Source organism: Micromonospora sp. NPDC000316 (assembly GCF_042898885.1).
Taxonomy (GTDB): domain Bacteria; phylum Actinomycetota; class Actinomycetes; order Mycobacteriales; family Micromonosporaceae; genus Micromonospora.
Genome location: NZ_JBIAZG010000014.1, coordinates 1 through 56,570, shown reverse-complemented (window position 1 = coordinate 56,570; position 56,570 = coordinate 1). Strand labels below are relative to the sequence as shown.

The following is a 56,570-nucleotide window of genomic DNA, read 5'->3' as shown; positions in this document are numbered from 1 at the left end:
ACCCAGGCGATGTTCGGCTTGTCGATGCCCATGCCGAACGCCGAGGTCGCGACCATGATCGGCACCTGGTCGGCGAGGAACGCCTCGTGCAGCTCGTTACGCGCGCCGGCCGCCATTCCACCGTGGTAGAACTGCGCCGGGAAACCCGCGTCGGTCAACCGGGAGGCCAGATCCTCGGCCGAGCGCCGTGTCGGCACGTAAATGATGCCCGGCCGCTCGTCGTCTTGGAGCAGCGCGATCAGCCGCCGCCACCGGTAGTCCTCGGTGGGGCAGTGCGCCACCTCCAGGAACAGGTTCGTCCGGTCCAACCCGGACACCACGACCTCCGGCTCGCGCAGCCGTAGTCGGGCGATGATGTCGTCGCGTACCGGCGGGGAGGCCGTGGCTGTCAACGCGACGACAGGCGGCCGGCCGATGCCCTCGATGAGGTGCCCGAGCGCCAGGTAGTCGGGGCGGAAGTCGTGCCCCCACGCCGAGATGCAGTGCGCCTCGTCGATCGCCACCAGCGCGGGCTTGAGCGACTTCACCTCGGCCATCCGGTCCGGGTTGCTCAGCTGCTCCGGGGTGATGAACAGGAACTCCGCCCGGCCCGACCGGATCTCCTCGATCGCCTCGGCCTGCTGGCTTGGCGATTCGTTCGAGCTGATCCGTACCGCCCGCAGCTCGGGGCGCTGGCGTTCGTTGAGGGCCGCGATCTGATCCTGTTGCAGGGCCAGCAGCGGGGAGATCACGACTGTCGGCCCGGGGATCAGGCTGGCCGGGATCTGGTAGATCGCCGACTTGCCGGCGCCGGTGGGCAACACCACCAGGGCGTCGCGTCGCTTCATGACCGCGCGCATGGCGGCCAGTTGGTTGGGCCGCAGCGCCTTCCAGCCGAAGAGGCTCCGGGCCGCGCGGCGCAACGTCATCGAGTGCGTGGACAGTTTCATCGAGGGCCGGAGGTACCCGAGCCCATGACCGCCGAAACCCGTTCGACGATCATGGGCTCGCTGGTGCGGGACTCAGCGCAGGCGGGGCAGGACCTCGCGCTGGTACAGGTCGAACAGGCCCTGGTAGTGCGGGCCGGTGTTGGCGACGTACACCTCGTCGAAGCCGGCCTTGGCGTACTTGTCGATCATCTCCAGGTGCGCCTCGGCCTTGTTGCCGCAGACGAACGCGTCCTTGACCATCTCCGGCGTGACAAGCTCCGAGGCCTGCTCGAAGTGGCGTGGTGAGGGCAGCACCTGGGACAGCTCACCGGGGACCCCAGCGTTGGGCCACCGCTCGTACGCGATCCGCTGGCCCTCCTCCTCGCTGGCCGCGTACGCCGCCTTGAACCCGCCCTGGCACGGCTTGTCGCCGCCGCCGTTCTCGCGGAAGCGTCGGACCATGTCGCCGTCGGGCATGGTGCTCACGTAGCCGTCGCCGATGCGGGCGGCCAGGTCGATGGCCTTCGGGCCGAACCCGGAGACGTAGATCGGCGGGGGAGTGTCGGGCAGCGTGTAGATGCGGGCGTGCTCGACTGTGTAGTGCGTGCCGCGGTGGTTGACGAAGCCGCCCTCCCACAGCTTGCGCAGCACCTCGACGGACTCCTCCAACATCTCCAGCCGGACGTCGGCCTGCGGCCAGGCGTCGCCGAAGATGTGCTCATTGAGCGCCTCGCCGGTGCCGACGCCGAGCACGAACCGCCCGCCGTGCAGCACCGCGCTCGTCGCCGCCGCCTGGGCGATCACGGCCGGGTGGATCCGCACGGTCGGGCACGTCACCGCCGTGGTGACCGGCAGCGAACAGACCTGGCTGAGCGCGCCGATCATCGACCAGACGAACGGGCTCTGGCCCTGGGCGTCCACCCACGGGTGGTAGTGGTCGGAGATCCACAGCGCCTCGAAGCCGGCCCGTTCGGCGCCGCGTGCCTGCTCCACCAGCTCGGCTGGCGTGTACTCCTCACTGGACAAAAAGTAACCGATCTTCATGGCTTTCCCTCCGGCACGCGGATCTGCTGATGGGGAGAGCCGTACCCCGGTCGCCGTCGGCCACACCCGCCTCCGGTCGGCGGCCCGAGTTCAGCGCCTGCCGAACATCGCCCGGATCGCGGCGAGCAGCAGCAGGGCGCCGACGACCAGGCCGAGCAGGCGTACGCCGGGGATGTCGGCAGGGCTCGTCGCGTCGGCGAGCAGGGCGGGTTCCATTCCCGCACTCTCCCGGGGACCGCGCCGCGAGGCAACTGTAAGGTTTATTGACTATTTCATCGCTCGGTGTGACCATGGCAGCACCGCCTGCCGGGGCGGTGCGCCGAGGGCGCGCGAGAGATGGGGTACGGGAGCCGCATGAGCGAGCGCAACCAGCGGGCCGACGCAACCGCGCCGGCACCGGCGACCGACGCGAAGCGCCAGGAGGTCGCGGCGTGACCGCGCCGACCGGGCACCTTCCGGAGCTGGCCGCCGCCGTCCTGCAACCCGGCTTCGTCGGCACGACCCCGCCACCGTGGGTGTGCCGCTGGCTCGGCGAAGGGCTCGGCGCGGTGGTGCTCTTCGCCCGCAACGTCGTCGACCCCGCTCAGGTGGCGGCGCTGACCGCGACGCTGCGCGCCGAGCGGCCGGACGTCATCGTGGCGATCGACGAGGAGGCCGGCGACGTCACACGGATCGAGTCGGTCCACGGCAGCTCCCGGCCGGGCAACTTCGCCCTCGGGGCGGTCGACGACCCGACGCTGACCGAGGCTGTCGCGCGGGACCTCGGCGTCGAGCTGGCCGAGGCGGGGGTCACCCTCAACTACGCCCCGGACGCCGACGTCAACTCCAACCCGGAGAACCCGGTGATCGGCGTCCGCTCGTTCGGTGCCGACCCGGCGCTTGTCGCGCGGCACACCGTCGCCTGGGTCCGCGGCCTCCAGGCCGGTGGCGTGGCCGCCTGCGCCAAGCACTTCCCCGGGCACGGCGACACCCGCGTCGACTCGCACCACGACCTGCCCCGGATCATCGCCGACCGGGACAGGCTGGACGCCTGCGAGCTGGCCCCGTTCCGCGCCGCCGTGGCCGCCGGGGTGCAGGCGGTGATGACCGGCCACCTGCTGGTGCCCGCCCTCGACCCGCACCTGCCGGCCACCCTGAGCCAGCGCATCCTGGGCGGGCTGCTCCGCGACGAGATGGGCTTCTCCGGCGTGGTGGTGACCGACGCGGTGGAGATGCGTGCCGTCGCCGACCGGTACGGCTTCGCCGGCGCGGCGGTTCGCGCGCTCGCCGCCGGCGCCGACGCGATATGCATCGGCGGCGAACGGGCCGACGAGCAGTCCGCCCGCGAGCTGCGCGACGCCATCGTCGCCGCTGTCGTCTCCGGCGAACTGCCCGAGGAGCGCCTCGCCGAAGCCGCCAAGCGGGTCGGGCAACTCGCGGCCTGGACCGTCGCCGCACGCGGCTCTCGCGCCGGCACCCCGCACGGCGGCTCCGACGTCGGGCTGGTCGCCGCCCGCCGAGCCGTACGCGTCACCACAACCCCGGGCGGCCGGGCCACGCTGCCGCTGACCCACTCGGCGTACGTGGTCGAGTTCGAGCCGCCGCGCAACATCGCCATCGGTGCGGAGACGCCCTGGGGCATCGGCGCGCCGCTCGGCGGGCTGCTGCCCGGCACGACGACGGTCCGCTACGCCGAGCCCGACGTGCCGGCGGATCCGGGTGCCGCGGCCGGCGACCGCCCGCTTGTGCTCGTGGTCCGCGACCTGCACCGGCACCACTGGATGCGCGCTGCCGTGCAACGAGCGCTTGCCGCCCGACCGGACGCGATAGTGGTCGAGCTTGGCGTGCCCGAGCTGGTCACCGGAGCGGTGCACCTGGCCACCCACAGCGGGACGCGGGCCAGCGGACAGGCCGCCGCCGAGGTGCTGACCGGCCGCGCCCGCTGACCCGCTCGGCTCCGGGCCGGTCAGCCCTCACGGCCGGTCAGTCGCGCGTCACAGTTGCTCGGCGACCAGATCCGCGTACTCGGGATGCTTGTCGATGAACGCGGCCACGAACGGGCACTGCGGCACGACCCGGCCGCCACGGGCGCGGACCTGGTCCAGGGTGCCCTGGATCAGCGCGGCGCCGACGCCCTTGCCCTGGAAGCTCCGGTCCACCTCGGTGTGCGTGAAGACCAGCACCTCCCCGCGGGGCACGTACGCGGTGAAACCGGCCAGCGCGTCGTCGACAAGGATCTCGAAGCGGTTCTTGGCGGGGTTGTCCTCGACGAGGGTGCTCACCTGGCCATTCTCTCCCCGCGGTCGGCCACCGCGTCCAGTTCGGCGAGCAACCGGTCCACCTCGTCCGCGGTGTTGTAGTGGTAGATGCTGGCCCGCACCGCGCCACCGCTGTCGCGCAGCCCCATCGTCTGGAAGTACTCGTAGGCGTAGTAGTCGCCGGACGAGAGGCAGAACCCGGCGGCGCCCAGCGCCTCCTGGGTGGCCTGCGGCGACATCCCGGTGACCCGGAAGGAGACCGTCGGGCAGCGCCGGGCCGGTGAGCCGTAGACGGTGATCGCCTGCCGCTCGGCGAGCCCGGCCAGCAGCCGGTCCAGCAGCGCCGTCTCGTGCGCCTGCGCGGCGGCCAGCCCGGCCCGCAGCCGCGCCCGCCGGTCCCCGACCGCATCCGGGTCCAGCCCGGCCAGGTGGTCCACCGCGGCGGTCACGCCGGCCAGCAGCGGGAAGCTCGGGGTGCCGTACTCGAAGCGGTCCGGTGCCGCGTCGGATGACGGGATCAGCTTCGCCGGACGCAGCGCCGCCCACCGTGCCGGGTCGGCCGCCACCATCGCCGCCAGGTGCGGGCCGGACCACTTGTACGCGCTCGTGACAAGCACGTCGGCGCCGAGCGACGCCAGGTCGGTCGGCTCGTGCGGCACCGAGTGCACGCCGTCGACGTAGACAAGCGCACCGACCGCGTGCGCCGTCTTGGCGATCGCCGGCACGTCCGGCACGGTGCCGATGGCGTTGCTGCCGGCGGTCACCGCCACCAGCCGGGTCCGCTCGCTGACCAGGTCGGCGTACTGCCCAGCGGGCAACTCGCCGCTGTGCCTGTCGAACTCGGCCCAGCGCACAGTCGCGCCGGCCGCCTCGGCGGCCTGCACCCACGGGCGCACGTTCGAGTCGTGGTCGAGCCGGGAGACCACCACCTCGTCGCCGGGGCGCCAGCTCGCCCCGAGCGTGCGGGCCAGGGTGTACGTCAACGCCGTCGCGCTCGGGCCGAGCACCACACCGGCCGGGTCCGCCCCGAGCAGGTCGGCCACCGCCGAGCGGGCGGCGGCCACCATCTCCAGGGAGCGGCGGCCGGGTACGAATGCGGCGCTACGGTTGCCGACCGCCGCGCGCATGGCGTCGGTGACCGCGTCGATCACACCGGCCGCGGTCTGGGTGCCGCCGGCACCGTCGAAGTGGACGAAGCCCTCGGTCAGGGCGGGGTAGGCGGCCCGGGTGCGGGCGATGTCGAACGGCATGTCCCGGACCCTAGCCGGTGCCCTCGTGCCGAGGTGATCGGCGTTGGGCGAAGGGTCGCCTACGTCTCGTACTCTTGGCGAGGTGACAAACCGACCCGCCACCATCTCGCTGCCCCCCGTCCGCCGCGCCGCCGGTCTGTTCGCCGGTCTGGCGCTCGGCCTCGCCGTGCTCGCCGGCTGCAGTTCCCAGGGCGCCTCCACCGACTGCGGGCTGGACGCGTGCACTGTCACCTTTGAGCGAGGGGTCGACGCGCGCACCACGATCCTGGGCGTCGAGGCCAAACTGGTCGGCGCGGAGGGGGATCAGGTGACAGTCGAAGTCGCCGGCGAGCAGCTCACCCTCACCACCGGCCAGCAGGCCACCGAGGCCGGGGGTTTCGCAGTCACCCTCGACAGCGTCACCGACCAGCAGGTCAAGATCCGCGTTTCGCGCAACCCGGGCAGCTGACCGGGCGGGCGGCGGTGGCCGACGTTTGAGGATCTCCGGAACCGGAGATTGTGGCGCCATGTCACTTACTCGTAACGCCGAAGCCACCGCCTCCCGCACGGCGGACAGCAGGTGGCTGGAACTTCTCGCCCGGGCCGGTTTCATCGGCTACGGCATCGTGCACCTGCTCTTCGCCTGGCTGGCGCTGCAGATCGCGTTCGGCTTGCCCTCCGAGGACGGCGACCAGTCCGGTGCGCTGCGCACGCTCTCCCAGCAGCCGCTTGGCAAGTTCCTGGTCATCGCCGTCGCGGTCGGGCTGCTCGCGATGGCGATCTGGCAGGCACTGGAGGCCGCGGTCGGGCACACCGCCGAGCGGGGCAAGGAACGGATCATGGAGCGGGTCGCCTCGGCCGGCCGGACCATCGTCTACCTCTACTTCGCCTGGACCGCTTTCAAGGTCTTCTCCGACGCCGACTCGAACAGCGCCGACAAGCAGGAGGCGCTCACCGGCCAGCTGATGACCTCCACCGGTGGCCGCTGGCTTGTCGGCCTGGCCGGGCTGGGGCTCGCCGCGCTCGGTGTCGGCCTCGTGATCTACGGCGCCCTCAAGAAGTTCGAGAAGCGCCTGAAGACCGGCGAGATGAGCCCGAAGACCCGCCAGTTGGCCCGTCGCCTCGGCATGGCCGGCTACGTCGCCAAGGGCGTCGCGTTCGGGATCTCCGGTCTGCTGATCATCGTGGCAGCGGTCAAATACGACCCGGAGAAGGCCCGCGGTCTGGACGCCGCGCTGCACACGCTGCGCGAGCAGTCCTACGGCACGCTCCTGCTGACCCTTGTCGCACTCGGCATCGCCGCGTTCGGCTTCTTCTGCTTCCTCCAGGCCCGGTACCGCAAGGTCTGAGCTGGTCGATCTCAAGGACGTCGGGCACTATTGGGCTTTTGCCCAAAGTGCCCGACGCCTTGTCGAAGGGAAGCACCGAAGTCGTGCAGAGCTATGTCGCAACGGCCGTCGCCGCGCTCGCCGCGGCGGCGGTCGCCCTCTTTCTGGCCGTGGTCACCCACCGGCTCATCCGTCAGTTCGGCCGCCGGTCGCTGCTGCTGAGCGAGCTGACCGACCACGCGCACCGCCCGTTCCAGGTCGCGGCGACGGTCTTCGCGGTCCAGCTCGGCGTTCGATACAGCACCGGGTACGCGGTCGGCACCCCCTGGCGCAAGATCCTGCTGCACCTGCTGGTGCTGTGCGTGATCGCCAGCGTGGCCTGGCTTGTGGCGTCGCTGCTTGTGGTCGTGGAGGACACCGCGCTGGCCCGGTTCCGGGTCGACGTGCCGGACAACCGGCACGCCCGACGGGTGCGTACCCAGGTGGTGATGCTGCGGCGGCTGACCATCGCGGTGATCGTCATCCTGACCGTCGGCGTCATGCTGATGACCTTCCCCAGCGTGCGCGGCATCGGCGCCGGTGTGCTGACCTCCGCCGGTGTGGTCGGTGTGGTCGCCGCACTGGCCGCCCAGAGCCTTCTCGGCAACGTCTTCGCCGGGCTGCAACTCGCCTTCAGCGATGCGGTGCGCCTCGACGACGTGGTGGTCGTGGAGGGGGAGTGGGGTCGGATCGAGGAACTGACCCTCAGCTACGTGGTGGTCCAGATCTGGGACGACCGGCGGTTGATCCTGCCCACCTCCTACTTCACCAGCAAGCCCTTCCAGAACTGGACCCGGACCGAGGCGGCGGTGCTCGGTACCGCCGAGCTCGACGTCGACTGGGCGGTGCCCGTGCAGGTCATGCGGGAGGAGTTGCGCCGCATGGTCGAGGGCACCGAGCTGTGGGACGGTCGGGTCTGCGTCCTGCAGGTCACCGACGCCACCGGCGGGATGGTGAAACTGCGGGCGTTGGTGAGCGCCGCCGACGCGGGCAGCCTGTGGGACCTGCGCTGCCTGGTCCGCGAGCACCTGGTGGCCTGGATCCGCGACAACCGACCCACCGCGATGCCCCGGATGCGCACCGAACTGGGCGACGCCAACAGCGACCTGCCCTGGCAGTGGGTGCAGCCGCGCCGCCCGGCCCGCCGTGCCACCGACACCGAGGCGCCCGACGACGCGCGCGTCTTCGGCGGCAGCGACGACGGCGACGCCCGCAGCGAAGCCTTCGTAGGCCCAGAAGAAACCCGACTCTAAGCCCCGTCCCCCCGGGCCTGCCCCGGTAGTAGATGGGAGGTTTGGTTGGGCTTGGGGTGGGGATCTGCTGCCGGGTGTCTTTTGCGCGGTCGGGTGGCTGCAGATTGGCGGCGCGGCGAGCCGGACAACCGGAACGGTGACCGGGTCAGAGCGCTCTAGGATTGACGAGCGACGACTCCGGGCATACAGCGCGGTGATGAGGAAAGGAGGACAGCATGGCTGACGTGACGAATGCCCGCACATCCCGGAACGGGAGCGAGCCCTCCACCGCCGAGTTGGTGCAGCGGGCCGCAGAGCAGGTTTCCCGACTGGTGCGGGACGAACTGACGCTGGCCCGGGCGGAGTTGACCCAAAAGGGCAAGCACGCCGGCATCGGGATCGGCTTGTTCGGCGGCGGCGGCGCACTGGCGTTCTACGGCCTGGGCGCGATGGTCGTCACGGTGATTCTGCTGCTCGACCTGGTGCTGCCCGCCTGGGCCGCCGCGCTGATCGTGGCGGTGGCGCTCTTCCTGGTGGCCGGCATCCTCGCCCTGGTGGGCAAGAAGCAGATCAGCCGTGCCGTCCCACCGATGCCGGCGGCAACGGTCCGCAGCCTCCGGGCTGACGTGGACACCGTCGCCGCCGCTGTGAAGGACGGACGAGCCGCGGCGCGGGACAAGGCAGCCGTGGTGACGGACAGGGGTCGGGCATGACGGGTAACGGGACGGGTGACACGGAGGCGCTCCGCGAGGAGATCCGCCGCACCCGGGTCGAGTTGGGCGAGACGATGGAGGCGTTGGCCGCCAGGGCCGACGTCAAGGCCCGTCTGAAGGAGTCCGCCGAGCAGGCGCGGGAGCGCATGCGTGAGCAGGCGGCGCAGACCGTGGCCCGGGTCCGGGGGCAGGCCGCACGCGGCGTGGGGAAGGCCCGCGAGCAGGCGTACGACAAGGGTGGTCTGGTGCGCGCACAGGCGCAGCAGAAGGGCGAGATGATGCGACGCAACCCGGTGCCGTGGGCGGCGATCGCCGCCGGCGCGGTGGCGACGGTGGTTGTGCTGATGATCGTGCGGGGGAGGCGTAGGTGAGCAGGAGCATCGGCAGGACCGCGTACCGGCCGGTCGGCGTGCTGTTGGGGTTCGCCGCGGGTGCGGTGGCCGGCTCGATCTTCCGGCAGGTCTGGAAGATCACCGCAGGCGACGGTGAGGCGCCCAACGCGACCGACGAAGACCGTGGCTGGGGCGAGATCCTGGCCGCCGCGGCGTTGCAGGGGGCCATCTTCGCTGTCGTCCGGGCCGCAGTGGACCGGGGCGGGGCGGTGGGCGTCCGCCGGATGACCGGCCACTGGCCGGACTGACCGACAACGACTCCAGGGCCCTCTTTCCGCAACCGTGGGAAGGGGGCCTTTCGCATGCCTTTGCGGACCGCCCAGCGATGTGAGGCATCCGTCAGGTCACATGTCGGAGAAATTCGTCGGACAGGTCGTGCAGACTTTTTGCGTACGTGATTTGCTGTTCCACGCTGTTGCGAGATGGCGTGGGTTGAGAGAAGTCTCCTTCGCGGGGGCCGCCTCAGACGCCGCTGCTCGAAAACGGCCAATCGGCCGCACGGCGTGCACGGCCGCCAGTTTTAGAAGGAGATACACATGGCGCAGGGAACCGTGAAGTGGTTCAACGCTGACAAGGGCTTCGGCTTCATCACCGTCGACGGCGGGGGTGCTGACGTGTTCGTCCACTTCTCGGCCATCCAGTCCAGCGGCTACCGCACGCTGGAGGAGAACCAGCGGGTGGAGTTCGAGATCGCTCAGGGTCAGAAGGGCCCGCAGGCGGAGCAGGTCCGGCCGCTCTGACCAAGGTGGCCGGCCCCCACCGGCAACCGTGACGATCCGTTCAGGGTTGTTGTGCAGCCCCGCATCCCGCCCGGGATGCGGGGCTTCTCACTCCAGCGGCGACCTGTCGACCACGGCCGGGCAGGCGTCACGCGTCACTGTGGACGGCGGTGCGGTCAGCGACGCCGGGAGCGCAGGCCCAGCCAGAGCGTCACCAGCCCGACCACTGCCACGATCGGCCCGAGCACCGCCCAGAACGACTCGTCGGTCATCACGCTGCCGCTGACGTACCCGAGGCCCTGCACCGTCCACACCGCACCGACCACAAGTGCGAGCAGGCCGAGGGTGAGTGTCAGCCAACCCCTCATCGCGCCTCCTTCGGGCCGGATCGGGCAGTGAGCATCGCGGGTGCGCAGGTCACCACCGGTCGTGCACCTGCGGGCGGATCAGCTCGTCGTAGACCTCGCGTACCCCGGCCAGTTGCGCGGCCGTGAGGGGCGGCAGGTCGGCGGCGGCGGCGTTGCGGCGGGCCTGCTCGGCGCCGCGGGCGCCGGGGATGACGACTGTGACGCCGGCCTGGTCGAGCACCCAGCGCAGCGCGAACTGCGCCATCGTGCGGTCGTTGTCGACAAGCGGCGCGAGCCGGCGCACGGCGGCCAGGCCCTGCGTGTAGTCGACGCCGGAGAACGTCTCGCCGACGTCGAACGCCTCGCCGTGCCTGTTGAAGGTGCGGTGGTCGTCGGCGGGGAACTCGGTGTTCTCGTCGTAGCGGCCGGAGAGCAGGCCGCTGGCCAGTGGCACCCGGGCGATGATGCCGACCCCTGCCTGCGCGGCGGCCGGCAGCACCTGCTCCAGTGGCTTGTGCCGGACCGCGTTGAGGATGATTTGGACGCTCGCCACGCCGGGCCGGGCGATGGCGGTGAGCGCCTGGTCGCAGGTCTCCACGCTGACGCCGTACCCGGCGATCGCCTTCTCGGCGACGAGGGTGTCCAGGGCGTCGAAGACCGCGTCGTCGGCGAAGACGGCGGTGGGCGGGCAGTGCAGCTGGACCAGGTCCAGGGTGTCCATGCCGAGGTTGGCCCGGGACCTGTCGGTCCACTGCCGGAAGTTGGCGAGGGTGTACGCCTCGGGCCGCTGCTCGACCCGCCGGCCCATCTTGGTGGCCACGGTCAGGCCGGCGTCGGGGCGGGAGCGCAGGAAGCGGCCGATCAGCTGCTCGCTGCGGCCGTCGCCGTACACGTCGGCGGTGTCCAGGAAGGTGACCCCGGCGTCGACGGCGGCTGTCAGCACCGCCATGGCGTCGGCCTCGCTGACGGTGCCCCAGTCGGCGCCGAGCTGCCAGGCGCCCAGGCCTACCACTCCGACGGTCCGGTCGAGCCGGTTGAAGCTGCGCTGTTCCATGCCCTGAGCCTAGTGATGGGGTTGCCGGCCTGCCACGGGAGCCATATCGTCAAACAAGACGGACGTACGGTTTGGAGGCGACGATGTGGGACCCGACGACGTATCTGCGCTATGACGACGAACGCTCCCGGCCGTTTCACGACCTGGTGGCCCGGGTCGGGGCGGGCCGACCCCGCGCGGTGGTCGACCTCGGCTGCGGCCCCGGCCAGCTCACCGCCACCCTCGCCGAGCGCTGGCCCGCCGCCCGGGTCCTCGGCGTCGACTCGTCGCCCGAGATGATCGACCAGGCCAGGGCCCTGCCGACGCGCGTCGAGTTCGCCGTCGCCGACCTGCGCGACTGGCGGCCCGCCGGTGACGAGGACGTGGTCGTCACCAACGCGGCGTTGCAGTGGGTGCCCGGCCACCAGGAGCTGCTGCGGCGTTGGGCCACCGACCTGCCCGCCGGCGCCTGGTTCGCCATGCAGGTGCCCGGCAACTTCGACGCGCCATCGCACCGGGCGCTGCGCGAGGTCGCCAACCGGCAGGCGTGGCAGGCCGAGCTGGCCCCGCTGCTGCGCGCCGACCCCGTCGACGACCCGGTCGACTACGCGCGGCTGCTGACCGCCGCCGGCTGCGCCGTGGACGCCTGGGAAACTACCTACGTGCATCTGCTGCCGGCCACGCCCGCCGCCGACCACCCGGTGCTTGCCTGGATGGAAGGCACCGCGCTGCGCCCGGTCCGGGCCGCGCTCGACGCCGCCGGCTGGTCGGCCTTCCGGGCCGAGTTGGGGGTACGCCTCGCCGCCGCGTACCCGGTGCGGCAGGGTCAGGTGTACTTCCCGTTCCGTCGTGTCTTCGTCGTCGCCCGCACCGGCGACCGCGCCGAGGAGAATTCGTGACCGACCTGTCCACCTTCATCGCCGGCCTGCCCAAGGTGGAGCTGCACGTGCACCACGTCGGCTCCGCCTCACCCCGGATCGTCGCCGAGCTGGCCGCCCGGCACGAGGGCCGCTCCCCGGTGCCGGCCGACCCGGACGCGCTCGCCGACTACTTCGAGTTCCGCGACTTCGCGCACTTCATCGAGGTCTACCTGAGCGTCGTCGACCTCATCCGCGACCCGGAGGACGTCTGGATCCTCACCCACGAGGTGGCGCGGGAGTTGGCCCGCCAGCAGGTCCGCTACGCCGAGCTGACCATCACCCCCTACTCGCACGTGAGCAGGGGCATCCCCGCGCCGGCGTTCTGCGAGGCGATCGAGGACGCCCGCAAGCGCGCCGCGGCCGACTTCGGCCTCGACCTGCGCTGGTGCTTCGACATTCCCGGTGAGGCCGGTCTGCCGGCGGCCGAGGAGACGCTGCGGATCGCGCTCGACGAGCGCCCGGACGGGTTGATCAGCTTCGGGCTGGGCGGCCCGGAGATCGGCGTACCCCGGCCGCAGTTCCGGCCCTACTTCGACCAGGCCCGCGCGGCAGGCCTCCGCTCGGTGCCGCACGCCGGCGAGACCACCGGACCGCAGACGGTCTGGGACGCGCTGCGCGAGCTGGGCGCCGAGCGGATCGGGCACGGCATCTCCGCCGCAAAGGACCCGGAACTGCTCGCGTACCTGGCCGAGCGGCAGATCGGGATGGAGATCTGCCCAACGTCGAACGTGCGGACCCGGGCCGTGGCGACCCTCGACGAGCACCCGCTGCCCCGACTTGTCGAGGCCGGACTGCTGGTCACCATCAACTCCGACGACCCGCCGATGTTCGGCACCACCCTCAACGACGAGTACGCGGTGGCGGCCCGACTGCTCGGGGCCGGCCCCCGGGAGCTGGCCGGGCTGGCCCGCAACGCGGTCACGGCGTCGTTCCTCGACCCCGCCGGCAAGCAGCGGATCATCGCCGAGATCGACGCCCACCTCGTCGCCGCTGGCTGAGCCCGGGCGGCGGGATCGGGGTGGGGGAGCGGGGCGCGCGGCGGGAGTGTGGGTGTGGGGGGACCTGGGCTCCCGCCGCGCGCGTGACTCCACCGGCCGGTGGATGCGCGATGCGCTGGCCGGCGGAACTGGTGGGTTCGTTTACTGATCCTGGCAGCCCGCTGCTGCTCCAGCGCGCTCGTTAACCGCGATCTAAGGAAGACTTGCGCCGGCCCACAGCCCGCGCCCCGGAGGCCGCCCTTGTGGACGGCTCAACCGTTCAGTTGTCGGTGGGGCGCTGGCGGGGCCAGCGCCTACCGCTTGTCTTCTGGTCCCGGGCGTCGCGTGCCATCCGACCCACCAGCCCGAACCGGCTGACCTGCCGGGGCGCCGCCTCCGGGTCGGCGAGCAGCATCACCACGCTGGCGCCGCCCAGCCGCGCCCGGTCGATGCTCACCGACCCGTTCGCCTGCAACGACACGCGCTTGGCGATGTCCAGGCCGAGCCCTGTCGAGCCCTGGTCACTGGTGCCCCGGCGCAGCGCCCGATCCGGGTTGGTGATGCCGGGGCCGGCGTCGTCGACCCGGATCGCCACGTACCCGTCGCGGCGGGACACGGCCACCTCGAACGCCGTCCCCTGCGGGGTGTAGCGGAAGACGTTGCCGATCACCGCGTCCAGCGCGGCGGCCAGTTCGGCGCGTGGCACCGGAGCGGGGATGCGCAGTTGCGCGCCGGTCACCCGGTGCGGCCGGTTCTGGTCGCCGGCCAGGGCGGCCCAGAAGACCATCCGGTCCCGGACCACCTCGCTGACATCACACATGGCCGGCCCGGCCTCGTGCGCCACCGTCTTGCGGGTGGTCTTGATCAGCACGTCGATCTCACCCTCCAGGGTGACGATCGCCTGCCGGATCCGCCGGATGCCCCGCAGCCGGTCCAGCTCCGCCTGACTGAACGAACCCACGCTTGTGTCGTCGGACTCCAACGCCTCCGCGTCCAGCCGGAGCACTGTCAACGGGGTACGCAGCCGGTGCGACAGGTCCGCCACCAGTTCTCGCTCGTCGGTGCGGGCCGCGTCCAGCCGGTCGGCCATCCGGTTGAACGCGTACCCGGCCTCGGCCAGCTCGCGGGGACCGGTCGGCTCGACGCGTACCCCCAGGTCGCCGTCACCGATCGACAACGCCGCCTTGACCAGACCCCGTGTCGAGTCCACCGCGCGGGCGGCGACCCGGTCGACCACAAGCACCGCCGCGCCGACCATCGCCGCACCGACCGCGAACAGCAGCAACCACGTGCCGCCGGCACCCTCACCGAGCCTCGAATCCGGTACGAACACCTCGACGACAGCCGTCTGGTCGCCCAGCACCACCGGGTCGAGCCGGACCACTCCGCCATCGACGTCGACGACGAGCGAGCGGCGGTCGGCGCGGGCCTGGGCCAGGTCAGCGCCACTGGCGCGGCCGGCGGACTCGTCCAACCCGAGCCCGTGCACCACCGGGCGGGTGGGCGTGCCCTCACCGCTGGCGACCACTGCCCGCTCGATGACCGCAGGGTCGGTGCTCACCGCCAGCGCTCCGGTCACCAGGGCGCTGCGCCGGGCCGCGTCCGCGATCGCCTCGTCCCGGGTCTGCTCGCGCAGACTCAGCCCGAGTGGGATCAGGAAGGCGAGCGCGACGAGACTGCACATGCCGGCCGTGAGCAGGGCCAGCGCCGTCCTCAGTCCGGTGCCACCAGCCGGAACCCGACCCCCCGCACGGTGCGCAGGTAGCGCGGCTTCGCCGCGGACTCGCCCATCTTTCGGCGGAGCCAGTACAGGTGAACGTCGATGGTCTGATCCTCGCCGACCGATGGCTGCCGCCATACCTCCTCCAAGAGTTCCCGGCGGGACACTACCCGCCCGGGTCGTGCGGCGAGATACGCCAGCAGGTCGAATTCCTTGCGGGTCAGCGCCAGCGGCTCCCCGTCGAGGACGGCGCTGCGCTCACCGACGTCCACACGCAACCCGCCGACGGTGTGCACCGCTGGCTGCACCGTCCGGCTGGCTCGTCCGGCCCGACGTAGCACCGTGGTGATGCGGGCGTCCAGGTGCGCGCCCGTGAACGGTTTGACCATGTAGTCGTCGGCCCCGGCGCGCAGCAGCTTGACCACCGACTGCTCGTCGTCCCGGGCGGTGGCGATGATGATCGGAACGTCGGTGATGCCGCGCAGCATCCGCAGCGCGTCCGAGCCGTCCAGGTCGGGCAGACCGAGATCCAACACCACCAGGTCGGGTGTCTCCGCGGCGACCCGGCGCAGCGCGTCCAACGCGGTGCCCACGGCGTGCACCGCGTGCCCCCGGTCGGTGAGGGACCGCAGCATCGCGCCGCGTACGACGTGATCGTCTTCGACCAGGAGCACGGAGGCCACGACAAGACCGTACTTGGCCTGGCAAGTTGATCGCGTTGCGACGTACCTGGGAAGGGGGCAAGCTGGTACGACGATGTCCTTCACCCTCTTTGCCGACGCCCGCCTGGCGCTCGCCCGGGACAGCCTCGCCGGTCTTTCCACCGGCGACGCGCTCGGCGCGCAGTTCTTCCTGTCGGGGCCGGCGCCGGAGCATCTCACCGAGGGGACCCTGCCGCCGTCGCCCTGGGAGTGGACCGACGACACCGAGATGGCCTGCTCGGTCGTCGCCGAGTTGGCCGCGTCCGGCGGCATCGACAGGGACCGGCTGGCGTTGGCGTTCGCCGAGCGCTGCGGGGCGCAGCGGGGCTACGGTCCCGGGGCGATGCTGATCCTCCGGTTGATCCGCACCGGCACGCCGTGGCCGGTGGCCGCCGCGTTCGCCTTCGACGGGCAGGGCTCCTGCGGCAACGGCGCGGCGATGCGCGTCGGCCCGCTCGGCGCGTACTTCGCCGACTCCACCGCCCGCGCCGCCGCCCAGGCTCGCGCCTCGGCCGAGGTGACCCACGCGCATCCCGAGGGGATCGCCGGCGCCGTCGCCGTGGCTGTCGCCGCCGCGCTCGCCGCCCGGGCCCGTCTCGACGGCCACCGGCCGGCCCCGGAACGGCTGCTCGCCGGGATCGCCGCAGCGATCGATCCCGGCACCGCTGTGCACCGCTGCGTGCAACGGGCGATAGGGCTGCTCGGTCGGCCGTTGCCCCAGGTGGTGGCGGCGCTCGGCAACGGCTCCCGGGTGACCGCCCAGGACACCGTCGGGTTCACCCTCTGGGTGGCCGCCACGCACCTCGACGACTATCCGGCGGCGATCCAGGTCTGCGTGCAGGCCGGCGGGGACGTGGACACGACTGCCGCCATCGCCGGGGCGGTCGTGGCCGCGTACACAGGTGTCGGCACGCCCGGCGGAGTGCCCGAGTCGTGGTTGGCCGCGCGTGAGCCGCTGCCCGCCTGGGCGCCCTGATCGCCCCCTGATCGCCCCCTGATCGCCCCCTGACCGCCCTTGTCACCGGCTGGCTCAGGGCCGGGTGGGGTGTCACGTCTCCTTTGCTCTGCTTCAACCGACGCACCAGTTTGAGGGCGTGAGTGGTGCGTGGGTTGAAGCAGAGCAAAGGACGCATGGGGGTCCTTGGGTCCGCTGAGCGCGTGGTTGCCTCAGGTGGTGCGGGCCGGGGTGGCGGCCGAGGTCAGTGCTGCGGCGTTGGCCGGAGGCGTGGACGCCGCCCTGCCGTCCTGCGGCGGAGTTGCCACCACCGTTTCGTCGTCCGTCGCGCCGGCCACCTCCGCCAGCTCCGCCAGCTCCGCACGCTCGGCCGGGTCGCGCCGGCGCCACCGGCTGACCAGCCACCCGATCGCCGCGCCGCCACCCAGCCCGGCCAGCAGGCCGGCGGCCAACATCGCGTCGGCGTTGCCGGACTCCTCGCCCGCGCCGCCCGCCCCGGCCACCGCCGCGCCGTGCCCGCCGTGCCCGGCGGGTCCGCCCGGCCCGCCCGTGCCCGCCGCCGCGGGCAGCAGCGTCAGCACCGGAGCCCGATGCGCGCCGTCGACGTCCGCCCAGCGGACCACAGTGCCGTCGGCGTACGTCTGGACGACCTCGAACGCGAGCCGCTCGGCCTGCGGCAGTGGACCCATTGACAGCGCCAGGCGGGCCGGGCCGGGCGTGCTCTCGCCGACGCGGACCCAGGTCACCGCTGTGGTCACGGTCGTCACACCGCTGGCGTGCATGCCCGCGACCGGCTTGTCCAGGGTACGAGAGCTGATCTTGGGCGCCCATCCGTCCACCGACATCGGGTAGACCTCCGCCACCGGCGCGTCAGCCGGCAAGCGAACCTCGATTTGGCGGGTCGTGGTGCCGGCCCGCTCCTCGGGGACGCTGAACTCCAGCCGTACCGCGTCGCCCTGCCGGGCCTCGGTCGGGGTGGTCGTCACGTCCGCCGCGTGTGCCGTGCCGGGCCATCCGAGCAGCAGGCCGGCGGCGGTCAGCGCGGTCACCGCCGCGATCCTTCGCCGGTCACCGCCGTGCGTGCTCGCCATTTCGTGCCCCCATCCGTGTCGGCGCGGCCGGCACCGGTTCCGGCCACACCTGGTAGTTCGGCTTTGAGGCGCGAAAGGTTCAACGGCGGACGTGAGGAAGGTGCCCTTCCCTGCCGGGGATGGGTGGACCGATAGCATCGGCAGGAGCCGAGGACGGCCCCGATTCGTACCAAATGAAGGAGTCACCGTGTCCGCACCCCGTACCCCCGCCGTGGCCGACCCTGTCGTCGTCGCCGCCGGGACGACGGCGGCCGACGCGGTGGCCGCGGCCGGACTGCCCGCGAACGGCCCCAAGGCGATCGTCGTGGTCCGCGACCCACAGGGCCAGTTGCGTGACCTGGACTGGACGCCGGCCGAGGAGACCGTCGTCGAGCCGGTAAGCCTGGACTCGCCCGACGGGCTCAACGTGCTGCGCCACTCCACCGCGCACGTGCTCGCCCAGGCAGTGCAGGACGTCTTCCCCGAGGCCAAGCTGGGCATCGGCCCGCCCATCGAGAACGGCTTCTACTACGACTTCGACGTCGACAAGCCGTTCCAGCCCGACGATCTCAGCAAGCTCGAGAAGCGCATGCAGGAGATCATCAAGTCCGGGCAGCGGTTCCGTCGCCGTCGCTTCGGCAGCCTCGATGAGGCCCGCGCCGAGCTGGCCGACGAGCCGTTCAAGCTGGAGCTGATCGAGGTCAAGGGCGAGGGCCTGGACACGGCCGAGGTGATGGAGGTCGGCGGCGGCGAGCTGACCATCTACGACAACGTCGACGCCAAGGAGGGCAAGGTCTGCTGGTCGGACCTGTGCCGGGGCCCGCACCTGCCCACCACCCGGCTGATCGGCGCGTTCAAGCTGATGCGCTCGGCCGCCGCGTACTGGCGCGGGTCGGAGAAGAACCCCCAACTACAGCGGGTGTACGGCACCGCGTGGCCGACCCGCGACGAGCTCAAGGCGTACCTGAAGCTGTTGGAGGAGGCCGCCCGGCGCGACCACCGCAAGCTCGGCGCGGACCTGGACCTGTTCAGCTTCCCCGACGAGATCGGCTCCGGCCTCGCCGTCTTCCACCCCAAGGGCGGGATCATCCGCCGGGAGATGGAGAACTACTCGCGGCGGCGGCACGAGGAGGCGGGGTACGAGTTCGTCAACACCCCGCACATCTCCAAGGCGCAGCTGTTCCAGACCTCCGGACACCTGCCGTACTACGCGGACACGATGTTCCCGCCCATGCAGTTGGAGGGCGCGGACTACTACCTCAAGGCCATGAACTGCCCGATGCACAACCTGATCTTCAGGTCGCGTGGGCGGTCGTACCGTGAGCTGCCGCTGCGGATGTTCGAGTTCGGCACGGTCTACCGGTACGAGAAGTCCGGCGTCGTGCACGGCCTGACCCGGGTCCGTGGCCTGACCCAGGACGACTCGCACATCTACTGCACCCGCGAGCAGATGGCCGGCGAGCTGTCCACGCTGCTCAGCTTCGTGCTGGACCTGCTGCGCGACTACGGGTTGGACGACTTCTACCTGGAGCTGTCGACCCGGGACGACTCGCCCAAGTTCATCGGCGCCGACGAGGACTGGGCGGAGGCGACCGAGGCGCTGCGGACCGCCGCCGAGACCTCCGGTCTGGAGTTGGTGCCGGACCCGGGCGGCGCGGCGTTCTACGGGCCGAAGATCTCCGTGCAGGCCCGCGACGCGATCGGCCGGACGTGGCAGATGTCCACCATCCAGGTCGACTTCAACCAGCCGGAGCGGTTCGGGCTGGAATACCAGGCCGCCGACGGCACCCGGCAGCGGCCCGTGATGATCCACCGTGCGCTGTTCGGCTCGATCGAGCGGTTCTTCGGTGTGCTCACCGAGCACTACGCGGGGGCGTTCCCGGCCTGGCTGGCCCCGGTGCAGGTGGTCGGCATCCCGATCCGGGAGGACCACACCGACTATCTGCACGGCTTCGTCGCCGCGCTGCGCGCCGAGGGCATCCGGGCGCAGGTGGACGCGGGTGACGACCGGATGCAGAAGAAGATTCGCACCGCGCAGCAGCAGAAGATCCCGTTCATGGTCATCGCCGGCGACGACGACGTAGCCGCCGGCACGGTGTCGTTCCGCTACCGCGACGGCTCCCAGCGCAACGGGGTGCCGATCGCCGAGGCGGTGACCCACGTGCTCGACGTGGTGTCCTCCCGGACGAACATCGGCCCGTCCGCCGCCGCGGAGTAACCCGCGCTGGCACCTGATCGTGCTCGATCCATGACGTAGTGGCCTCCCGGCAACAGGGAGGCCACTACGTCAATGTTCGAGCGCGAGTGTGGGGGCCGATCCGTCAGATGCCGCAGTTCGGCGCTGACCAGCCGCCGACGGCAGCCACGTGGGTGTGGTCGTTGTGGTCCGGATAGCCGGGGCCGAGGATCTGCCCGAACCCGTGGTAGCGGGCCTGCTGGGCCAGCCGGCAGAACGAGGGCGACCCCACCAGGTCCACTCCGTCGCCGTACATGTGCCGGCTGTTCGACGCCCCGCCGACCGCGTTGTTGCAGGCGGCGCTGCGGAAGCCGCTGCTGATCACGATGTTCACGTCCCCGAGGGCGTGCCGCAGGGCCTGGAGCTTCCACATCGAGACGAGCGCGTTGAACCGCGCGGTGCTCGCCGCGACCGCGCCGCCGGACCAGGTGCTGTTGCAGTTGTTCAGCTCGGCATAGCTGAAGTTGGCAGGCGTGCAGTCGTCGTCCTGCAGGGCGTACAGCCGGTTGAAGGTCTGCGCGCCGGCCACCCCGTCGGCGGACAGCCCGTACGCCTGCTGGAAGCGGATCACCGCGGAGCGGGTGGCCGGGCCGAACGCGCCGTCGATGGTGAGCACTGCCGCGTAGCCGGGGTAGCCGGCGACCCGGATCTGGAGTTGCCGGACGTCCTCGCCGGACATCCCCTGGGACAGGGCGCGACCCCAGGTGTAGCAGCCGTCCGCCTGTGCCGCGCTGGCGGTGAGGGTGACGCCGGCCACTGTGGTGGCGGCGGTCAGCGCGAGTGCCGCAAGGATTCTGCCGAGCCGTCGGATCATGTAACTCTCCATCAATGAATGGAAGTGTATGGATGCATGCGATTTTCAGGTTCCGGCATCTATCCGTCAAGAACTTGCAGCAAGGAGTTTCCCGGGCGGTGGGTGTCGCGGCCCCTCCGCGTGGCTCCGTAGGATCGGCTCGTGACAGGGGCGGAGCGGCACACGGACAGCGGTGGCATGGCGGACGGCCTGGATCGGCTCTGGACGCCGCACCGGATGACCTACATCTCCGGCGAGGACCGCCCCGCCGAGGGTTACGAGAAGCCGACCGGCTGTCCGTTCTGCCTGGCCCCGGGGCTGCCACCGGAGGAGAGCCTGGTGGTGGCCCGTGGCGAGCACGTCTTCGTGGTGCTCAACCTCTACCCGTACAACCCGGGGCACCTGCTGGTCTGCCCCTACCGGCACGTCGCCGACTACACCGACCTGGACGAGCCGGAGACCACCGAGCTGGCGTCGTACACCCAGACGGCGATGCGGGTGATCCGCAAGGTGAGCAACGCGCACGGCTTCAACCTGGGGATGAACCAGGGCGGCGTGGCCGGCGCCGGCATCGCCGCGCACCTGCACCAGCACGTCGTTCCGCGCTGGGGCGGCGACGCCAACTTCATGCCGGTGATCGGCCGGACAAAGGTGCTGCCGCAGTTGCTCGGCGACACCCGCGACCTGCTCGCCCGCGCCTGGCCGTCCTGACCGGCGCGCGACGTCCGCGCCGGTCCGGCTAGCCGGCGCGCAGCAGCGACGTCAGATCCGGCCAGCTCTCCACACGGTGTACGTGGGGCAGCAGCGCCGCGTGTGCGGCGACCTCCGCCGGGCGGGGCCGGAACAGGAAGCGGTACGGCACCGAGTCGAGGTAGCCGAGCACCTCCAGCCTGTCGTCCACGAAGTGGGTAAGCCCGAGTTCCCGGGCGATCGGCGCCTTGGCCCGCCGGGTCCGGCAGAAGTGCACCCGGTCGGCCGGAATCCCGGTGCGCGCCGAGAAGTCGTGGTGGGCCAGCCAGCCGCGGGTCCGCCGCTCGGTGGCCTCGCCGCACTTGGACACCAGGTGCACCTCGTCGAACGCCGGCCCGAGCGCCGCGAGTGCGTCGAACGCCCCGTCGACCATCGGCGTCCGCAGGTAGTTCGCGCCGAAGAAGGACGTGTCGGCGTCCTCGTCGGACGGCTCGATGAGCACGCCACCGATATCCACACCCAGCCTCCGCATGCGGCAGATCATGCCGTACCGAACCGGCGCGCGCGCACCTGCGATTTGCACCTCGATCTGCTACGCCCGGACACCGCCGAGGTGGCACGATCGGCCGATGGCAGTCACGACACGTTCGTTGGGGCGCAGCGGCATCGAGGTCAGCGCCCTCGGCATGGGGTGCTGGGCGATCGGCGGCCCCTGGGCGGAGGGGACACAGCCGCTGGGCTGGGGGGCCGTCGACGACGACGAGTCGGTACGGGCGGTACGCCGGGCCCTCGACCTGGGTGTGACCCTCTTCGACACCGCCGACACGTACGGGGCCGGGCACAGCGAACGGGTGCTCGGCCAGGCGCTCGCCGGCCGCCGCGACGACGTCGTGATCGCCACCAAGTGGGGCTACACCTTCGACGAGACGACCCGTCAGGCGACCGGGCGCGACCCGTCACCGGCGTACCTGCGGCGAGCCGTGACCGCCTCGCTACGCCGGCTGCGCACCGACCGGATCGACCTCTACCAACTGCACCTGGCCGACCTGCCGGTACCCCGGGCGGAGGCGCTGATCGGCACCTGCGAGGAACTGATCACCGAGGGCCTCATCCGGGCGTACGGGTGGAGCACCGACCGCCCCGACCGGGCCGCCGCGTTCGGGCACGCCGCACCCGGCGCCACAGCCGTGCAGCACAACCTGTCGGTGCTGCGCGACGCCCCCGAACTGCTCGCCGTCTGCGACAAGTACGACCTGGCCAGCATCAACCAGGGGCCGCTGGGGATGGGGCTGCTCACCGGCAAGTACACGGCCGCCTCCACGCTGCCCCGCGACGACGTACGCGGACTCGCCCCCGGCTGGCTGGAGTGGTTCCGAGGGGGACGCCCGGCACCGGAGTGGCTGCGCCGAGTCGGCGCGGTGCGTGCCGCGCTCACCGCCGACGGACGTACCCTCGCGCAGGGCGCGCTGGGCTGGATCTGGGCGCGCAGCGGGCGCAGCATTCCGATCCCCGGCTGCCGTACGGTCGCCCAGGTCGAGGAGAACGCCGCCGCGTTGCAGTGGGGTCCGCTGGCACCGGAGGTGTTCGTCGAGGTGGAACGTCAGCTAGCCGCCCTGCGCACCGCAGCCCTCCGCGACGCCGACCGCCCCCACTGGCCCCGCCCCACCCACCCCACAACCCACCCGTGAAGAGCGCCCGCTTTGGTCTGCCGCGATCTTGCACTTTCTGCCGCGACTAATGCCCACAATAGCGACATATCCGCGACAGTAAGTGCAAGATCGGCGGCGGCGGCGGGGCCAGGGAGCCAGGGCGGGGGCGTGGGTTTTACGGGGTTTGTTCTTTGCGGGCTTGGTCGGCTAGGTGGGTGGGCATGGGGTCGTGGCGGGCGAAGTGGCGGCGGAAGGTGCCGGTGCCGGCGGTCAGCGAGCGCAGTTCGACGGCGTACCGGAGCAGTTCCAGGGCGGGCACTTCGGCGCGCACGAGAGAGCGGCCCTCGACCTCCGGGTCGGGTTCGGTGCCGAGCACCCTGCCGCGCCGGCTGGACAGGTCACTAAGGACGGCGCCCACCGCGCTGTCCGGCACTCGGATGGTCACCTCGTCGATGGGTTCCAGCAGGGTCGGCTGACCGCGTTCGGCGGCGTCGCGCAGGGCCAGCGCGCCGGCGGTCTGGAAGGCCGCGTCGGAGGAGTCGACGCTGTGCGCCTTACCGTCGACGAGGGTCACCCGCAGGTCCACCACGGGATGCCCGGCGACCAGGCCGCGGTCCAGTTGGGCGCGTACGCCCTTCTCCACCGACGGGATGTAGTTGTGCGGCACCGCGCCGCCGACGACCCGGTCGACGAACTCGAAGCCGCTGCCGCGTGGCAGGGGCTCGACCTCGATGTCGCAGACCGCGTACTGGCCGTGGCCGCCGGACTGCTTGACGTGCCGGCCGTGACCGTTGGCTGGCGCGGTGAGGGTCTCGCGCAGCGACACCTTGACCGGCTCGGTGTCCAGGTCGACACCACCGGCGCGCAGTCGGTCGAGCACCACGTCGGCGTGCGCCTCGCCCATGCACCAGAGGACCAGTTGGTGGGTCTCCGGGTTGCGTTCCAGCCGCAGGGTGGGGTCGCCGGCGACGAGCCGGGCCAGGTTGCGGGCCAGCGCGTCCTCGTCGGCGCGGCTGTGGGCGACGATCGCCACCGGCAGCAGCGGCTCGGGCATCTCCCAGGGGGCGATCAGCAGCGGGTTGTCCTTGGCCGAGATGGTGTCGCCGGTCTCCGCGCTGCCCGACTTGGTGATCGCGCAGAGGTCGCCGGCCACGCAGAGCGGCACCTCGTGCAGGGTGGCGCCCAGCGGGGTGTAGATGTGCCCGACGCGCTCGTCGGCGTCGTGGTCAGGGTGCCCGCGTTCGGCCATGCCGTGCCCGGAGACGTGCATCGTCAGGTCGGGGCGCAGCGTGCCGGAGAAGACCCGGACGAGGGAGACCCGGCCGACGTGCCGATCCACGGTGGTCTTGACGACCTCGGCGACGAGCGGCCCGTCCGGGTCGCAGGTAAGCGGTGGGCGGGGTGATCCGTCCACGCCGGTGACCGCTGGCAGTTCGTGCTCCAGGGGCGACGGGAACGCGGCGGTAAGCACCTCCAGCAGCGCGTCCAGGCCGACGCCGGTCTCGGCGCAGACCGGCACCACCGGATAGAAGTGACCTCGGGCGACAGCCTTCTCCAGGTCCTCGATGAGCACCTCGTCGCTGATCTCCTCGCCGTCGAGGTAGCGGTCCATGAGGGTCTCGTCCTCGCTCTCGGCGATGATCCCCTCGATCAGCTCGTCGCGGGACTCGTCGATGGCCCGCTGGTGCTCCGGGTCGGGATCGCGGACGTCGGCGGGGAGCCCGGCGCTGTAGTCGAAGACCCGCCGGGTGATCAGGCCGAGCAGGCCTTCGGTGGACACACCGTCGTCGCCGAGCATCGGCAGGTAGAGCGGCATCACGTTGTCGCCGAAGAGGCGCTGGCACAGCGCCACCGTCTCGTCGACGTCGGCGCGGGGCTGGTCCAGTCGGGCCACCGCGACGGCGCGGGGCATGTCGACAGCCGCGCACTCCTCCCACAGTGCCACGGTGGCCGCGTCCATCCCGCCGGCGGCCGACACGACGAAGAGCGCGGCGTCGGCGGCCCGCAGGCCGGCGCGCAGCTCACCGACGAAGTCGGCGTACCCGGGGGTGTCCAGCAGGTTGACCTTGATGCCGTTGTGCAGCAGCGGCGCGCAGGAGAGGCTCACCGAGCGCTGCTGGCGTACGGCTGCGGGGTCGTGGTCGCTGACAGTGGTGCCGTCGACCACACTGCCGGCCCGGCCGATCGTGCCTGTCGCGGCGAGCAGCGCCTCGACGAGCGTCGTCTTGCCCGCTCCGGAGTGCCCGACGAGCACCACGTTGCGTACCCGGTCGGGCTCGGTCACCGCCGACGCGCCGCCGGCGGGACCCTTTTCGTGACTTTTCTGCGCCATGGTGGCGCACCTCCCTCAGCCGGTGGTGGGTGGCGACCGCCGCGCGAGGTGGAAGCGGCCCGGGGCGAGTGCGCGGCGATATCCTCCGGTGGTCTGCCGCACAGCGGAAACGGGACGGGTGGATGGGTGAGCTGGCTCACCTCCCGGCTCGATCTCACACCCGTTGCCGGACAGGCACAAGCCTGCCCCCGGCGGGTCGGAGGGACCGGCCGTTCCGCCGGAGCTGGGCGGACCGTTATCGTGGGGACCGCCATGGCGAAGATCTTCCAAGTGTCGGCCCGCGCGGGGATGACCCGCGTCGTCGAGCCGATCGCACGCGCCCTGCTGCGCGCGGGCGTCACCCCCAATGCCGTCACCGTCGCGGGCACCGTTGGTGTGCTCATCGGCGCGCTCGGCTTCGGTGCCCGCGGCCATCTGGTCGCGGGCGCGTTGATCGTCACCCTTTTCGCGCTCACCGACCTGCTCGACGGGACGATGGCCCGGATGAGCGGTGGCTCCACCAAGTTCGGGGCGTTCCTCGACTCAAGCATGGACCGGGTTGCCGACAGTGCCGTCTTCGGCGCGGTCGCGTACTGGCTGGCCACCCAGGGTAACCACTCAGGCGTGGCCGCCGCGCTTGTCTGCCTGGCCGCCGGTGGGCTGGTCTCCTACGTGAAGGCCCGCGCCGAAGGGCTCGGCATGACCTGCAACGTGGGCATCGCCGAGCGCACCGAGCGGCTGCTGATCGTCGGGGTCGGCGGGATCCTCACGGGCGTCGGTGTGAAGCCGGCGCTGGAGATCGCGCTCTGGCTGCTCGCCGCCGTCTCGATCTTCACGGTGGGGCAGCGGATGGCACACGTCTACCGGCAGGCCCAGCAGCTCCAGCCGGACGGCCAGGCGTGAGCGGGGCCAGGCCGGAGACGCGACGACAGGGCGCGTCGCGCGCGGGTCGCGCGCCGGCGACGCCGTGCCGGACGACCGGCGGCCGGGCCGCGTGAACCTCACCGAGCTGGGCTACGTCGCCGGCTGGCGGGTGGTCCGCGCGCTACCCCGGCCGCTTGTGGCGGCGGCGTTCCAGGCGGGCGCGGACCGCGCGCACCGCAGGGCCGGCGGGGGTACGGCTCGGCTGCGCGCCAACCTGCGCCGGGTGGTCGGCCCGGAGCTGCCCGAGGCAGAGCTGGACGACTTGGTCAAGCGCGGTCTGCGCTCGTACGCCCGGTACTGGATGGAGGCGTTCCGGCTGCCCGCGTTGAGCCGGGCGCAGATCCTGGACGGCTTCCGCCTCGGCGGCGCGGAGATGCTCGCCGCCGATGTGGCCGCCGGGCGGGGTGCCGTGGTGGCGCTGCCGCACGCCGGTAACTGGGACGCCGCGGGCGCCTGGGTCGCGGCCACCGGCTGGCCGATCACCACGGTCATGGAGCGGCTCAAGCCGGAGGGCGTGTACAAGCGTTTCCTGGCGTTCCGTGAGGTCCTCGGGATGGAGATCCTGCCGACCCACGGTGGGCCGCGCCCGGCGTTCGACGTGCTGCTGGACCGGCTGCGTGCGGGGGCGATCGTGCCGCTGCTTGCCGACCGGGACCTGTCGGCCCGGGGCGTGGAGGTGGACTTCTTCGGCGGGAAGACCCGGATGCCCGCCGGGCCGGCGCTGCTCGCGCTGCACACAGGTGCGCCGCTCTACGTGGCCTCGATGTGGTACGAACCGGACGCCGCCTGCGCGTCGCTCGCCGGTCCGTTGCCGGTGCCGGTGCCCGAGGTGGGGCCCCTGGACCAGCGGGTGCGGTCGCTGACTCAGATGATCGCGGACCGTCTGGCGGCGGGTATCGCCCGGCATCCGCAAGACTGGCACATGTTGCAGCGGATGTGGCTCGACCAGCGAGGGTCGGGGGGCGCGGCGCTGCCCGCACCGGCCTCGGGCCGGTCCTGAAGGGGGTGGGCTCGGTGCGCGCGAGGAGTGCAGCGCAGCGGAGCCCCGCAGTCGCGGACAAGGTAGGTGCGGTGCGCGCGAGGAGTGCAGCGCAGCGGAGCCCCGCAGTCGCGGACAAGGTAGGTGCGGTGCGCGCGAAGAGTGCAGCGCGGCGGAGCCCCGCTGTCGCGGACGAGGGGCGCTGACGTATGCGGATCGGCATCGTCTGCCCGTACTCCTTTGATGTTCCTGGTGGGGTGCAGAACCACGTAATGGACCTCGCGGAGGCGTTGATCGCCCTGGGTCACGAGGTCAGCGTGCTCGCGCCGGCCGACGAGGATTCACCGCTGCCGGGGTACGTGGTGTCCGCCGGTCGGGCGGTGCCGCTGCCGTACAACGGGTCGGTGGCGCGGATCGCGTTCGGCCCGGTCTCCACGGCCCGGGTCCGGCGGTGGCTCACCAACGGTGACTTCGACGTGCTGCACGTGCACGAGCCGCTCACGTTGAGCCTGTCGCTGTTGGCGGTGCTGTCCGCCCGTGGGCCGGTGGTGGCCACGTTCCACACGGCGATGACGCGGTCACGGGTGTTGGCGGCCGCGCAGGGTGTGCTGCAGATCGTCTTGGAGCGGATCACGGCCCGGATCGCGGTGAGCGCGTTGGCCCGCAAGGTGCAGGTCGAGCACATGGACGGCGGCGCGGTGGAGATCCCCAACGGGGTGGCGGTGGCCAAGTTCGCCGATGCCGAGCCGCTGCCCGGGTGGCCGGGGGAGTGCGCTGTGGGTTCTGGTGGCACGTTGGGCTTCCTGGGCCGTTTCACGGAGGCGCGGAAGGGGTTCCCGGTGCTGCGGGACGCTTTCGTGTCGATGGCCGAGACCCGTCCGGGGCTGCGGCTGCTGGTCGCGGGGCCGGGTGACCCCGACGACCTGTTTGACCAGTTTCCGTCGGCGCTGCACGACCGGGTGACCTTCCTCGGGCTGGTGTCGGAACCGGACAAGGCGCGGATGCTGCGCAGTGTGCACCTGTATGTGGCCCCGAACACGGGTGGCGAGTCGTTCGGGATGATCCTGACCGAGGCGCTGGCGGCGGGGACCACTGTCGTCGCGAGTGACCTGGACGCGTTCCGTCGGGTGCTCGACGGCGGACGGGCCGGGCGGCTCTTTCCCACAGGTGACGCGGTGGGGCTGCGCAACGCCCTGTCCGATCTGCTTGACGATCCGGACGGCCGGGCCGTGCTGAGCGCCTGCGGTGATCAGGTGGTCGTGAATTTTGACTGGCCGGTGGTTGCTCGCCGTGTTGTGGAGGTATACGCAGCAGCGATCGAGGCAACCGACGGGCGGGTCATCGACCAGGAATGGGTGGGGCTCGCTGAGCCGATGTGACGGATGGGGCCGCTGGTGACAGGGTGACCGGCGAGAACGCGCACAATCGGAGGAGAAACGGAGCAGCACTACGATGCCGCACATGTGGTGGGTGGTGGCCGCGAGTGTGGTCGTGGGGCTGGTCGCGGCGTACCTCATCTGGACCGCCGGCCGAGTGGAGCGGCTGCACGGCCGCGCGGAGCTGGCGGCGCGGGCGCTTGACGCCCACCTGTTGCGCCGGGCGGCGGCCGCCGCCGTGTTGGCGGAGCGGCGCTTCGGCGTCGAGCTGTACGCGGCGGCCCGGATCGCGCTCGACGCGCACCCCGACGAGCGCGAGGCGGCGGAGAACGACCTGACCCGTCAGCTGCGCTCGGTGGAGCTGGACCCGGCCGACCCGGACTGCACGGCGGTGATCGCGGCGAGCCGCCGGCTCGCGCTGTCCCGGCAGGTCCACACCGATCTGGTGCGGGACGCCCGGTCGGCACGCAGCCGGCCGCTTGTGCGGTTGTTGCGGATGGGGCGGGGTCGGGAGTGGCCGCGCTACTTCGACATCGACGACCCGACACTCGTCGTGCCCGCGGACGTCCCGGCGACCTGACCGGCCGGACCTCCACCCGGAGACGGCCGGTGGACCAGGCCCGGCGGCGCGCTGGTGACGACGGCCACAGGGCAGGCCACCGGGGGTCGGATTGGCTGTCGGAGTGGCGTTGCACCGGACGTAGCATTTCCGCTGCCACCTCCCCAGAGCACGTCCAAGGAGCGATGCCCCGTGTCCGACACCACCGCCTCGACCACAGGTACCGGTACCGCCCCCGTCGTCGGCACGGCCCGCGTGAAGCGCGGCATGGCCGAAATGCTCAAGGGCGGCGTGATCATGGATGTGGTCAACGCCGAGCAGGCCAAGATCGCCGAGGACGCCGGCGCCGTAGCCGTCATGGCGCTGGAGCGGGTACCCGCCGACATCCGCGCCCAGGGCGGGGTGTCCCGGATGAGCGACCCCGACATGATCGACGGGATCATCGCGGCGGTCTCCATCCCGGTGATGGCCAAGGCCCGCATCGGTCACTTCGTGGAGGCGCAGATCCTCCAGTCGCTCGGCGTCGACTACGTCGACGAGTCCGAGGTGCTGACCCCGGCGGACTACGCGAACCACATCGACAAGTGGGCGTTCACGGTCCCCTTCGTCTGTGGTGCGACAAACCTGGGCGAGGCGCTGCGCCGGATCACCGAGGGCGCGGCCATGATCCGCTCCAAGGGCGAGGCGGGCACCGGTGACGTCTCCAACGCCACCACCCACATGCGCAAGATCCGCCAGGAGATCCGTCGGCTCCAGTCGCTGCCCACCGACGAGCTCTTCGTCGCGGCCAAGGAGTTGCAGGCTCCGTACGAGCTGGTCAAGGAGGTCGCCGACAGCGGCAAGCTGCCGGTGGTGCTGTTCACCGCCGGCGGGATCGCCACCCCTGCCGACGCGGCGATGATGATGCAGCTCGGCGCGGAGGGTGTCTTCGTCGGCTCCGGCATCTTCAAGGCGGGCAACCCGGCGCAGCGGGCCGCCGCGATCGTCAAGGCCACCACCTTCCACGACGACCCGGACGTGCTGGCGAAGGTCTCGCGTGGGCTGGGCGAGGCGATGGTCGGCATCAACGTCGACGAGATCCCGCAGCCGCACCGCCTGGCCGAGCGCGGTTGGTGAGTAGGCAGTCGTTTCCGACGCTCGGGCGGCGCGAGTGCGCCGCCCGGCGTCCGTGACAGGTCGACGAGAGGATGCGGTGACATGAGCGACGTACCCGTCATCGGTGTGCTCGCCCTCCAGGGCGACGTACGCGAGCACGTCGCCGCGCTCGTCGAGGCCGGCGCGGACGCCCGCCCGGTGCGCCGGGCGCGCGAGCTGGACGAGGTGGATGGCCTTGTCATCCCGGGCGGCGAGTCCACCACCATCAGCAAACTCGCCGACATCTTCGAGCTGCGCGACCCGATCGACAAGCGGATCGCCGACGGCATGCCTGTGTACGGCTCCTGCGCCGGCATGATCATGCTGGCGACCGAGGTGCTCGACGGTCGACCCGACCAGCGGGGCTTCGCCGGTATCGACATGACAGTCCGGCGCAACGCGTTCGGCAGGCAGGTCGACTCGTTCGAGGCGCCGGTGGAGATCACCGGCGTGCCGGGGCAGCCGTTCCACGCGGTCTTCATCCGGGCGCCCTGGGTGGAGCGGGTCGGCCCGAACGTCGAGGTACTCGGGACGGTGACCGAGGGCCCGGCCGCCGACCGGATCGTGGCGGTCCGCCAGGGCAACCTGCTGGCCACCTCGTTCCACCCCGAGCTGACCGGTGACCTGCGCGTGCACGCGTACTTCGTGGAGCTGGTGCGCGCCGCCTCCTGAGCGGCGGCCTCGTGCCCCCGGGCGTGGTTTCCGCCCTTCGATTGTCGATCCCGGGATGATCCGACACCGCGACGGCGCCCCGGGCAGGTCCCGGGTGTGACATGCCGGGGTGTCACGTCGGTAAGATTGCCGCGGTTCGGCAGGGCCGTCGCCCGGCGCGGCAACTCCCCGCAGGGCCGATCGGCCGCCGGATCACCGGGTGCGGCGCGGATCGGTGCGGCAGTCGACGCAGGCGTGCAATGACAGACGGAGGTAGAAGATGTCCGGCCACTCAAAGTGGGCGACGACCAAGCACAAGAAGGCCGTCATCGACGCCAAGCGCGGCAAGATGTTCGCCAAGCTGATCAAGAACGTCGAGGTGGCCGCGCGGATCGGCGGCGGCGACCCCTCCGGTAACCCGACGCTCTACGACGCCATCCAGAAGGCGAAGAAGAGTTCGGTGCCGAACGACAACATCGACCGCGCCGTCAAGCGCGGCTCCGGCCTGGAAGCCGGCGGCGCCGACTGGCAAACCATCATGTACGAGGGGTACGGCCCGAACGGCGTCGCCATGCTCATCGAGTGCCTCACCGACAACCGGAACCGGGCGGCCACCGAGGTGCGCACCGCGCTGACCCGCAACGGCGGCTCGCTGGCCGACGCGGGCTCGGTGTCGTACATGTTCTCCCGCAAGGGCGTGGTGATCGTCCCCAAGGAGGGCACCAGCGAGGACGACGTCATGCTCGCCGTCCTCGACGCCGGTGCCGAGGAGGTCAACGACCTCGGTGAGGCGTACGAGGTGGTGTCCGAGCCGACCGACCTGATCGCCGTCCGCACCGCGCTTCAGGACGCCGGCATCGAGTACGAGTCGGCCGAGTCCTCCCTCATCCCCAGCATGAACGTGCCGCTGGACGAGGACGGCGCCCGCAAGATCTTCAAGCTGATCGACGTCCTCGAAGACTGCGACGACGTACAGAACGTCTACGCGAACTTCGACGTCAGCGACGACGTAATGGCCGCCGTAGACGCCTAACCCCGCGCCGCCCCCACGTCCCGCCGCGATCTTGCACTTTCTGCCCCGACGAAAAGGGCATTGATAGACATTTCGGCGACACAAAGTGCAAGATCGCCGCGGGGGAGTGGGGAGTGGGGAGTGGGGAGCGCGGGGATGTGTCGCCCGCTCGCTGAGCAGCACGCCGATCAAGGCTGGAACATCCGGGCGTCGGCGTCCGATCAGGACACCGACGCCCGCGCGGGCCAAACCCTCGGCTCAGCCGATCGTCTCCCGCTCCCGCCAGGCGGCGCGCAGGGAGGTCCGGCCGTTGGTCCGCAGCAGTGAACCCTCGTAGATCCGGGCGCCGGCGACCACGAACACGCCGGCGGCGACCAGCAGGATGGCCAGCGACACGATCGGCTCCCAGCCGGCCGCGTCGCCGGTGAAGAGCCGCAGCGGCATCGCCGTGGGCGACGAGACCGGCAGGTACGACAACACCCGCATCGCTGTCGTGTTGTCGTTCAGGAAGATCACGGCGAAGAACGGCAGCATGACGGCGAGCTGCACCGGAGTGGACACCCCTGCGATGTCCTCCTGCCGGTTGACCAGGGCTCCGGCCGCCGCCCACATCGCGGCCAGCAGCACGAAGCCGAGCAGGAAGAACGGCACGAACCAGCCGATCGCCGGGGCGAGCAGGGTGAGCAGGCCGCCGTTGTCGCCGATCTGCATGCCGATGACGGCCACGAGGGCGATGAGCACGATCTGCCCGAGCGCCAGGATGCTCCCGGCGAGCACCTTTCCGGCAAGCAGCGCCCGAACCGGCACGGCCGCGACAAGGATCTCCACGATCCGAGTCTGCTTCTCCTCGGTGACGCTCTGCGCGATCTGCAGGCCGAAGGTCTGCGAGGTGAGGAAGAAGACGAACGCGAAGATGAACGGCACCAGGAACGCCACCACCGGGTCGACCGCGTCGGGGTCGAGCAGCTGCACCGGCGGTGAGCTGCTCAGCGCCTGGACCACGCCGGTGGGGGCCTCGTCCATGGCGAGCACCTTCGGGCCGGCCACCACCGCGGCGTCCACGTCACCGTCGCGGACGGCCTGTTCGGCGGCACGGTCGTCGGCCACCACGCGGACGTCGAGGCCGGCGTCCCGCAGCGGACCTGCGGCCTCCTGGGTGACGGCGACGCTCTCCGGGCCGCCGGCGAACAGCGGCGGCAGGATCGTGCCGGCCGCCGCGATCAGCAGGAAGAAGAGCGTGCCGAACAGGAATGTGCGGTCGCGCAGTTTGACCCGGATCTCGCGTTCGGCGACCAGCCGGGTGGCCTGGGTGACGTTCACTGGGTGACCTCTCGGAAGATCTCGGTGAGCGAGGGGCTGACCGGACGGAAGGCGCGCACCGGGCCGCGGGCGAGGGCCGCGCGCAGCACCGGCTGCTCGTCGGCACCGGCCGGCAGGTCGAAGACCGCCCGCGGGCCGTCCAGCTCGACCATCGTGACGCCGGGCTGGTCGCGGACCCAGCCGGCGTCGGTCTCCACCACCAGTTCGAAACGAGGCGAGGTGTACGAGTCGCGCAGCTCCTTGCGGCTGCCGGCGGCCCGGATCACCCCGTCGCCGATGATCACCAGGTCGTCGCAGAGCCGTTCCACCACGTCGAGCTGGTGGCTGGAGAAGAGCACCGGCGCTCCGGCGGCGGCACGTTCGCGCAGCACGCCCAGCACCGTGTCGACGGCGAGGGGGTCGAGGCCGGAGAACGGCTCGTCGAGCACCAGCACGTCGGGGTCGTGCACAAGCGCGGCGGCGATCTGGGCTCGCTGCTGGTTGCCGAGCGACAGCGTCTCCAGCAGGTCGTCGCCGCGCTCGCCGAGCCCGACCCGCTCCAGCAGCGCGTCGGTGGAGCGCCGGGCGGCGGGGGCGTCCAGGCCGTGCAGCCGGCCCAGGTACGTCACCTGCTCCCGCGCGGTCATCTTGGGATAGAGGCCACGCTCCTCCGGCATGTACCCGAAGCGTGCGCGGTCCTGCCGGGTGAGCCGCCCGCCGCCCCAGCTCACCTCGCCGGCGTCCGGGGCGAGCACACCCAGGATGATCCGCATAGTGGTGGTCTTACCGGCGCCGTTGGCGCCGACGAAGCCGGTCATCCGGCCGGCGGCAACCTCGAAGGACACGTTTCTCAGTACCTGCCGGTCGCCGAAGCTGCGGTCGACGCCGTCCAGGCGGAGCGATCTGGTCACCCATCCACGCTAGATCCAGTACGTCGGCACGCCGTCCACCCGGCGGCGGAACCTGTTGGTCCCCCTTGCGACGGATGCCGGTCACCCGCCGGGCCGGACCACCCCGTTCTCGTACGCGAACACCACCGCCTGGACCCGGTCGCGTAGGCCGAGTTTGGCAAGCACGCGGCTCACATGTGTCTTCACCGTCGCCTCGCCCAGTTGCATGCTCGCGGCGATCTCCGCGTTGCTCGACCCGGCGGCGAGCAGCACCAGCACCTCCCGCTCGCGCGGCGTCAGCTCGCCCAGCGCGGCCTCGGCGCCCGGTCCGAGGTGGGCGGTGCCGGCCGGATCGCCGGGACGGGCGAATGTCGAGATCACCCGCCGGGTGATCTCCGGAGCGAGCAGGGCGTCGCCCCGGGCGAGCACCCGGATCGCGTCGACCAACTCCTCAGGTGTGCCGTTCTTGAGCAGGAAGCCACTGGCCCCGGCGCGCAGCGCCGCGAAGAGGTAGTCGTCGCGGTCGAAGGTGGTGAGGATGAGCACCGCTGGCGCGCCGGGCCCGGCGCCGGTGATCCGTGCGGTGGCCTCCAGCCCGTCCATGACGGGCATCTCCACGTCCATCAGCACCACGTCGGGGCGGGTGGCGCGGGCCATGGTGACGGCACGGCCGCCGTCGGCAGCCTCGCCGACCACCTCGATGTCGTCCTCCACCTCGAGGATGACCCGGAAGCCGGTGCGTACGAGGTGCTGGTCGTCGGCGAGCAGCACCCGGATCCTCTCGTCGGCGCCCGGCACGGCGTCACCCGCCACCGAGGTGCTCACGCCGACCATCCCGCACCGGCAGCCGCCCCGTCCCGGGTCGGTGCCTTCCCGCGCTGGGTCGGCGTCGCCTCGCTGCGGCCCGCGTCTGCCCGGGCATGCGGGTTCTCGCCCCGGCTCGGCACGTCCTCGTAAGGTGTGGACCCGGCGTCGGTTCGCGTCACGTCCGGCTCGTTGCCCGCGGGCAGGGGAAGTCGGGCGCGGACCCGCCAGCCACCGCTGGAGCGCCGGCCGGCCTCCAGGACGCCGTCCTGGGCGGCGACGCGTTCCCGCATGCCGATCAGGCCGAGCCCGTCGGTGACGGGGAGGTGCTTCCCGCCGTGTCCGTCGTCGCTCACGTCCAACTCGACCTCCCGTGCCAGGTAACGGATGCGTACGTCGAGCAGGCTGGCGCCGGCGTGCTTCAGCGTGTTGGTCACCGCCTCCTGCACCACCCGGTACGCGGTCTGGGACACCGACGCGGGAAGCGGAACCGGCTCGCCGTACACCCCGATGGTGGCCGTGAGGCCGGCGGCGCGGGCCCGTTCGATCAGCTCGTCGATGCGCTCGATGGTCCCGGCGGACGGCGGTGGGGAATCGGTGGCTCCGTCGGGGGCGCGCAGCACGCCGAGCATCCGGCGTAGCTCGTCGACGGCGGTGCGGGCGCTCTGCTCGATGGCGGTGAGCGCCGTGCGGGCCTTGCCCGGGTCGCGGTCGAACACCCGGCGGCAGGCGGATGCCTGCACCCCCATCACCGACACGTGGTGCGCGACCACGTCGTGCAGCTCCCGGGCGATGCGCACCCGTTCGCCGAACACCGCCCGCTCGCGGGACTCGGCCTGCGACCGGCGCAGCTCCTCGGCCTGGGTACGCAACTCGTGTTCGCGCCGCGCGGCCACCCAGGAGGTCTCACCGAAGAAGTACGCGAAACCGAAGTACAGGCCGTTGATCAGGACGCCGGTGACCATCGCGGCGAGCAGCGGCGGCACCGGCCCGACGGCGTTGGCGAAGGCGCCGGGCGGGATGTGCTCGATGCTCACCGCGTAGTAGACGCCCAGCCAGGCGAACATCGTGACGATCACGCCGATGCGCAGCCGGCGGGCCAGCCGGCGATCCTGTCCCCAGGCGCCGACGGTGTAGAGAGCGCAGAACAGCGCCCACGAGGAGAGCTGCGTCTCCGGCGCCGACCGGGCCTGCGCGGCGATGAACGCCGCCGAGACGACAAGCAGGGTGGCGGCCGGCCAGCGTCGTCGCCAGATCAGCGGCAGGGTCACCGCTACGGTCCAGAGCAGCTGCTCCGGCCCGGACGGTGGCGGGCCGAGCAGGAACGCACCGGTGCTGCGGGCCAGGGTGAGACTCACCAGGGCCAGCAGGGTCACGCCCAGTCCGATCCAGAGGTCGATCCGGCCCTGCTCCGGCGTCGGACCCGGGCGGCGCCATCCGTCACGCTGTGCCACGGTCATCCGGGAACGATGCCACGTCACCCGCCGCGTCCGCTAACCGGACAGGGCGAAGGTGACCTGGTCAGGCCTGTGTGCTGTGGCTCCTTCGCGTCGGCGCGCGGCGGCCCGGCGCGGAGTCCGCGCCGGGCCGCCGTGTCCGGATCAGCTCACGCCGTCTGGCGGCGGGCCTTGATGGCGGTGTCGATCAGGTCCGAGACCAGCACCACCGCCGAGCCCACCGCGATGACAGCCCCGAGGATGTTCGTGTTCTCCGGCTCGGCCAGCCAGCTCAGGCGGTCGGCCAGGGCCGGGTTGAGCAGCCGGTCGGAGAGCGCCAACCAGATCACCGGCACCGTGAACGCAAAGTTGAGCAGGGCCTTCACCCCGAACAGGGCCCAGTTCCAGCGCCCGATCCGGTACTTGACGATCTCGAACACCAGGCTGGCGACCAGCACCGCGATCAGCGCCGGCAGCCAGAACGACCAGAGCGCCGGGTCGAGGATCGGGATGTTGCGGCCATCGGGCTCGTTCACCCAGGACCGGTAGTGCTGGATGGGCAGGTAGCCGATTGTCACCACCAGCATGACAACCGAGGCGATGGTGTCGGCGAGGGAGACGTCCTTGTGTGCGGGGACGTCGGGCAGTTTGTCGACGTTCCAGTCGGGCAGGTCGGCGGCGGGTTGGGAGCGGTCGATGAGCGCGAAGGTCAGGGTGAGCCAGAAGGCGATCTGCACGGCAACCTGTATGGCGGTGCCGATGCCGCTCCCGATGGCCCCGAAACCCTTGCCTTCGGCCACCTCGACGATGGCGACGATCGCGCCGACGAGCGCCGGGATGAAGCTGAGCAGCAGCTTCAGCAGCCGCAGCCAGACCAGGTAGTAGGTCGGGCCGATGAGTTGCAGCCGACGGTCGGCGTACTGGGCGGCCAGCAGGTCCGGGTTGCCCAGCTCGGTGAGCACCGCCCGCTCGGCGGTGGTGGCGTCCTGGCCGCCGTCGGTCCGGTCCTCGATCATGTCCTGGATCGAGGCGCGCAGCTCTGTGGCGATCTCGTCGCGGCGCTGGGCGGGCACCGATCGCAGGGTGGCGGCGAGATAGCGGTCGGTCAGGGTGTTCATCGGTCCACTCCTTGGATCAGCCCGGTGATGGAGGTCTGTACGGCGGCGAGGTCGTCCAGGAGCCGGTTCAGCATCGACTCGCCCTCGTCGCTGGTCCGGTAGAACTTGCGCGGCCGGCTCTCCTCGGTGTTCCACTCGCTGGTCAGCAGGCCCTGGTCTTCCAGCCGGCGCAGCAGCGGGTAGAGCGTGTTGGCGTCCACCGGGAAGCCGTGGTCGGTGAGCCGTTGCAGCAGTGCGTAGCCGTAGTCCGGCTGGCGCAACGCCACCAGGCTGGCCACCACGACGGTGCCTCGACGCAACTCCTGTAGGTGCGTCCGTAGAACGTCCTCGCTAACCATGCGTCACACCATACTGTGTGCCACACACTGTTGTCTACGCCCATAACGTTGTGCCGGCTCGGCGGCTCGCGGGGGATCCCTGGTCGGCTGGTGTGATGGTCGCCCTTTGCTCTGCTTCAACCCACGCAACAGGTAAGCGCCGTCCCTGGTGCGCCGGGTGAAGCAGAGCAAAGGGCGCGCGGCAGTGACCCGGCTCCGGCCGGTGCCGGGAGCGGGTTGGTGGAGGTGTGTGCGCGGGCGCGCTACTCGAAGCGGGACACGTCTCCCGCGCCCCGGCGCAGGATCTCCGGCTCGGGCCCGGACAGGTCGATCACCGTCGTCGGGTCCTTGCCGCACTCGCCGGCGTCGAGGACCGCGTCGACCTGGTGGTCGAGCCGTTCCTTGATCTCCCAGCCCTGGGTCATCGGCTCCTCGTCGCCGGGCAGGGTCAGGGTGCTCGACACCAGCGGCTCACCCAGCTCGGCCAGCAGCGCCTGGGTCACCGTGTGCCGGGGTACGCGAACACCGACGGTGCGCTTGCGGGGATGCATCATCCGGCGCGGCACCTCCCGGGTGGCCGGCAGGATGAACGTGTAGCTGCCCGGGGTGGACGCCTTCACCAGGCGAAAGACCGAGTTGCTGATCTGCACGAACTGGCCGAGCTGCGCGAAGTCCCGGCAGACGAGAGTGAAGTGGTGCCGGTCGTCGAGGTGACGGATCTGCCGGATCCGGTCAAGCCCGTCCTGGTTGCCCAGCTGGATGCCGAGCGCATAGCAGGAGTCCGTCGGGTAGGCGATCAGCCCGCCGCCGCGGATCAGGTCGGCAACCTGGCCGATGATGCGGGGCTGCGGGTTTTCCGGGTGTACGTCGTAGTACCTCGCCATCCTCCGAGCCTAGGCCCACCCGGGGCGATGAGGGGCAGTGGGAGTTGGCGACGAGGAGACGCGGACCACCCTCGGCGCGGACGGTGGAGCCGCCGAGATCACCTCGGTAGGGTAGGTGCCGGTCGGCTCCGACCACCTAGATCCACACCGCCGGGGGGCGCCAGGCATGGCTGATTCGTTCGCGCATCTGCACGTGCACACCGAGTATTCGATGCTCGACGGGGCGGCCCGACTCAAGGACCTGTTCGCCGAGGCCAACCGGCTGGGCATGCCAGCGGTGGCGATCACCGACCACGGCAACATGCACGGCGCGAACGACTTCTACAACCAGGCGATGGCCGCCGGGATCACCCCGATCCTGGGCGTCGAGGCGTACGTGGCGCCGGAGTCGCGCTATCACAAGGCGCGGGTCAAGTGGGGTCGGCCGGAGCAGAAGAGCGACGACGTCTCCGGTAACGGCGCGATCACCCACAAGACGATGTGGGCGAAGAACGCCCAGGGGCTCAAGAACCTGTTCACCCTCAACTCGCGGGCGTCCATGGAGGGGCACTACGTCAAGTGGCCCCGGATGGACATGGAGCTGATCGCCGAGCACGCCGAGGGCATCATGGCCACCACCGGCTGCCCGTCCGGCGCCGTGCAGACCCGGCTTCGGCTGGGTCAGTTCGACGAGGCGCTCAAGGTCGCCGCGAGCTACCAGGACATCTTCGGCAAGGACAACTACTTCCTGGAGATCATGGATCACGGCCTCTCCATCGAGAGCCGGGTCCGTGAAGGGCTCACCGAGATCGCCCGCAAGCTCGACATCCCGCCGGTGGTCACCAACGACTCGCACTACACGCACGAGGCGCAGGCCACGGCGCACGACGTGCTGCTCTGCGTGCAGACCGGCAGCAACATCGACGACCCGAACCGGTTCCGCTTCGAGGGCGGCGGCTACTTCGTCAAGAGTGCCGACCAGATGCGCGCGGTCGACTCGTCGGAGCTGTGGCAGCAGGGCTGCCGCAACACCCTGCTGGTCGCCGAGAAGGTCGACCCGAAGGGCATGTTCGAGTTCCACAACCTGATGCCGCGCTTCCCGGTGCCCGACGGCGAGACCGAGGAGTCCTGGTTCCGCAAGGAGACCTTCGCCGGCCTGGCTCGCCGCTACCCGAACGGCATCCCGGAGGGGCACGTCGTCCAGGCCGAGTACGAGCTGGGCGTCATCAACCAGATGGGCTTCCCGTCGTACTTCCTCGTGGTCGCCGACTTCATCCAGTGGGCGAAGAACCAGGGCATCGCGGTGGGTCCGGGCCGTGGTTCCGCCGCCGGCTCGCTTGTCGCGTACGCGTTGGGCATCACCGACCTGGACCCGATCCAGCATGGCCTGATCTTCGAGCGGTTCCTCAACCCCGAGCGCGTCTCGATGCCGGATGTCGACATCGACTTCGACGAGCGTCGGCGCGGCGAGGTGATCAAGTACGTCACCGACAAGTGGGGTGAGGACAAGGTCGCCCAGATCGCCACCTTTGGCACGATCAAGGCGAAGGCCGCGATCAAGGACTCGGCCCGGGTCCTCGGGTTCCCGTACGCGGTGGGCGACCGGATCACCAAGGCGATGCCGCCAGCCGTGATGGGCAAGGACATCCCGCTCACCGGCATCTTCGACCCGAAGCACCCCCGCTACGCCGAGGCCGGCGAGATCCGTGGCCTGTACGAGTCGGACCCCGACGTCCGCAAGGTCATCGACACCGCCAAGGGCATCGAGGGGCTGATCCGGCAGACGGGTGTGCACGCGGCCGGCGTCATCATGTCCGCCGAGCCGATCATCGAGCACATCCCGTTGATGCGCCGCGACGCCGACGGGGCGATCATCACGCAGTTCGACTACCCGACCTGCGAGTCGCTCGGGCTGCTGAAGATGGACTTCCTCGGCCTGCGCAACCTGACGATCATCGACGACGCGGTCAAGAACATCGAGCTCAACCACGGCACGAAGCTCGACCTGCTGGGGTTGCCGTTGGACGACCCGGCCGCGTACGACCTGCTGGCCCGTGGCGACACCCTCGGCGTGTTCCAGCTCGACGGTGGGCCGATGCGGTCGCTGCTGCGGTTGATGAAGCCTGACAACTTCGAGGACATCTCCGCCGTCCTGGCGCTGTACCGGCCCGGTCCGATGGGCGTCGACTCGCACACCAACTACGCGCTGCGCAAGAACGGCCTCCAGGAGATCACCCCGATCCACCCGGAGCTGGAGGAGCCGCTGCGGGAGATCCTGGCGCCCACCCACGGCCTGATCGTCTATCAGGAGCAGGTGCAGCGCGCCGCGCAGATCCTCGCCGGCTACACGCTCGGCCAGGCGGACCTGCTGCGCCGGGCGATGGGTAAGAAGAAGAAGGAGATCCTCGACAAGGAGTTCATCCCGTTCCGGGACGGCTGCCGCGAGCGCGGCTACTCCGACGAGGCGATCCAGGCGGTGTGGGACGTCCTGGTGCCGTTCGCCGGGTACGCCTTCAACAAGGCACACTCCGCCGCGTACGGTCTGGTGTCCTACTGGACGGCGTACCTCAAGGCGCACTACCCGGCCGAGTACATGGCAGGGTTGTTGACCTCCGTCGGCGACGACAAGGACAAGATGGCGCTCTATCTGTCCGAGTGTCGCCGGATGCGCATCCAGGTGCTTCCGCCGGATGTGAACACGTCGGCGGGGCCGTTCACCCCGGTCGGCAAGGACATCCGCTTCGGCCTGGCGGCGGTGCGCAACGTCGGCGCGAACGTGGTCGCCTCGATCATGCGGTGCCGCCAGGAGAAGGGCGACTACACCGACTTCTACGACTTCCTGTCCAAGGTGGACGCGGTGGTCTGCAACAAGAAGACGATCGAATCGCTGATCAAGGCGGGCGCGTTCGACTCGATGGAGCACCCGCGCAAGGGCCTGCTCGCGGTCCACGCGGACGCCATCGACGCGTACGCCGACGTGAAGCGCAAGGAGGCGGTCGGCCAGTACGACCTCTTCGGCGCCGGCTTCGGTGACGCCGACACCGGCAGCACGACTGTGATGCCTGTCATCGGTGACAGCGAGTGGGACAAGCGCGACAAGCTGGCCTTCGAGCGCGAGATGCTCGGCCTGTACGTCTCCGACCACCCGCTGTTCGGCTTGGAGCACATCCTCGGCGCGGCGGCCGACACGACGATCGCGTCCCTCGCCGAGGACGGCGCGGTGCCCGACGGGGCGGTGGTCACCCTCGCCGGCATCCTCTCCGGAGTGCAGCGGCGGGTCACCAAGCAGGGGCGCGCCTGGGCCTCTGCGACTCTGGAGGACCTGGCCGGTGGGGTGGAGACGCTGTTCTTCCCCAACACCTACGAGGTGATCGGGCAGTACATCGCCGAGGACGCCATCGTGGTGGTCAAGGGTCGTGTGGACCGCCGCGACGACACCCCACGGATCATGGCGATGGACATGTCCATGCCGGACGTCAGCACAAGCGCCACCAACAAGCCCGTCACCCTCACCATCCCGGTGCACCGCTGCACGCCGCCGCTTGTGGAGAAACTCAGGGAGACCCTTGTGCTGCACCCCGGGGACACCGAGGTGCACGTCAAGCTGCTCAACGGCGGTCGCACCACCACGCTGCGGCTGGGGCCGTTCCGGGTGGCGGCGACCACCGCGCTGATGGGTGACCTGAAGAGTGTCCTCGGCCCGGCCAACGTGACCTGACCGCGCTGCGGCCCGGCCGACGTTCGGCCGGGCCGCGCACGGCCGTCTGGTTCATCCCCGGTCGGGGGCCGCGATCTCGCGCAGCTGGCCGTCGGCCAGCCGCAGCCAGCGCTGCACGCCGATCTCGGCGAGGAACCGTTCGTCGTGGCTGACCACGACAAACGCCCCCTGGTACGCGCTAAGCGCGCTCTCCAGTTGGGCGACGCTTACCAGGTCCAGGTTGTTCGTCGGCTCGTCGAGCAGCAGCAGTTGCGGCGCCGGTTCGGCGCAGAGCACACAGGCCAGGGTGGCGCGCAGCCGCTCACCGCCGGAGAGCACCCCAACGGGCAGGTTCACCCGGGTGCCCCGGAACAGGAACCGGGCGAGCAGGTTCATCCGCTTGGCGTCCGGCAGGCTCGGCGCGTACGCGGCGAAGTTCTCCGCCACCGTACGGTCGAGGTCCAGCAGGTCCAGCCGCTGCGACAGGTACGCGATCCGCCCGTCGGCCCGGCGGATGTCGCCTCCTGCCGCTTCGAGGTCACCGTTGACGAGGCGCAGCAGTGTCGACTTGCCGACGCCGTTCGCGCCGGTCAGCGCGATCCGCTCGGGCCCCCGGATCACCAGGTCGGCGCCGTCGCCTCCGAACAGGTCCCGGTCGTCGAAGCGGGCCCGCATCCCTGTACCGGAGAAGAGGGTGCGTCCGCCCGGGACTGTGGTGTCCGACAGGTCTACGACGATCTGGTCGTCCTCGCGGAGCGCCCGGCCGGCCTCGTCGAGCCGGGACTTGGCCTGGCCGAGTCGGGCCGAGTGCGTCTCCTGCGCCTTGCCCGCTGACTCCTGCGCACTGCGCTTGAGCCCGCCGGCCACGATCCGGGCCAGGCCGGCGTTCTTCAGGTTCTTGGCGGCGTTGCTGGCCCGCCGGTCGGCGCGCTCCCGGGCCTGCTGCATCTCGCGCTTTTCCCGCTTGACCTCCTGCTCGGCGTTGCGCAGGTTGCTCTCGGCCACCTCCCGCGCCGCCTGCACCGCCTCCGTGTACGCGGTGAAGTTGCCCCCGTACCAGTGGATCTCGCCCCGGTCCAGTTCGGCGATGCGGTCCATCCGGTCCAGCAGTTCCCGGTCGTGGCTGACCAGCAGCAGACACCCGGTCCAGTCGGTCAGCACGTCGTAGAGCGTGTGCCGGGCCTCCAGATCCAGGTTGTTGGTGGGTTCGTCGAGCAGCAGCACGTCCGGGCGTCGAAGCAGTTGCGCCGCCAGGCCGAGGGAGACGACCTGGCCACCGGAGAGGGTGTGCAGCCGCCGGTCGAGCGACAGCTCGCCCAGGCCGAGGCGGTCCAGCTCGGCGCGGGTGCGCTCCTCGATGTCCCAGTCGTCGCCGATGGTGGCGAAGTGGTTTTCGCTGGCGTCGCCGGCCTCGATGGCGTGCAGCGCGGCGATCCGCTCGGCGACGCCGAGCACTTCGGCCACGGCCAGGTCACCGGCCAGGGGCAGGGTCTGCGGGAGGTAGCCGAGCACGCCGTCGACGGTGACGCTGCCGCCGCCGGGGGGCAGTTCCCCGGCGATCAGCCGCAGCAGCGTGCTCTTGCCGGCGCCGTTGGGCGCGACCAGGCCGGTACGACCGCCGGGCACGGTGAAGGACAGGTCCGAGAAGACAGGGGTGTCGTCCGGCCAGGAGAAGGACAGGTTGGAGCAGACGATGAAAGCGTCAGACATGCGAGTGACCTCAGAGGGTGGGGTGGGCGCGCCAGAGCCGCCCGACGACAACCGGGACCGATGGAACGACGACATGGCCACGGCGGCTGCGCGTACGCGCCGAACGGTGGCCGAACACGTCCGGTCTCACCCGGAGATGTCGTCGTCACCCGCCATGTCTGGTCTCCCTGGTCGTACCGCTAACCCAACTCCGCGAAGTCTAACAACGGATCTTCGCCCCGCCACCGCTTTAGGTTGCAGCGCTCCGTGTATAGGTCAGACTATAGTTGGTTCCATGTCGAATGAGCCGCCACGTCGCTGGGCGATCAGGACGACAACGGATGTCCGCGACTGGTTGCGATCCCTGCGTCAGGCCGACCCCGCGACATACCGGTCTGTCAACGTGGCGATCGACATGCTCGCGGAAACCGGTCCGGGACTGGGGCGCCCGCTGGTTGACACCCTCAGGGGTTCGACAATCAGCAATCTCAAGGAACTGCGACCGAGGTCGGGAAGGGACGTCGCGGTTCGTGTGCTGTTCGTCTTCGATCCATGGTCCCAGGCCGTGCTGCTGGTGGCCGGTAACAAGGCAGGAGATTGGAATCGCTGGTACGAGAACGCGATTCCGGTCGCTGAGATCGCGTACGAGGGCTGGCTTGCCTTCGAGAGGAAACGGAGGGAGGGCTGATGAGCGACTTCCACGACTGGAATGACATCCGGGCTGAGTTGCACGACGGGGACGATGAAGCGCTCGACGGAGAACGTGCCCGTACCGAGGCGTGGATCAGCGCGTTCCACCTTGCCGAAGAGCGGAAGCGGCTGGGCCTGACCCAGCGGCAGGTGGCCGAGCTGATGGGTGTCACTCCCGGCCGAATCAGCCAGATCGAAAACGGCGATCTGGAGGCCAACGAGGTCGCGACGCTGAGCCGATATGCACGAGCGCTCGGCGCCCGCATGCGGATCATCTTCGACTACGGAGACGACCTTCGTCAGATCGCCTGACCTGTCGGCGACCTCGGCAGCAAGGTGCCGGCCGGCAACCAGGACGCCGATCAGCGGGGTCGGTATTCGACCTCGGGGCGGCCGGGGGTGCCGTAGCGAGGGCTGCGGACCACCCGGCCGACGGTCGCCAGATATTCCAGGTAGCGGCGGGCGGTCACCCGGGAGATGCCTGTCGACGCGCTGACCTCGGTCGCCGACAGCCCTGCCCCGCGGGTCACGTCGGCCAGCGCGGCGCGTACCCGATCGAGGGTCTGTGCGTCGAGGCCCTTGGGCAGGCTGTGCCCGGCGGTGCCGCGCAGGGTGGCGAACATCTGGTCCACCTCGTGCTGGGCAGCCACCTCACCGTCGGCGAGCGCCTGGGCGCGGTAGTCGGCGTAGCGTTCCAGCTTGTCCCGGAACGCGGCGAACGTGAACGGCTTGAGCAGATAGTGCGTCACCCCGAGGGACACCGCCGTCCGCACCACCGCGAGGTCCCGCGCGGACGTCACCGCAAGCACGTCGACGCTGCTGCCGGCCGCGCGCAGCGCCCGGCAGACGTCCAGGCCGTGCAGGTCGGGCAGCCGAAAATCGAGGAGTACGAGGTCCACGTCGTCGCCGCCGCCCGCGCGCAGCGCCGCCATCGCCGCCCGCGCGGTGTGCGCCACCCCGACCACCACGAAACCGGGAACCCTCTCGGTGTACGCGGTGTGCGCCTCGGCCAGCAGTGGCTCGTCCTCGACGACAAGGACCCGGATGTCGGTCATCGGCGTGCCCCGACGATCGGTAGGCGGACGGTGAACACGCTGCCGCCGTCGTCCGAGCGGCCCACATCGGAGCTGCCTCCGTGGCGACGGACCACCTGCCCGATCAGGGCCAGACCGAGGCCCCGGCCGGCGCTCTTCTTGGTGGACCAGCCGCGCCGGAAGGCGTCCGCCACCCGCTCGGGGGCCAGCCCGGGGCCGCTGTCGGCGACCCGTACGACAAGCTCGTCGTCGACCTCGCCGACGAAGACCCGCACCCGGCGCGGCGCGGGCGTGCCGGCCACCGCCTCCAGGGCGTTGTCGACGAGGTTGCCGACCACTGTGAGCAGGTCTCCGGTGGGCAGAGGGCTGTCGTCGAGGCGGCAGTCCGGCTCGATCACCAGGTCCACGCCGCGTTCGCCGGCCTGCGCCGACTTGCCGAGCAGCAGCGCGGCCAACGCCGGCTCGGTCACCGCGCCGACCACCCGGTCGGTCAGTTGCTGGGCGAGGGCCAGGTCCCGGGTGCCGAGCCGGACGGCCTCCTCGGTACGCCCCAACTCCACAAGGGTGAGCACTGTGTGCAGCCGGTTGGCCGACTCGTGGGTCTGTGCCTGCAACGCCTCGGTAAGCGCGCGGACCGAGTCCAGCTCGCTGGCCAGGGTGCGCAGCTCGGTCTGGTCGCGCAGGGTCAGCACGGTGCCGAGGGTCGCGCCCTCGAAGCGGGTGGTCCGCTGGTTGGCCACGAGCACCCGGTCACCGGCGAGGACGGGCTCGTCGCGGGCGTCCCGCTGGGAGCCGAGCAGCTCGGCGACCGCCGGCGGCAGGTCGATCCCGGCGACCGGCTTGTCGGTCACGGGCGTGTTCGCGTCGAGGCCCAGCAGCCGGCGCCCCTCGTCATTGATCAGGGCCACCCGCCGGTCGGTGGTCAGCACCACGAGACCTTCGCGCACCGAGTGCAGGACCGCGTCGTAGTACTCGTACATCCTTGTCATCTGGGCCGGGCCGAGGCCGTGCGTCTGGCGGCGCAGCCGGCGGCTGAGCAGCCACGAGCCGGTCGCGGCGAGGGCGAGCGCCGGTGCGGCCACACCGAGCAGCACCGGCAACTGGCCGAGCAGCTTGCGGTTGATCGCACGGGTGGTGATGCCCACCGAGACCAGACCGACGATGCCCCGCTGCCCGTCGTACACCGGAACGACAGCGCGCACCGACTCGCCGAGCGTGCCGACGTTGACTGTGGTGAAGGGGTGGCCCGTCAGGGCGGGCCCGATCTCCCCGACGAACGGCTGGCCGATCAACTCCCGGGTGGGGTGCGAGAAGCGGGTCCGGTCGGGGGCCATCACCACCACGAAGTCGGTGCCCGTCGCCAGCCGCGTCGACTCGGCGTACGGCTGGAGGATGCTTGCCGGGTCGGCGGTCGTGAGGGCCGCGCGGACGTCGGGGGAGCGGGCCACGGTCTGCGCCACCGCGAGGACCTCCTCCTGCGCGGCCTGGCGGGAGTCGCTGCGGGCCAGCCAGAACGCGCCCGCCGCGCCGGCCAGCACCAGAAGCGTCACCACCATCGCCTGGAGGGCGAAGAGTTGCCCCGCGATGCTCCACTGGCGTCGGGCCACCCCCACCACCTCCTGAATTTTCGCGGTGAACAGAATGACCGCAAGGCTGTCAACGGGTGAGATGCGCTTCACATTGTCGACATGGACACCACCGACTCCACCACCACACCGGCGCCGCCGGTCCGCCGGGACCGTACCCGGTATCTCTACCTGGCCGTCATCGTGGCCGTGCTCGCCGGCATCGTTGTCGGCCTGGTCGCGCCCGAATTCGGCAAGGAACTCAAGCCGATCGGCACCGGCTTCGTCAACCTGATCAAGATGATGATCAGCCCGGTCATCTTCTGCACAATCGTGCTGGGTGTCGGCTCCGTTCGGCAGGCCGCGAAGGTCGGCAAGGTCGGCGGCCTCGCCCTCGGCTACTTCCTCACCATGTCGACAGTCGCCCTCGCCATCGGCCTGGTGGTCGGCAACCTCATCCACCCCGGCTCCGGCCTGGACCTCGGTGCGGACCTCGCCGGTGCGGGCAAGGCCGCCGCCGGTGACGAGGCCGGCGGTACGGCGGACTTCCTGCTCGGGATCATCCCGACCACGCTGCTCTCCGCGCTCACCGAGGGCGAGGTGCTCCAGACCTTGCTTGTCGCCCTGCTTGTCGGCTTCGCCGTGCAGGCCATGGGCCGTCGTGGCGAGCCGGTGCTCAGCGCCATCACCGTCATCCAGCGGGTCGTGTTCAAGGTGCTCGCCATGATTATGTGGCTGGCGCCGGTCGGCGCGTTCGGCGCCATGGCGGCAGTGGTCGGTGCCACCGGCGTGGACGCCCTCAAGAGCCTCGCGCAGATCATGCTGGGCTTCTACGCGACCTGCCTGATCTTCGTGCTGGTGGTCCTCGGTGCGCTGCTCTGGTTCATCGCCCGGATCTCGATCTTCTCGCTGCTGCGCTACCTGGGCCGGGAGTTCCTGCTGATCCTGTCCACCTCCTCGTCGGAGTCGGCGCTGCCGCGGCTCATCGCCAAGATGGAGCACTTCGGGGTGAGCAAGCCTGTCGTCGGCATCACAGTGCCCACCGGGTACTCGTTCAACCTGGACGGCACGGCGATCTATCTGACCATGGCGTCGCTGTTCATCGCCGACGCGCTCGGCAAGCCGCTGTCGGTAGGCGAACAGATCTCGCTGCTGCTGTTCATGATCATCGCGTCCAAGGGTGCCGCCGGGGTCACCGGCGCCGGGCTCGCCACGCTCGCCGGTGGGCTTCAGTCGCACCGCCCGGATCTCGTCGACGGGGTCGGGCTGATCGTCGGCATCGACCGGTTCATGTCCGAGGCGCGGGCGTTGACCAACTTCGCCGGCAACGCCGTGGCGACGGTGCTTGTGGGGACCTGGACCGGCGAGTTCGACAGGGAGCGCGCGACCGCCGTGCTGCGCGGCGACGACCCGTTTGACGAGGCCACAATGCTCGACGAGCACGACGACGAGGCGGAGTCGGGCGCCCGGCGGGCCACCGACGAGCCGGCGGCGCCGGTAGGCGCACCGGCCTGAGTGGCGATCAGCAACCTTCCGGGGGTCGCGTTGGCGCGACATCCGGCGCAGAAGAAGTGTCGGGTTGGTCGGGCTCGGTAGCACCCGGCGGGTTAATGGCCGCCTCTCCAATGCGGGGAGGTGGCCATTTTGCTGTCATAAAGCAGCTGTGTGCACCCGGATAAAGGGCGACGCGGGCGAATTGTGATCAGGAATAGGAAATTCCAGTCTTCTCTTCCGGTTACACGACCGGCACCACCTGGTCACCCAGCGCCACGAACCCGTTGCGAACGGCGCGTTGACAAGCCGGAAAAAGCTTGACAGGGTCTGTATACAACGAAGATCATCTGATGTTCTTTGGCTTCGACCATTCCGGGAGACCACATTTATGCGGCAAAAACCTATTGCCCTGACGCTTGGCATGTCATTGATCCTGTCCGCCGGGTTGGCGGCTAACGGTTCCGCTGCGGGCGCCGCCGGCGCGGGAGCGGCAAGCGTCGGCCAGGAGCGCTTCCAGCCGGGCGTCACCTACGACCTGTCGGTGACCGACGCCGAGCGCGACGCCATCCACGCCGAAGTCGAGGCGTTGGCGGGACGCGTCAGCAGCGCGCGGGCGGGAGACGGCACCTACAACCCGCTCACTCTGGTCGGGGCGATGCTGGACGGGTCGAGCTACGACTCCATCTCCCGGGGCGGCACGGCCGCGACGACGTACCCCTTCCCGGTCAGCAACACCGCGGCCAACCAGAACGAGTACGACCGCAAGGTCGCCAAGCTCGCCTGGGTGGTCAAGCTGGCCACCGACCTGGGTTTCCCGGTTGTCGTGCAACGTCAGGCCGACAAGTACGTCTACGCCGAGATCGGTGACCCGGACGCCCCAGAAATGATCATGGCGTTGAGTCACCTGGACTCGCCGACGTCGTCCGTCTCGGCCGCCCAGCTGGCGCGCTGGCGGGACGCCGATGGCAACCTCGGCACTCCTGGCGCCTACCACTCGCCCTACATCAAGGACGGCTGGGTCTACGGGGCGGGCATCCAGGACGACAGCGGCCCGACGCTCGCGACGCTGCTCGCGGCCAAGGCGCTTCTCCAGGCGGGGCTGCCTCTCGACCGTCGCGTCCGCATCGTGATGGGAATCTACGAGGACGGCGGTCCCGGCACGCCCACGGCGGCGAACACCGCCGCCTTCCAGTCCATCCCGTACAACGCGAACCCGAGCTTCTACGACAACTGGGCGTACAAGAACCTCAACCGGGAGGAGATGCCGATTGCGGCGTACACTTCCGACTCGCGGTTCCCGGTCATCGTTGGTAACTCCGGCTCGGTGACCCCGGCGGTGTCGATGAGCCTGGCGGCGGACAGCGCCAAGGCCTTCCGGCTGACGGCTGCCACGGCCGGCGTCACCCTGCGCGAAGGCGACCCGACCCTCAAGGACATCGCCTACGGCAGCACCACGCAGATCGCCTCACGGGCCATCTTCACCCTCGACGTGGCGGGCGCCAGCTCCGCCGAGCGCGACAGGTTCGTGTCGGCGGTCACCGCTGCCGCGACCACGAAGGGTTGGCTCCCGGCTGCTCCCGGCACCACGCCCAAGGTGCAGGCCACGATCACCGGCGACTCGCTCACGCTGGAGATCAACACTGATGTGGCGATGGAGATGCCGACCCCGCAGTACGGCAAGAACGCCGTCGTGTGGGGGATGTCCCTCATCTCCCAGGGACTCGGCGCCGTGGGAGGCACGACCGCCGACCTGCAACTGAAGAAGGCCGCCGACGGCATCAGCGACCTGTTCTTCCGCGACGGTGTCGAGGGCGAAGCCTATATCGGTAAGTACATGGGCATCCCCGCGAACCTGTTGCGCAACCCGAGCAACGGCACGCCGAACCTGACCTTCGCCCTCATGGCGAACATCAACTCGGAAACCCCGACGAGCTTCTACACGGACTCCTCCGGAAACCTCAGCATGCCGATGTACGTGCGCAGCATGCACCTCACCGCGGCTGACTCCAGCCAGGCAACGGCAGCGGCCACTGCCGCCTTCCAGGCGAAGGGGTTCGCCATCGGCAACCTCGGCTCGCCCATTGGCGCCGGGTTGTACGTCACTCACGACAACCCGCTGACGGCCCTTCAGTTCGGGAGCTACCAGGCCTCGATCAACCGCAGCCCGCAGCAGTTCCCGGATCCGTACTCCCTCATGGACGTCACCTATCCGCAGGGCACGACCGGTGGCACCCTGGCCAGCAACTTCCGCAACAAGATGACAGCCTTCGGCGCCGTCATCCCGGGTAACGAGCGCTGGTGGCACACGGCCAACGAGCGGATGAAGGTCGACTCGGCTGTGCAGATGACCAAGATCATGGCCGATGGCATGGCGGAGATGGCCCGGTACACCGGGCCCGCTGGCGCCAACTTCATGTGGGCGGACATGCCAGGGCTCAACGCCGACCGGTCGGACCTCGACCTGCTCGACGTGACGATCGGAACCTACAAGGACGCGTCGGGCGCTGTCGGCGCGAACCAGCTGGGTGGCCAGGCTCTGCTCGGCGCCACCTCGTTCAACATCCCGATGTGGAACGGGCGCGGCAACTCGGCCCCGACGGCGGCGGCCTTCGCGCTGGGCCACGAACCGGGAGGGGTCTACCTGCCCCTGACCGACCCCGAATTCCAGACCAGCACCTACGTGGCGCCGATGCGTCTGGAGTTCAAGGTCGAGCGCCCCGGCCACATGTCGGACGCGGCGTGGGCGAAGTTCGTCGCCGGCGGTTACGGCGACTTCCGGTTCAACATTCTCGTCGGCGGCCAGGTCGTGCCGCTTGCCGTTCCCGCGGGGCAGAGTGCGGACAAGTACTTCTCCTCACGCATCTCGGCAACCAACCCCAACGCCATCTACCTGGCGGTGAACCTCGCGATCACCGACGCGCCGTACGCCGGGGTGCAGGCCAAGCTCGCGGATTCCAAGAAGGACCTGTACAAGGTCAACCCGACGTACCTGGCGTCGAACCCGGATCCGTTCCCGGGGCGCGGGGCCACCGAACAGCGGGGCTTCTTCCAGTTCGGCGACGGGCAGAAGAACGCGGAGTTCTCGTCACCCGACGCGGTCTACGTGACGGTCGCCAACGCGGCAGTCGATGCGAAGCCGTCGGCGGTGGTGAAGAAGTTGAAGGGCAACACCAACGAGTTGACCATCACGGTGAAGCAGACCCGTATCGACGGCAGTGAGTCTGCTGTGACGCGTACGTTCACCATCAACAACAACGCGGCTGGCACGTACACCGTCGGCGATTACAAGGTGTACGTCGACACCAAGGGCAACACCCAGGTGCGGTCGATCTCCATCGTGTGAACCGGAGTTCCGTCGGCGCACGGGAGAGTTCGGGCCGACGAGGCCACTAGTTAGATCCGTTTACGATCCACCAGCACCATAAGCAGTCAGGGGCCCGTTACCGGATAACCGGTAACGGGCCCCTCCGCCGATCCGCGGCCCCGACGACACCGACACGTCCCGCGGGTAGAGCAGGTACCCTTCGTCGGTGTTCTCGCCTCAGGGTCCGTCTCTGCGTGAACTCTGCGTCCAAGCGTTGTCCTCGGTCGAGCGCGGCTACGACATGCTTGCGCCGAAGTTCGACCACACGCCCTTTCGCACGCCGGACAGCTTTGTCGGCGCGACCGCCGACGCGCTGTCCGAACTCGGGCCGTTCGACAGTGGGCTGGACGTGTGCTGCGGCACCGGCGCGGGCATGCTGGCTCTCAGGTCTGTGTGCGAAGGGCCCATCACGGGCGTCGACTTCAGCGCCGGGATGCTCGCGCAGGCGCGCAGCGCTCACCCGGGCGCCACGTTCGTGCGGGCCGACGCTCGGGCCCTGCCCTTCACCGACTCCTTCGACCTCGCCGTCAGCTTCGGAGCGCTCGGGCACTTCCTGCCCACCGACCGACCGGCGCTCTTCGAGGGGGTGCACCGGGCGCTGCGGCCCGGCGGGCTCTTCGCCCTGCCGATCGGCGCACCACCGCCGCTGGCCTCGCTCCCGCACCTGGTCACGCTCGGCTTCGACCTGACCATGCGCGTACGCAATGCCATCTGGCGACCGCCGTTCGTCATGTATTACCGCACGAGCCCGCTGCCCGCGGTCCGCGACGACCTGACAGCGGCTGGCTTTGCCGTGACGACAGTCGCCCTGACCGCCCTGGGTCGGCGCCGGGACGGCAGCGCACGATGCGCGCTGATCCTCGCGCGTAAACCGGCTGAGGTGACGGATGCCCGCTCGCGGACCTCGTCACCGCAGGGCGCGTGAGCGCCCCACGCGTCGCCGATCTCAGAATTCGAATTCATTCGATATTCATAGCGGCTTGCCGATGTACGTGTCGGTAACATTGCGCTCGGCGACAGCGGTGACGGCAATAGCGCAGCTATAGGGAAATGAACGAGCGATCAGTCGATGATCTTGCATGTGATTTATCCAACTGTCGCTTATCCGGCGGCGGCGAGGAATTGGGTGTGTAAACAACGCCCGGTACCTTCCTGACGTGCCTGATGCCCCTCGACAGTTGATCGCCGATCGTTACCGGCTGGTACGTCCGCTCGGGCAGGGCGGAATGGGCCGCGTGTGGCAGGCCCGTGACGAGATGCTTCACCGGGACGTGGCCATCAAGGAGTTGGTGGCGCCGCCCGGTCTGCGTGACGACGAGCGCCGGGAGATGCGCGAACGGTCCATGCGCGAGGCGCGGGCCGTCGCCCGGCTGGGTCACGTGAACGTGGTGCGCGTCTTCGACGTGCTGCACTCCGGCGACGATCCGTGGATCGTGATGGAGCTTGTCCCGTCCCGTTCCCTGCACGAGGTGCTCGAAGCCGAGGGCCCGCTGCCTGTGGCTCGCGCCGCCCGGATCGGGCTGGGTGTGCTGAGTGCGCTGCGGGCCGCGCACCAGGCCGGTGTGCTGCACCGGGACGTCAAGCCCGCAAACGTGCTGCTCGCCGACGACGGCCGGGTGGTGCTTACCGATTTCGGGTTGGCGACGCTGCCCGGCGATCCGCGGATGACCCAGACGGGGATGGTGCTCGGTTCGCCGGCGTACCTGGCTCCGGAGCGGGCCACCGATGGTGAGGTCGGTCCGGCTGCCGACCTGTGGTCGCTCGGCGCGACCCTCTACGCGGCGATCGAGGGGCGCACCCCGTACCAACGCTCGTCGCCGATGGCGACGCTGGCCGCGCTCGCCACCGAGCCGCCACCGCAGGCCCAGCGCGCCGGCCAGCTGACCCCGCTCCTGGAGGGGCTGCTGCGTCGGGAGCCGGATCAGCGCATCAGCGCCGAGGAGGCCGACCGCCTCCTGCGGCACGCCGCCGGCCCGGTCGACCCGGTCGGCGGGGGAGGCCAGGTGGGCGAGTCCGGCCCGGCGATGCCGGTGGCGAGGATCAACACCGGCGACGGTACGCCGCAGCCGATCGTGCCCGAGTTCGTCACCGCCGGGTCCGGTCGGCCTGTCGAGTCGTCGCCGACAGTCCCGGCGGCGAGCGCCACCGCACCGGCTCCCGCAGCCACGACCGAGTCGTCGCCTGTTGTCTCCACGACAACGGCCGCCACCGCCCCGATGCCGTCAGGTCCCGGGTCGGCCCTGCCACCGGACGATGTGGCCGTTGCCTCGGCGCGTCGGCGTCGCCGTTGGCTGATCGGCGCGATCGCCGCCGCCGTGCTCGTCGTGTTGCTGGTGAGCGCGTCGCTGGTGACCGGCCGACCGGCCGGCGAACCGGGCCGGGCAGCGGCACCTACCGCAAGCGTCGCTCCGGTCGCCGAAGCGCCGGTTGCCAGAGTGCTGCCGCCACCGCCCGCCGGCTGGCACTACCACCGGGGCGATCCGCGCTTCCTGGTGCCGGTGCCGGACGGCTGGCAGCCGCTGCGCGACGGCGAGCGGGCCGAATTCCGCGAGCCGGACGGCAGTCGACAGTTCGTCCTCGACGAACTCCGGCCGATCCCCGCCGACCTGGTCGCCGCGCTGCGCACCCAGGAGAAGGCGGAACGTCGCCGGTACGCCGACTACCAGCGGGTCCGGCTCGCCGCGCTCGACTACCACGTGCGGGCCGCCGAGTGGGAGTGGACGTACACCGACGCCGACGGCACGCCGATGCGGGCGTCGAGCCGTGCCTTCGTCGACCGCAACGGGCACGCGTACACCATCGACTGGACCACATCGGACGCCGAATGGTCGGTCAGCCGGGGGATCTTCGAGCTGGTCACGGACGGCTTCCAGGGGCTGCCGGTGAGCGCTGCTACGCCGTCGGGATCCGCCCCACCGGACGGAGGAGAGGGCCACCCGTCGACCGGGCCGGGCGGCGGTTCGACGAGCGCCGCGGGGAACCCGGGGCAGCAACCGTCGGCGCCGGCCGCGCCTCCACCACCGTCGCCGACGCAGAGCAGCGCACCCGCCGGGCAGCAGATCGTCAGCTTCGCCAGCGACCGGTGCATCGACATCCCGGAGGGCAAAGCCACCGCTGGTGCCCGACTCCAGATCTGGGACTGCCGCCGGACCGCCAAGCAACTGTGGACCTTCCCCGCCGACGGTACGGTCCGGTCGATGGGCAAGTGCCTGGACGTCGCGGGCCACTCGACGGCGGACGGCGCGGCTGTCCAACTGGCCGACTGCACAGGCGCCGCGTCCCAGAGGTTCACCCTGAACAAGGCCCACGACCTGGTGAACGTCCGCGCGGACAGATGTGTCGACGTGCTCGACGGCAACCCCGACAACGGCGCCCGGTTGCAGATCTGGCAGTGCACCGGAAACGCCAACCAGAAGTGGCGGGCCAGTTGAGCGCTGACTCCGGACGCTCCGATGGTTACGGTCGTGGATGCCGAGGATTCCCGACCAGTCGAGGAGCGATCGCATGGCACCCTCTCCGTCCCGGCTCTTCGCCGAGATAGCGACGGCGGAACGACCTGCCGAGACCGCGGTGGTCATGCGACGTGCGGTGGTGCTCGGTGGCAGCGTGGCAGGGCTGCTGGCGGCCCGGGTGCTGAGCGACCACGCCGACGACGTGCTGATCATCGAGCGGGACCCGTCCGATGTCGATGCGGGGCCTCGTCCGGGTGTGCCCCAGGGCAGCCAGGTGCACGCCCTGCTGCCCGCCGGTCAGGTCCAGCTGGAACGCTGGTTTCCCGGCATCGCCGACGAAGCGTTCGCGCTCGGCGCCCCTCCGCCACCTAGTGCGTTGTCCATGAACGTTCACCGGGTCGGGGACACGCCGGGCGGCGTGCGTTCGGATGAGGTGGTGAGGGCTCACTCTCGACGGCGGTGATGTAGATCGTTGAGAGTGAGGTGGGTGGATTGGCCGAGCCGGTACGGGCACGGCGGTTGACGCAGGACGAGGGCCGCAAGCTGCAACAACTCGTGCGACGGGGCAAGCACGACTCGGTGCGGGTCCGGCGGGCGTTGATCGTCATGGCGTCGGCGTCCGGGACACCTGTCGCGTCGATCGCTCGGCTGGTCGCCGCGCACGAGGACACCGTCCGCGACGTGATCCACCTGTTCAACGAGATCGGACTACGCGCGTTGGACCCTCGATGGGCGGGAGGCCGTCCCCGCCGGATCAATGACGACGATGAAGCGTTCATCATCGCGACGGCCACCACGCGTCCGAGCAAGCTCGAGCGTCCGTTCACCCGCTGGAGCCTGCGCAAACTCGCCGACTATCTCGCCACCGACGCCAGCCGGCGGGTGATCATCGGCCGGGAGCGGCTACGGCAGCTGCTGCGCGATAACCAGGTCAGCTGGCAACGCACGCGAACGTGGAAGGAATCATCGGATCCGAACTT

Annotated in this window: 52 protein-coding genes and 1 pseudogene (1 of these 53 running past the window's edge); 30 read left to right on the top strand and 23 right to left on the bottom strand. The window is 70.7% G+C overall.

From position 1 onward, the window contains the following. The 3 genes from ACFY2Q_RS23365 to ACFY2Q_RS23355 form a co-directional block, all read right to left on the bottom strand. On the bottom strand, window positions 1-929 hold the 5' portion of the coding sequence (locus tag ACFY2Q_RS23365) for a RecQ family ATP-dependent DNA helicase (RefSeq protein WP_387133551.1). Its footprint begins 703 nt before the window's first position; only the first 929 of its 1,632 coding nucleotides appear in the window; it begins with the start codon at window positions 927-929; its stop codon lies off the left edge, out of view. A gap of 72 nt (window positions 930-1,001) precedes the next feature. Continuing rightward, window positions 1,002-1,952 carry a TIGR03557 family F420-dependent LLM class oxidoreductase gene (locus ACFY2Q_RS23360; protein WP_387133549.1) on the bottom strand — a complete coding sequence of 317 codons (951 nt, stop codon included), beginning with the start codon at window positions 1,950-1,952 and terminating at the stop codon, window positions 1,002-1,004. A 90-nt stretch (window positions 1,953-2,042) separates the two neighbouring features. Further along, entirely contained in the window at window positions 2,043-2,168 is a 126-nt protein-coding gene (locus ACFY2Q_RS23355; RefSeq protein WP_357006270.1) for a hypothetical protein, read from the bottom strand. A gap of 215 nt (window positions 2,169-2,383) precedes the next feature. Here ACFY2Q_RS23355 and ACFY2Q_RS23350 point away from each other — a divergent pair, with 215 nt between their 5' ends. Then, window positions 2,384-3,877 carry a glycoside hydrolase family 3 protein gene (locus tag ACFY2Q_RS23350; protein WP_387133548.1) on the top strand — a complete coding sequence of 498 codons (1,494 nt, stop codon included), beginning with the start codon at window positions 2,384-2,386 and terminating at the stop codon, window positions 3,875-3,877. 48 nt (window positions 3,878-3,925) lie between these two features. Here ACFY2Q_RS23350 and ACFY2Q_RS23345 read toward each other — a convergent pair whose 3' ends face one another. Both ACFY2Q_RS23345 and ACFY2Q_RS23340 read right to left on the bottom strand, forming a co-directional pair. Beyond that, on the bottom strand, window positions 3,926-4,213 hold the full coding sequence (locus tag ACFY2Q_RS23345; protein ID WP_387133546.1) for a GNAT family N-acetyltransferase: 288 nt from the start codon (window positions 4,211-4,213) through the stop codon (window positions 3,926-3,928). Further along, complete coding sequence (locus tag ACFY2Q_RS23340) at window positions 4,210-5,439, bottom strand: cysteine desulfurase-like protein (protein ID WP_387133545.1); 1,230 nt, start codon at window positions 5,437-5,439, stop codon at window positions 4,210-4,212. Before ACFY2Q_RS23340 ends, ACFY2Q_RS23345 begins: the two co-directional genes overlap by 4 nt. A gap of 82 nt (window positions 5,440-5,521) precedes the next feature. Here ACFY2Q_RS23340 and ACFY2Q_RS23335 point away from each other — a divergent pair, with 82 nt between their 5' ends. From ACFY2Q_RS23335 to ACFY2Q_RS23305, 7 genes are all read left to right on the top strand, one after another. Further along, window positions 5,522-5,887, top strand: coding sequence for a hypothetical protein (locus ACFY2Q_RS23335; protein WP_387133543.1), 366 nt, complete (start codon window positions 5,522-5,524; stop codon window positions 5,885-5,887). 58 nt (window positions 5,888-5,945) lie between these two features. Next, window positions 5,946-6,767 carry a DUF1206 domain-containing protein gene (locus ACFY2Q_RS23330; protein WP_387133541.1) on the top strand — a complete coding sequence of 274 codons (822 nt, stop codon included), beginning with the start codon at window positions 5,946-5,948 and terminating at the stop codon, window positions 6,765-6,767. An 83-nt stretch (window positions 6,768-6,850) separates the two neighbouring features. Beyond that, window positions 6,851-8,038 carry a mechanosensitive ion channel family protein gene (locus ACFY2Q_RS23325; RefSeq protein ID WP_387133539.1) on the top strand — a complete coding sequence of 396 codons (1,188 nt, stop codon included), beginning with the start codon at window positions 6,851-6,853 and terminating at the stop codon, window positions 8,036-8,038. A gap of 215 nt (window positions 8,039-8,253) precedes the next feature. Continuing rightward, complete coding sequence (locus ACFY2Q_RS23320; protein ID WP_387133537.1) at window positions 8,254-8,730, top strand: phage holin family protein; 477 nt, start codon at window positions 8,254-8,256, stop codon at window positions 8,728-8,730. Next, a complete protein-coding gene (locus tag ACFY2Q_RS23315; protein ID WP_387133536.1) occupies window positions 8,727-9,101 on the top strand; it encodes a DUF3618 domain-containing protein in 375 nt (124 codons plus the stop codon). Before ACFY2Q_RS23320 ends, ACFY2Q_RS23315 begins: the two co-directional genes overlap by 4 nt. 8 nt (window positions 9,102-9,109) lie before the next feature. Next, a complete protein-coding gene (locus tag ACFY2Q_RS23310; RefSeq protein WP_387133687.1) occupies window positions 9,110-9,370 on the top strand; it encodes a DUF4235 domain-containing protein in 261 nt (86 codons plus the stop codon). 288 nt (window positions 9,371-9,658) lie between these two features. Next, window positions 9,659-9,862 (top strand): cold-shock protein, encoded by a 204-nt coding sequence (locus tag ACFY2Q_RS23305; protein WP_013732668.1) that lies wholly within the window; start codon window positions 9,659-9,661, stop codon window positions 9,860-9,862. 155 nt (window positions 9,863-10,017) lie between these two features. Here ACFY2Q_RS23305 and ACFY2Q_RS23300 read toward each other — a convergent pair whose 3' ends face one another. Together ACFY2Q_RS23300 and ACFY2Q_RS23295 are read right to left on the bottom strand one after the other, a co-directional pair. Continuing rightward, entirely contained in the window at window positions 10,018-10,209 is a 192-nt protein-coding gene (locus ACFY2Q_RS23300; protein ID WP_387133534.1) for a hypothetical protein, read from the bottom strand. A 49-nt stretch (window positions 10,210-10,258) separates the two neighbouring features. Continuing rightward, the gene (locus ACFY2Q_RS23295; protein WP_387133533.1) at window positions 10,259-11,242 is read right to left on the bottom strand and encodes an aldo/keto reductase; all 984 of its coding nucleotides are present in this window, start codon (window positions 11,240-11,242) and stop codon (window positions 10,259-10,261) included. Between the two features lie 83 nt (window positions 11,243-11,325). On the opposite strand from ACFY2Q_RS23295, the gene ACFY2Q_RS23290 reads away from it, so the two are divergent. Then, entirely contained in the window at window positions 11,326-12,120 is a 795-nt protein-coding gene (locus ACFY2Q_RS23290) for a trans-aconitate 2-methyltransferase (RefSeq protein WP_387133531.1), read from the top strand. Then, window positions 12,117-13,139: an adenosine deaminase gene (locus ACFY2Q_RS23285; RefSeq protein ID WP_387133530.1), complete on the top strand. Its 1,023-nt coding sequence runs from the start codon at window positions 12,117-12,119 to the stop codon at window positions 13,137-13,139. Before ACFY2Q_RS23290 ends, ACFY2Q_RS23285 begins: the two co-directional genes overlap by 4 nt. Window positions 13,140-13,398: 259 nt before the next feature. Here the strand turns inward: ACFY2Q_RS23285 and ACFY2Q_RS23280 are convergent, their stop codons facing one another. Beyond that, a complete protein-coding gene (locus ACFY2Q_RS23280) occupies window positions 13,399-14,802 on the bottom strand; it encodes an ATP-binding protein (RefSeq protein WP_387133528.1) in 1,404 nt (467 codons plus the stop codon). Between the two features lie 29 nt (window positions 14,803-14,831). Continuing rightward, window positions 14,832-15,521: a response regulator transcription factor gene (locus ACFY2Q_RS23275; RefSeq protein ID WP_387133526.1), complete on the bottom strand. Its 690-nt coding sequence runs from the start codon at window positions 15,519-15,521 to the stop codon at window positions 14,832-14,834. A gap of 73 nt (window positions 15,522-15,594) precedes the next feature. Between ACFY2Q_RS23275 and ACFY2Q_RS23270 the strand changes: the two genes are divergently transcribed. Further along, complete coding sequence (locus ACFY2Q_RS23270; protein WP_387133525.1) at window positions 15,595-16,515, top strand: ADP-ribosylglycohydrolase family protein; 921 nt, start codon at window positions 15,595-15,597, stop codon at window positions 16,513-16,515. 191 nt (window positions 16,516-16,706) lie between these two features. Here ACFY2Q_RS23270 and ACFY2Q_RS23265 read toward each other — a convergent pair whose 3' ends face one another. Then, on the bottom strand, window positions 16,707-17,543 hold the full coding sequence (locus ACFY2Q_RS23265; RefSeq protein WP_387133523.1) for a DUF1775 domain-containing protein: 837 nt from the start codon (window positions 17,541-17,543) through the stop codon (window positions 16,707-16,709). A gap of 229 nt (window positions 17,544-17,772) precedes the next feature. On the opposite strand from ACFY2Q_RS23265, the gene thrS reads away from it, so the two are divergent. Beyond that, complete coding sequence (thrS, locus tag ACFY2Q_RS23260) at window positions 17,773-19,782, top strand: threonine--tRNA ligase (RefSeq protein WP_387133522.1); 2,010 nt, start codon at window positions 17,773-17,775, stop codon at window positions 19,780-19,782. 103 nt (window positions 19,783-19,885) lie between these two features. On the opposite strand, the gene ACFY2Q_RS23255 is transcribed toward thrS, so the two are convergent. Beyond that, a complete protein-coding gene (locus ACFY2Q_RS23255) occupies window positions 19,886-20,626 on the bottom strand; it encodes a D-Ala-D-Ala carboxypeptidase family metallohydrolase (RefSeq protein WP_387133520.1) in 741 nt (246 codons plus the stop codon). 165 nt (window positions 20,627-20,791) lie between these two features. On the opposite strand from ACFY2Q_RS23255, the gene ACFY2Q_RS23250 reads away from it, so the two are divergent. Next, the gene (locus tag ACFY2Q_RS23250; protein WP_387133686.1) at window positions 20,792-21,304 is read left to right on the top strand and encodes an HIT family protein; all 513 of its coding nucleotides are present in this window, start codon (window positions 20,792-20,794) and stop codon (window positions 21,302-21,304) included. 28 nt (window positions 21,305-21,332) lie between these two features. Here ACFY2Q_RS23250 and ACFY2Q_RS23245 read toward each other — a convergent pair whose 3' ends face one another. Next, entirely contained in the window at window positions 21,333-21,815 is a 483-nt protein-coding gene (locus ACFY2Q_RS23245) for a hypothetical protein (RefSeq protein ID WP_387133519.1), read from the bottom strand. A 97-nt stretch (window positions 21,816-21,912) separates the two neighbouring features. Here ACFY2Q_RS23245 and ACFY2Q_RS23240 point away from each other — a divergent pair, with 97 nt between their 5' ends. Next, the gene (locus ACFY2Q_RS23240) at window positions 21,913-22,971 is read left to right on the top strand and encodes an aldo/keto reductase (RefSeq protein WP_387133517.1); all 1,059 of its coding nucleotides are present in this window, start codon (window positions 21,913-21,915) and stop codon (window positions 22,969-22,971) included. A gap of 136 nt (window positions 22,972-23,107) precedes the next feature. Here the strand turns inward: ACFY2Q_RS23240 and ACFY2Q_RS23235 are convergent, their stop codons facing one another. Next, window positions 23,108-25,264 (bottom strand): elongation factor G-like protein EF-G2, encoded by a 2,157-nt coding sequence (locus tag ACFY2Q_RS23235; RefSeq protein ID WP_387133515.1) that lies wholly within the window; start codon window positions 25,262-25,264, stop codon window positions 23,108-23,110. Window positions 25,265-25,516: 252 nt separating this feature from the next. Here ACFY2Q_RS23235 and pgsA point away from each other — a divergent pair, with 252 nt between their 5' ends. The 7 genes from pgsA to ACFY2Q_RS23200 all read left to right on the top strand — a co-directional run bounded on the left by pgsA (window position 25,517) and on the right by ACFY2Q_RS23200 (window position 31,899). Next, on the top strand, window positions 25,517-26,146 hold the full coding sequence (pgsA, locus tag ACFY2Q_RS23230) for a phosphatidylinositol phosphate synthase (protein WP_387133513.1): 630 nt from the start codon (window positions 25,517-25,519) through the stop codon (window positions 26,144-26,146). A 91-nt stretch (window positions 26,147-26,237) separates the two neighbouring features. After that, window positions 26,238-27,167 carry a phosphatidylinositol mannoside acyltransferase gene (locus ACFY2Q_RS23225; protein WP_387133684.1) on the top strand — a complete coding sequence of 310 codons (930 nt, stop codon included), beginning with the start codon at window positions 26,238-26,240 and terminating at the stop codon, window positions 27,165-27,167. Between the two features lie 188 nt (window positions 27,168-27,355). Next, window positions 27,356-28,525 (top strand): glycosyltransferase family 4 protein, encoded by a 1,170-nt coding sequence (locus ACFY2Q_RS23220; RefSeq protein WP_387133511.1) that lies wholly within the window; start codon window positions 27,356-27,358, stop codon window positions 28,523-28,525. 73 nt (window positions 28,526-28,598) lie between these two features. Then, on the top strand, window positions 28,599-29,102 hold the full coding sequence (locus ACFY2Q_RS23215; RefSeq protein ID WP_387133510.1) for a hypothetical protein: 504 nt from the start codon (window positions 28,599-28,601) through the stop codon (window positions 29,100-29,102). A 171-nt stretch (window positions 29,103-29,273) separates the two neighbouring features. Further along, window positions 29,274-30,197, top strand: a complete 924-nt coding sequence (gene pdxS, locus ACFY2Q_RS23210; protein WP_387133509.1) for a pyridoxal 5'-phosphate synthase lyase subunit PdxS — start codon at window positions 29,274-29,276, stop codon at window positions 30,195-30,197. 81 nt (window positions 30,198-30,278) lie between these two features. After that, a complete protein-coding gene (gene pdxT / locus ACFY2Q_RS23205; protein ID WP_387133507.1) occupies window positions 30,279-30,887 on the top strand; it encodes a pyridoxal 5'-phosphate synthase glutaminase subunit PdxT in 609 nt (202 codons plus the stop codon). Window positions 30,888-31,146: 259 nt separating this feature from the next. After that, a complete protein-coding gene (locus ACFY2Q_RS23200) occupies window positions 31,147-31,899 on the top strand; it encodes a YebC/PmpR family DNA-binding transcriptional regulator (RefSeq protein WP_387133505.1) in 753 nt (250 codons plus the stop codon). A 237-nt stretch (window positions 31,900-32,136) separates the two neighbouring features. On the opposite strand, the gene ACFY2Q_RS23195 is transcribed toward ACFY2Q_RS23200, so the two are convergent. The 7 genes and pseudogenes from ACFY2Q_RS23195 to ACFY2Q_RS23165 form a co-directional block, all read right to left on the bottom strand. After that, entirely contained in the window at window positions 32,137-33,198 is a 1,062-nt protein-coding gene (locus tag ACFY2Q_RS23195) for an ABC transporter permease (protein ID WP_387133503.1), read from the bottom strand. Beyond that, entirely contained in the window at window positions 33,195-34,088 is an 894-nt protein-coding gene (locus ACFY2Q_RS23190) for an ABC transporter ATP-binding protein (protein WP_387133501.1), read from the bottom strand. The genes ACFY2Q_RS23195 and ACFY2Q_RS23190 overlap by 4 nt, the downstream gene beginning before the upstream one ends. Before the next feature lie 81 nt (window positions 34,089-34,169). Next, the gene (locus ACFY2Q_RS23185) at window positions 34,170-34,865 is read right to left on the bottom strand and encodes a response regulator (protein WP_387133683.1); all 696 of its coding nucleotides are present in this window, start codon (window positions 34,863-34,865) and stop codon (window positions 34,170-34,172) included. A 209-nt stretch (window positions 34,866-35,074) separates the two neighbouring features. Continuing rightward, a pseudogene (locus tag ACFY2Q_RS23180) lies at window positions 35,075-36,331 on the bottom strand (histidine kinase); the annotation flags it as partial. A 146-nt stretch (window positions 36,332-36,477) separates the two neighbouring features. Further along, window positions 36,478-37,425, bottom strand: coding sequence for a permease prefix domain 1-containing protein (locus ACFY2Q_RS23175; RefSeq protein WP_387133500.1), 948 nt, complete (start codon window positions 37,423-37,425; stop codon window positions 36,478-36,480). Further along, window positions 37,422-37,763, bottom strand: coding sequence for a PadR family transcriptional regulator (locus ACFY2Q_RS23170; protein ID WP_053657579.1), 342 nt, complete (start codon window positions 37,761-37,763; stop codon window positions 37,422-37,424). The genes ACFY2Q_RS23175 and ACFY2Q_RS23170 overlap by 4 nt, the downstream gene beginning before the upstream one ends. A 242-nt stretch (window positions 37,764-38,005) precedes the next feature. Next, window positions 38,006-38,626 (bottom strand): L-threonylcarbamoyladenylate synthase, encoded by a 621-nt coding sequence (locus ACFY2Q_RS23165; RefSeq protein ID WP_387133498.1) that lies wholly within the window; start codon window positions 38,624-38,626, stop codon window positions 38,006-38,008. Window positions 38,627-38,792: 166 nt separating this feature from the next. Between ACFY2Q_RS23165 and dnaE the strand changes: the two genes are divergently transcribed. Next, window positions 38,793-42,323, top strand: coding sequence for a DNA polymerase III subunit alpha (gene dnaE, locus ACFY2Q_RS23160; protein WP_387133497.1), 3,531 nt, complete (start codon window positions 38,793-38,795; stop codon window positions 42,321-42,323). Window positions 42,324-42,374: 51 nt separating this feature from the next. Here the strand turns inward: dnaE and abc-f are convergent, their stop codons facing one another. Continuing rightward, window positions 42,375-44,012, bottom strand: a complete 1,638-nt coding sequence (gene abc-f, locus ACFY2Q_RS23155; RefSeq protein WP_387133495.1) for a ribosomal protection-like ABC-F family protein — start codon at window positions 44,010-44,012, stop codon at window positions 42,375-42,377. 274 nt (window positions 44,013-44,286) lie between these two features. Between abc-f and ACFY2Q_RS23150 the strand changes: the two genes are divergently transcribed. After that, the gene (locus tag ACFY2Q_RS23150; protein WP_387133493.1) at window positions 44,287-44,679 is read left to right on the top strand and encodes a type II toxin-antitoxin system RelE/ParE family toxin; all 393 of its coding nucleotides are present in this window, start codon (window positions 44,287-44,289) and stop codon (window positions 44,677-44,679) included. Then, window positions 44,679-44,993: a helix-turn-helix domain-containing protein gene (locus tag ACFY2Q_RS23145; protein ID WP_387133492.1), complete on the top strand. Its 315-nt coding sequence runs from the start codon at window positions 44,679-44,681 to the stop codon at window positions 44,991-44,993. Before ACFY2Q_RS23150 ends, ACFY2Q_RS23145 begins: the two co-directional genes overlap by 1 nt. Before the next feature lie 50 nt (window positions 44,994-45,043). On the opposite strand, the gene ACFY2Q_RS23140 is transcribed toward ACFY2Q_RS23145, so the two are convergent. Together ACFY2Q_RS23140 and ACFY2Q_RS23135 are read right to left on the bottom strand one after the other, a co-directional pair. Further along, window positions 45,044-45,736, bottom strand: coding sequence for a response regulator (locus ACFY2Q_RS23140; protein WP_387133490.1), 693 nt, complete (start codon window positions 45,734-45,736; stop codon window positions 45,044-45,046). After that, complete coding sequence (locus ACFY2Q_RS23135) at window positions 45,733-47,322, bottom strand: ATP-binding protein (protein WP_387133489.1); 1,590 nt, start codon at window positions 47,320-47,322, stop codon at window positions 45,733-45,735. Before ACFY2Q_RS23135 ends, ACFY2Q_RS23140 begins: the two co-directional genes overlap by 4 nt. A gap of 81 nt (window positions 47,323-47,403) precedes the next feature. Here ACFY2Q_RS23135 and ACFY2Q_RS23130 point away from each other — a divergent pair, with 81 nt between their 5' ends. From ACFY2Q_RS23130 to ACFY2Q_RS23105, 6 genes are all read left to right on the top strand, one after another. Next, window positions 47,404-48,795 (top strand): cation:dicarboxylate symporter family transporter, encoded by a 1,392-nt coding sequence (locus ACFY2Q_RS23130; RefSeq protein ID WP_387133488.1) that lies wholly within the window; start codon window positions 47,404-47,406, stop codon window positions 48,793-48,795. A 400-nt stretch (window positions 48,796-49,195) separates the two neighbouring features. Then, on the top strand, window positions 49,196-52,117 hold the full coding sequence (locus tag ACFY2Q_RS23125) for a hypothetical protein (protein WP_387133486.1): 2,922 nt from the start codon (window positions 49,196-49,198) through the stop codon (window positions 52,115-52,117). A 187-nt stretch (window positions 52,118-52,304) separates the two neighbouring features. Next, window positions 52,305-53,063, top strand: coding sequence for a class I SAM-dependent methyltransferase (locus tag ACFY2Q_RS23120; protein ID WP_387133485.1), 759 nt, complete (start codon window positions 52,305-52,307; stop codon window positions 53,061-53,063). Between the two features lie 232 nt (window positions 53,064-53,295). After that, complete coding sequence (locus tag ACFY2Q_RS23115; protein WP_387133483.1) at window positions 53,296-55,569, top strand: ricin-type beta-trefoil lectin domain protein; 2,274 nt, start codon at window positions 53,296-53,298, stop codon at window positions 55,567-55,569. Window positions 55,570-55,642: 73 nt separating this feature from the next. Further along, on the top strand, window positions 55,643-56,053 hold the full coding sequence (locus ACFY2Q_RS23110; protein ID WP_387133482.1) for a hypothetical protein: 411 nt from the start codon (window positions 55,643-55,645) through the stop codon (window positions 56,051-56,053). A 29-nt stretch (window positions 56,054-56,082) separates the two neighbouring features. Beyond that, window positions 56,083-56,570: helix-turn-helix domain-containing protein (locus ACFY2Q_RS23105; protein ID WP_387133480.1), on the top strand; the 488-nt coding region annotated here is incomplete at its 3' end.

What these genes read in the sequence shown, in the direction of transcription:
- ACFY2Q_RS23150 (WP_387133493.1), top strand. Translation starts at nt 44,287, where the DNA reads ATGTCGAATGAGCCGCCACGTCGCTGGGCGATCAGGACGACAACGGAT.
- ACFY2Q_RS23360 (WP_387133549.1), bottom strand. Translation starts at nt 1,952, where the DNA reads ATGAAGATCGGTTACTTTTTGTCCAGTGAGGAGTACACGCCAGCCGAG.
- ACFY2Q_RS23200 (WP_387133505.1), top strand. Translation starts at nt 31,147, where the DNA reads ATGTCCGGCCACTCAAAGTGGGCGACGACCAAGCACAAGAAGGCCGTC.
- ACFY2Q_RS23270 (WP_387133525.1), top strand. Translation starts at nt 15,595, where the DNA reads ATGTCCTTCACCCTCTTTGCCGACGCCCGCCTGGCGCTCGCCCGGGAC.
- dnaE (WP_387133497.1), top strand. Translation starts at nt 38,793, where the DNA reads ATGGCTGATTCGTTCGCGCATCTGCACGTGCACACCGAGTATTCGATG.
- ACFY2Q_RS23340 (WP_387133545.1), bottom strand. Translation starts at nt 5,439, where the DNA reads ATGCCGTTCGACATCGCCCGCACCCGGGCCGCCTACCCCGCCCTGACC.
- ACFY2Q_RS23295 (WP_387133533.1), bottom strand. Translation starts at nt 11,242, where the DNA reads ATGGAACAGCGCAGCTTCAACCGGCTCGACCGGACCGTCGGAGTGGTA.
- ACFY2Q_RS23130 (WP_387133488.1), top strand. Translation starts at nt 47,404, where the DNA reads ATGGACACCACCGACTCCACCACCACACCGGCGCCGCCGGTCCGCCGG.
- abc-f (WP_387133495.1), bottom strand. Translation starts at nt 44,012, where the DNA reads ATGTCTGACGCTTTCATCGTCTGCTCCAACCTGTCCTTCTCCTGGCCG.
- ACFY2Q_RS23175 (WP_387133500.1), bottom strand. Translation starts at nt 37,425, where the DNA reads ATGAACACCCTGACCGACCGCTATCTCGCCGCCACCCTGCGATCGGTG.
- ACFY2Q_RS23145 (WP_387133492.1), top strand. Translation starts at nt 44,679, where the DNA reads ATGAGCGACTTCCACGACTGGAATGACATCCGGGCTGAGTTGCACGAC.
- pdxT (WP_387133507.1), top strand. Translation starts at nt 30,279, where the DNA reads ATGAGCGACGTACCCGTCATCGGTGTGCTCGCCCTCCAGGGCGACGTA.
- ACFY2Q_RS23140 (WP_387133490.1), bottom strand. Translation starts at nt 45,736, where the DNA reads ATGACCGACATCCGGGTCCTTGTCGTCGAGGACGAGCCACTGCTGGCC.
- ACFY2Q_RS23330 (WP_387133541.1), top strand. Translation starts at nt 5,946, where the DNA reads ATGTCACTTACTCGTAACGCCGAAGCCACCGCCTCCCGCACGGCGGAC.
- ACFY2Q_RS23215 (WP_387133510.1), top strand. Translation starts at nt 28,599, where the DNA reads ATGCCGCACATGTGGTGGGTGGTGGCCGCGAGTGTGGTCGTGGGGCTG.
- ACFY2Q_RS23235 (WP_387133515.1), bottom strand. Translation starts at nt 25,264, where the DNA reads ATGGCGCAGAAAAGTCACGAAAAGGGTCCCGCCGGCGGCGCGTCGGCG.
- ACFY2Q_RS23315 (WP_387133536.1), top strand. Translation starts at nt 8,727, where the DNA reads ATGACGGGTAACGGGACGGGTGACACGGAGGCGCTCCGCGAGGAGATC.
- ACFY2Q_RS23170 (WP_053657579.1), bottom strand. Translation starts at nt 37,763, where the DNA reads ATGGTTAGCGAGGACGTTCTACGGACGCACCTACAGGAGTTGCGTCGA.
- ACFY2Q_RS23255 (WP_387133520.1), bottom strand. Translation starts at nt 20,626, where the DNA reads ATGGAGAGTTACATGATCCGACGGCTCGGCAGAATCCTTGCGGCACTC.
- ACFY2Q_RS23280 (WP_387133528.1), bottom strand. Translation starts at nt 14,802, where the DNA reads ATGTGCAGTCTCGTCGCGCTCGCCTTCCTGATCCCACTCGGGCTGAGT.
- ACFY2Q_RS23355 (WP_357006270.1), bottom strand. Translation starts at nt 2,168, where the DNA reads ATGGAACCCGCCCTGCTCGCCGACGCGACGAGCCCTGCCGACATCCCC.
- ACFY2Q_RS23300 (WP_387133534.1), bottom strand. Translation starts at nt 10,209, where the DNA reads ATGAGGGGTTGGCTGACACTCACCCTCGGCCTGCTCGCACTTGTGGTC.
- ACFY2Q_RS23220 (WP_387133511.1), top strand. Translation starts at nt 27,356, where the DNA reads ATGCGGATCGGCATCGTCTGCCCGTACTCCTTTGATGTTCCTGGTGGG.
- ACFY2Q_RS23125 (WP_387133486.1), top strand. Translation starts at nt 49,196, where the DNA reads ATGTCATTGATCCTGTCCGCCGGGTTGGCGGCTAACGGTTCCGCTGCG.
- pgsA (WP_387133513.1), top strand. Translation starts at nt 25,517, where the DNA reads ATGGCGAAGATCTTCCAAGTGTCGGCCCGCGCGGGGATGACCCGCGTC.
- ACFY2Q_RS23290 (WP_387133531.1), top strand. Translation starts at nt 11,326, where the DNA reads ATGTGGGACCCGACGACGTATCTGCGCTATGACGACGAACGCTCCCGG.
- ACFY2Q_RS23320 (WP_387133537.1), top strand. Translation starts at nt 8,254, where the DNA reads ATGGCTGACGTGACGAATGCCCGCACATCCCGGAACGGGAGCGAGCCC.
- ACFY2Q_RS23240 (WP_387133517.1), top strand. Translation starts at nt 21,913, where the DNA reads ATGGCAGTCACGACACGTTCGTTGGGGCGCAGCGGCATCGAGGTCAGC.
- ACFY2Q_RS23305 (WP_013732668.1), top strand. Translation starts at nt 9,659, where the DNA reads ATGGCGCAGGGAACCGTGAAGTGGTTCAACGCTGACAAGGGCTTCGGC.
- ACFY2Q_RS23110 (WP_387133482.1), top strand. Translation starts at nt 55,643, where the DNA reads ATGGCACCCTCTCCGTCCCGGCTCTTCGCCGAGATAGCGACGGCGGAA.
- ACFY2Q_RS23250 (WP_387133686.1), top strand. Translation starts at nt 20,792, where the DNA reads ATGGCGGACGGCCTGGATCGGCTCTGGACGCCGCACCGGATGACCTAC.
- ACFY2Q_RS23245 (WP_387133519.1), bottom strand. Translation starts at nt 21,815, where the DNA reads ATGCGGAGGCTGGGTGTGGATATCGGTGGCGTGCTCATCGAGCCGTCC.
- ACFY2Q_RS23165 (WP_387133498.1), bottom strand. Translation starts at nt 38,626, where the DNA reads ATGGCGAGGTACTACGACGTACACCCGGAAAACCCGCAGCCCCGCATC.